Origin of the sequence: Meiothermus granaticius NBRC 107808, from assembly GCF_003574355.1 — a bacterium.
Taxonomy (GTDB): Bacteria; Deinococcota; Deinococci; order Deinococcales; family Thermaceae; genus Meiothermus; species Meiothermus granaticius.
Genome location: NZ_QWLB01000007.1, coordinates 1 through 55,992 on the forward strand (window position 1 = coordinate 1; position 55,992 = coordinate 55,992).

A 55,992-nucleotide genomic window follows, 5' to 3' on the forward strand; every position below is an offset into this window, starting at 1 on the left:
CCCCATCGGTGCCCACGCCGCCCCCACCCCCAGGGACCCTCTCGGTGCTGAGGGTGTCCCAAGAGGAGGTTCGCTTGGGCTGGCCGGCTGTCCCTGGGGCGGAAGAGTACCGCCTCGAGCGCTCGAGCGATGCGGAGGGGTTTCAGCCCTTGGGCAGGGCCCTCGGCACCACCTACAGCGATACCACGGTGTCTGCGGGTAGGGCCTATACCTACCGCCTGCTCGCGGTTAATGCCGGTGGGGTGAGCGGGACGGTGGAGGTAAAGGCCCTCACCCCTCCCGCTGCCCCGGCCCAGTTCACCGCAACGGTGGTCTCGAGCACCCAGGTTCACCTGACCTGGGCTCCGGTAACCGGGGCTACCGCCTACTTCCTTCAGCGCACGGTCGGCGAAGCTGAGAGTGGGTATGTGGATCTGCCCCTCGACCCCATGGCCACACTGTATTCCGATGAAAACCTGGAAGCCGGTACGGTGTACACCTACCGACTCTGGGCCCGCAACGCCGGCGGAGAGAGCCCACGGCTCCTGCGCACGCTGCATACACCCACTGTCCCTCCGGGCTTGCCGTGGGGCTTCAGGGGGACGAGCACGGCTCACCAGATAGACCTGAGCTGGGAGCCAGCAGGGGAGGGGGGGCCCTTCTCGGGGTATCGGCTCGAGCGGGGCCTGGGAGCTACCCCCTCGAGCTTTATCCTCCTCTATGACGGCCTGACGCCCCGCTTTACCGACGGGGATGTGTTGCCCACGACCCTGTATACCTACCGCTTGCGGGCTTGGGGGCCGGGGGGGGAGAGCGAGGCCCTGCACTACTCCCTTGCGACGCCGGCTTCCTTTTCCCCGCCGCTGCGGGTGCTGTTTATTGGTAATAGCCTCACCGAGTACCCCGACCTGCCGGGCAAGGTGATGGAGCTGGCTGAGGCGGCAGGGGAGTCCCGCGGACTGGAGAGCGACCGGGTGATTCGCCTAGGCCAGAGCCTCAGCGATCACTGGAACGCCGGGATTGGCCCGGAGACCGCTCGAGGCAAGATTGCCGAGTGTAGCTGGGATGTGGTGGTGCTGCAAGAGCGCAGCTATACCCCGATAGTGGAAACCGCAGCCTTCCGCCAGGCAGTAGGCGATTTTACCGAATGGATGAATGCTTGCCCCGCGGCCCACCGGCCTAAGGGGCTGCTCTTTTTGAACTGGCCCAACCGCGAGCATCCCCAGATTACCCAGTCCGCCCTCGATGCACAGACCTTCAGCCTGGCCGACCTCCTGGCTTTAGCCGTGGCCCCAGTGGGTACTGCTTGGGCCAGCCTAAACGCTCGCTACCCCGAGCTGGAGTTGTATGCCGATGAAGTGCACCCCAGCTTGATTGGGGGATACCTCGAAGCCAAGGTACTGTACTCGAGCCTCTACGGAAAGCCACCCCCGGCACTCGAGGGGGAACTGGACTGGGCGACGGCGGCAAATCTAGCGGAGGCAGCCTGGGCAGCGGTCAGCGACCTGGCCAGCCGCTATCGCTTACCCCCTCCGTAGCCAGAGCCTCTATACTGCCGGTAATGACCACAACCCGCCCTGCACGCCGTCTTGCGCGCTTCTTTCCTCTTTCGGCCTATTGGTTCGGATTTTCCTTTCACTGGTTTCTGCTGCTGCCGATTCTGATGCCTGCGGATGTGGAGCGGTTTGTAGGGGAGGCCAATAAGGGAGCCTATCTGGGCTGGTTGGCCGGGACCTTGGCCCTGGTCCCGCTGCTGCTGCCCCCGTTTGTAGGGGCTTGGTCGGATCGGGTGGGCCGCCGAATGCCTTTTTTGCTGGGGGGCACAGCGGTCAATATCGTGGGCCTGTTGGTGATGCTCTGGGCTCCAGGATACTGGGTGTATGCCGCAGGATACCTGCTGGTACAACTCGGCAACTCGGTGGCCAGCAGCCCCTATACCGCCCTCATCCCCGACGTGGTGCCCCGGGAGGAGCGAGGCGCGGCCAGCGGAGCCATGGGGTTTTTTCAGCTCACCAGCCAGATCGCCGGTGGGGTTGCGGCGTTTGCGTTGGGGGGCAACCGGGAAGGGCAGTTCCTGGTCATCATCCTGGTGCTGGCCCTGGTGACCTTTATCACGGTGCACTATGTACCCGAGCCGGGCATTCGGCGGGATCCGGGTCAGCCGCTGAACCCTCGAGCGTACTTCCAACCCGCCTACTACAACTTCCGCTGGGTGTTCCTGACGCGGGCGTTTGTGGAATCGGGGCGCTTCGCGGTGCAGCCCTTTTTGTTGTTCTATCTGCGGGATGTGATCGGCACCTTTCAGCTTGGCCCGCTGAAGATTCCCAATGCGGGCCTAGCCCTGGCGGCCATCCTGATGCTGCTCTCGGTGACCGCGGCGGCCACCGCCATCGTTGCCGGCCGCTTTTCCGATCGGGCGGGCAAAAAGCCGGTGATCTACGCGGCTGGAGCCCTTACCGCGGCTGGGGCGCTGGGCTTTGCTCTGACCCACTCCTTTGCCCTGGCGGTACTCATCGCGCTGGTTTTTGGGCTGGGGTATGGGGCCTATATCAGCGTGGACTGGGCCCTGGCGACCTCGGTGCTCCCCGACGAGACCAAGCACGCTCGGGACATGGGGGTTTGGCATATCGCCTTGGTCTTCCCGCAGTTGTTTCAGGGGATATTTGGGCAAATTCTAGACGCAGGTAACCGAGCCCTACCGAACGGCGGATATCCCATTTTGTTTACCGTGGCCATTGTGTTTTTTGTTCTGGGAACGGTGTTTGTCTCGAGGGTGCGCGGGGTTAGGTAGGTTGGGGGGCTGGACGCTCCAGTTCCTTCCGTCCCAGTAGGGTGACGATCAGCGCAGCCCCCATGCAGAGCGCGGTCAGCCCGTAGAACTGCTGTCCGAAGTGCTGATAGGCGGCCCCCCCGATAGGCCCGGCTAGCAAGGGGGTGATGCCAAAAGCCAGCGCGTGGCGGATGGATTGCACCGTGCTGATGCGCTCAGGCGTCACCCGGGCATCTACCAGCCGCACGGTTCCCACAAAGAGCAGCCCATAGCCTACGCCCACAAGCGGGGCGACCCACAGCATCGGCAGCGGGGCCCGCACCAAGGCCAAGAGGGTGTAGCCCAGCACAAACACCGCACAACCCAGCATCAAGGTGGGGGCGTTGCCCAGGCGGCGGGCCAGGGTGCCCTCGAGCTGCATGGTGGGCAGCTCGGGTAGGGCAATGCACAGGTACAGCAGCCCAATCAGGAACGGACTGCCGCCCAACCGCTCCATGCTGACCCCCACGAAGGGATCGGTGAACCCCAGCCCCAACCCAAAAAACAGCGAGACCAAGAGCACCACCCCCAGGCCCCGGTCGCGCAAGAGGTGGCTCAGGCGGAAGCGCTCTCCTGGAGGGGGAGGATGGGTTTCCTCGAGCACCAGCACGCTCGGGGCCAGCAGGATCAGCAGGGTTCCGGTGATCCAAAACATCGGCTCGTACCCTACCCAGCCCCACAGTCCGCCAAATAGGGCCGCACAAACCGCGAAGCTGAGGCTGCCCCAAGAGCGCATCCGGCCATACTCGAGGCCGTGGTGGGCGGCCAGCCGGGCGATCAATCCGTCGCTGAGGGGCAGCACCAGGCTATAGGAGAGGGAAAGCCCCACGAAAGCGGCCACCAACCCCACCCGGTCGTTCACCCAAAACATCACCAGCAGCGAGATCCCCATTCCTAGCAGGGCCCAGAACACCACCCCCACCCGCCGGGCCCGGCGGTCCGCCCAGGCGGCGACCGGGGGGGTTAGCACCAGCATCATCAGGGGGGGTAGGGCGTTGAGCACCCCAACCGCCACCTCCGAGAATCCCGAGCGCACGAAGTACACGTTGAGGAAGCCAATATAGCCCCCCACAATCCCCCAGAATCCGCCGTAGAACCATGCCCCCCAGGCGTAAGGGCCCCGGGCCTCGAGCCAGCGCAGCCAGGGAAACAGGTGCAAAGGGGTGTTTCGAGTCATAAAAATAGGGCTGAAAACCCAGTCTGGGCCATCAGCCTTTAAGACGATAGCCGGTTCCTGGCCTTTGCACAAGCACTCTGGGCCCACCGAACATAGGGGATTGCGCTTCGGCATACCGCCCCAGGGCACCCGTAATAAGATAGGGCTGTGAGCAGCCTCGAGCCTCTCCAATCCCACCTCCCCGAGATTTTGGCTGACCTGGAGGCCATCGTAAGCCTCGATTCGCCCTCTTTCGATCTGGCGGGCCTGGACCAGGTTGCGGCCTGGATCGCCGAGCGCTTTGCCCCCTGGGGAACTCTGGAGCGCCGAGAGACCCGCAATGGCCCGCTTTTGAGCCTGCGGGTTTCGGGGAAGGGCCAGCGGGTGTTGGTGCTGGGGCATTTTGACACCGTACACCCCCGGGGGGCCTTCGCCTTTCGCCTCGAGGGCCCCCGGGCTTATGGCCCCGGCATCTATGACATGAAGGGGGGAATCATCCAGCTTTGGTGGGCTCTGTGGGCCTTGCGAGAGCTGAGGCTGGAATGGCCCAACCTCGAGATCCTCTTCACCCCCGATGAGGAGGTGGGTTCCCTGGCTTCGCGCGAGGCCATCGAGGCTGCGGCCAAGCGCAATGCGGTGGCCTTGGTGCTCGAGCCGCCCATGGGCAACGGTGATCTCAAGGTAGCGCGCAAGGGGGTGGGGGTGCTCAAGCTCTATGCCCACGGCAAACCGGCCCATCAGGGGGTGGAGCCGGAGAAGGGCATTAATGCCATCGTGGAGCTGGCCCACCAAATTCCGAAGGTGGTAGCCCTGCAAGACCCGACCCAGGGCACCACCCTGGGCCCCAACCGGGTGGTCGGCGGTACCGCTACTAACGTGGTGGCGGCTGAGGCCTGCACCGAGATTGATGTTCGGGTCTGGAGCCTGGCCGAGTACGAGCGGGTTGCAGCTGCGATGCAAGCCCTCGAGCCGGTGCTTGCGGGATCCCGTCTCAGCCTCACGGGAGGGCTCAACCGCCCCCCAATGGAGCCCACCGAGGCTTCGCTGCGGTTGTTTGAGGCCGCCTGCAAAATCGGTGAGGGCCTGGGGCTTCGGCTGGGCGCAGGCCGGGTAGGGGGGGGGTCAGACGGGAATTTCACCGCCGCTTTGGGCGTGCCTACCCTGGATGGGCTGGGGCTTTTTGGGGGCGATGCCCACCAGACCAGCGAACATGTGGTGGTGGGAGAAATTCCGGCCCGCACGGCCTTGCTGGCCGGGCTCTTGAATGAGCTCTCGAGGGAAGCATGAGCGCCCAACCCCCCACCCTCAGCCCCAGCGCTCGAAAGGTTCAGGAGGTGCTTTCCCAACGCGGATATCCCCATCTCGAGGTGCGCGAGTACCCCCAGTCCACCCGTACCGCCCAGGAGGCGGCTCAAGCCATTGGCTGCACGGTCGGCCAGATCGTGAAGTCGTTGATCTTTCGGGGAGCCCAGAGCGGAAAGCCCTACTTGTTGCTGGTTTCCGGGCTGAACCGGGTGAACCCACACCGGTTAGAGGAGTCCCTGGGGGAGCCGCTGGAGAAGCCCGATGCGGAGTATGTGCGCCGGGTGAGCGGTTTTGCCATCGGTGGGGTGCCGCCGGTGGGCCATGCCGAGGCCATGGAGGTGCGGATAGATCCGGATTTGCTGACCCATGATCGCATTTTTGCTGCTGCGGGAACCCCCAATGCGATCTTTGGGCTGAGCCCTGAGGAACTGCTGAAGCTCACCGGAGGGCAGATCACGCCGGTGCAGTAGGGGCACCGGGTGGGTTTGTACCGCTTCAGGCTGTAGACTGGGCTTCAAATGTTGGGTTTGTTCGGTAGGCGGGATGAGCATGTGCGGCCAGAGGGCGATCGGGCGTTTCGGGTAAGGGTACGGACCGCGAGAAGCGGGGAGATCGTCGAGCTGCGCCTGACCAAAGGCGGGGAGATCTCGAGCTCCGACGAGGGGGGTTACTACGTGCGCAAGAGCATTGTGGCCCCCAAGAGCCTGGACCGAGCCGTGCTCGAGATCTGGTTTGATCGGGGGTATCGCCCCAAGCGCAAGGTGGTGGAGGGGGGAGAGCTGGTGCCCATCCGTGAGTGGGAATGAGCGGGGATCCCCGCTCAGTTCTGGATTGAGAGCAAGCTCTCGTACAGCAGCCCCTTGAAAAACCCGTGGAAGGCGTAGGGCCAGGTGGCGACCGCATCGGCTCCAGGCGGCCAGTTGTGCCAGGCCGGGCCCAGATAGTAGAGCCAATGACCGCTAAGGGGGCGGGTGTCGTTGGGGGCAAGGCCGAGCTTGTTGTTGAGGTAGCCGCGTAGGCGGCTGGCAGTGAGCAAGAAGTTGAGATAGGGGTTGGTCAGGGCGATCCGGGCTTCGGCCTCGTTTCGCAGGAAGGGTTGCTGGGGATCCCAGGCCCCGAAGGCCCGGATGCGCGATTCCTGTTTGAGCGCATCCTGCCAGGACATCTGAGCCAGCCCGACGGTATGGGAGACCGCTCCCACCCCCCCGGAGGTGCCGGCGGTTTGGGCCAGATCTTGGGCGATCTGATTGGCGACCTCGCGTATCCCCCTCGAGAGCCCCAGGGCCTTATCCCCGCCCATCTGCTCGTTGTCCACGATTGCTGCCAGGATGCCCTTGGGGATCCCCATGGCAGCAGCGGCGTTGGTCAGGTCCAGGCTAAAGGGCAGCACGTGCCGGGGCGCTACAGGCAAGCCAGAGAGGTCGGGATACCCCCCGTGCTTGAGCACGTCCAGCACGTTGAGCCAGCGCTGTGCCTCCTCGAGCGCGGCCTCGGGCTCGGCGTAGGTGGCGGGGCGCCGGAGGGACTGGTTGAGAAACTCTGCCCGCAGCAGCCGGCCGGTTGCCGCCGCTCCGTCATCCCCCATCAACAGGCGGGCCGAGGCTTTTACCGAGAGAAACTGGCGCACCAAGGCCTCTCGGCGGGGGGTGGGCAGGTAACTCCAGATTTGCCGCAGGCTGGGGTTTTGGGGGGGCTCTTGCGCAATGGGAAAGGGAAACGATAGCAACCAGGCCAGGCTCAGAACGACCAGCCCGAAGCGAAGCCAGGCTTTAGGGAACCCCCGGTAAGAATCTCCTGGACGTGGAACGCGCCAAGCAATGTTGCGGGGCAAAGTGGCCATACTCCAAACTTCAGAATAGCGCAGACCCGTCAGGGGGGCGCAAGGGGGGTGGCGAGACTAGAAGCCAACCGGCAAGCGGCCTGGGGCCGGGGCTCCGGCCAGAGCCTGGGCCAGGGCTTCCAGCGCTGGGGGATGAAAGCCATAGCTGAGGAGGGCGGGCTGACCCAGGGCCCGCACATGGTAAGGGTTCCAGACCGCGAGGTGGAGTGCGGGTTTGCCCAGACCAAAGAGCCGTTGCCCGAGCTGGAGTTCCTCCTCGCTCAAGGGGCCTCGAGTAGGGCTGCCGAAGAGCAGGAAGTCGGCTCCAGCCGCCCGGGTTTGCAGCTCCTCCAGGATGCTCAGGGGGCGTTCCTGGGGATAGCTGAGGACGCTGAGCTGGGGGAAGCGGGCTGAAAGGGCGCGGCCCAGGGTTTGGGCATCGGGGCCAGCCTCGTAGACGTTCTCACCGCTGGTGGAGCGCGGAGCCACCAGCAGCACCGCGGCGTCTGTCTGGGGGAGGGTAACCCTGCCATAGGCGGTGATGCTGCGCTGGGCCGCTCGGTGCATCAGGCCCCGATCTTGGCGCTCGAGGTCGGCGGGGTAGGGTTTGGCTTGCCCAGGAAAACGCTGGGCAAGCCGCTCGAGGCGCTCCAGGCTCTGCTCGAGGCGGGCTGGGCTGATCTGGCCCGACTCCACCGCGGCCCGTATCGCTTCGGCCTGCTGGAGCTTGTTGGGCCAGCTTCCAAGGGCCAGCACCACGTCAGCCCCGGCATTTACCGCCCGCACCGCGGCGTGCCCCGCCGGGTAGTGATCGGCGATGGCTTTCATGGCCATGGAATCGGTGACGATCACCCCAGGGTAGCCCCACTCCTGGCGCAGCAGGTCGGTGAGGATGGCCTTGGAGAGGGTAGCCGGGTGCTGGGGATCCAGGGCGGGGTAGAGGATATGCGCGGTCATCAAGGCGGGGATCTGGGCTTCCACCGCCCGGCGAAAGGGGAGCAGCTCGAGCTGCTCCAGCGCTTCCAGGGGCTTGTCCACCCGGGGCAGGGCCAGGTGCGAGTCGAGGTGGGTGTCGCCGTGGCCGGGAAAATGCTTGGCGGTGGGGATCACCCCAGCGCTCTGTAGGCCGTTCGCCCAGGCCAGCCCCAGTGCTGCAACCTGCTCCGCGTCACCGCCGAAGCTGCGCTCCCCGATCACCGGGTTGTCTGGATTGGTGTTCACGTCCAGCGAGGGGGCATAGTTCCAGTTGACCCCCAGGGAGATCAGCCCCCGGCCCACAGCGGCCCCTATGGCCTGGGCGAGCTCGAGATCCCCCACCGCTCCCAGCGCCATCGCGGAAGGGGCTTCAGGTAGGTCCGAGGTGCGCAGTACCGCTCCGCCCTCCTGATCCATGGCGATCCAAGCCTGCGGCCCCAGCACCTCGCGGATCTCCTCCACCAGCCGGGCGACCTGTTCCCGGTTGCGCACGTTTTTGCGGAACAGACAGACCCCGCCGAAGCGGTAGCGCTCGAGGTAGCCCCGGGTGAGGTCGTCGAGGGAGGGGCCGGGAAGGTCTATGCCGATGAGTTTTCCAGCCAGTGCCGCATCCATGCAACTCAGGCTACACCTGGGGCTCGAGGCCCGGCCGGGGGAATCTGAGATTAAGGCTTTTGGGCTTGTTCCTGAGCCCATATTCGGTATCATGCGGACACCCTTAGGAGGCGTATGAACCACCGGTGGCTTTTAGTGTTTGGCCTCAGCATTGGGTTGATCGGGGTTCCCTCGGCCCTGGCCCAGCGCACCCTCGAGTTCGTCACCACCAACCTGCAGACCTTCGCCGATTTTTTTAATCCCCTGATGGAGCGCTTCCAGAAGGCCAATCCCGGCCTGAGCCTGAAGTGGACGGACCTGCCCCAGAATGCCATCCAGCAGAAGATTTTGGCCGGGGTCGCAACGGGAAACCCACCGGATGCCGTCCAGATGAACTCCGATCAGATCCTGGTGCTGGCGCAGCAGGGAGCCCTGCTGCCCCTCAACGAGCTGCTCCCCCCTGAAACCTTCAAGCTCTACCAAAAGCCTTCGCTGGAGGCGTTTACCTTTGAGGGCAAAATCTACGGCTTGCCAGACTATGCCAGCACCCGTATTGTGGCCTTCAACACCGAGATTTTGAGGAAGGCCGGGCTCGACCCCAGCAACCCCCCCAAGACCATTCCGGGGGTTATTGAGTGGGCCAAAACCATTAAGGACAAAACCGGGATCTATGGCTTCGCTCCGCTGATCTCGGGGGTGGATTTCCTCAAAACCTTCCAGGAGGCCGGGCTGCCGATCTTTGACGAAAAGCGGCGAAAGGCGGTGTTCAATAGCCCTGCCCACGTGGCCCTCCTGCAGCAGTATGTGGATCTGCGCAAAAAGGACTACTTCCCCGAGGATGTGATGCGCCGGGGGTTTACTGCAGCCTACGAGCTATACACCGCGGGAAAGCTGGGGATTATCATCATCGGCCCGCAGTTCATGCCTCGGCTCGAGAAGGATAACAACGCCGTTTGGAAGGTGACCACCGTAGCGCCTCATCCGGTGGGGGCGGGGCAGGTGGTGCAGGCCAGCACCTTTGCCTATGCTGTGCCCAAGGGGGTGCGCGACCCCAAAGCCGCGGCTGCGCTCGCGGCCTGGCTCACCGATGACCAAAACCAACTCCTTTTCTCCAAGCGCACCGAGACCACCTTTCCCACCACCGTCAAGGCGGCTCAAGACCCATACTTCAGCTCGGGTGGGGGCGACCTCAACGCCCAGGCCCGTCTGGCGGCGGCCAAGACCATGCGCCTGGGGCGCGATCTCAGCGTCTCGGTGCCCAACTCAGCGGCTTTGAACAAGGTGTTCAAGGACAACCTCGAGGCGGCCATCTTCGGGCAAAAATCCGCCAAACAAGCCCTGGACGACATTGTGAAGTTCTGGAATGCCAACCTGTGAGGTAGAGGTGCCCCGCGCATTGCGAAGCGTTGGTCTGGTGTTTTTGGGGGTATGGGTGGGGCTGGGGGCGTGGGCCCAGTCCCTGCCGATGGCCTCTGCCCCCGACGTGTACCAAGCCGCTCCTCCAGGGGCGATTCTGCCTCCCCCACAGGAGGCCCGCTACGGGCCTGGGGTGCTGGGGCTCGAGGGGTTATCCCTACAGCGCATCGGCAGCGCTCCCGAACTCGGCTGGGCCGTCCGCGACCTCAACTCGGAGATCCAAACCCGGCTGGGCTTCACCCTGTCCTCGGTGCCCCGCGACAAACCCCTGCGCATCGGCACCCTACAAGACCCCGATCTGGCCGCTGAAGCCCATTCCCGCAACCTCCTGCCCGACCGGCCCGAGGGGTACGGGCTGTGGGTAGACGCCCAGGGGGCGGCGGTGGTGGGGTACGACCCACTGGGGGCCTACCGGGGGATCCAAACCCTGCGCCAACTGCTGACCCCCACCGGATTTCGCTTTGCCCAGATCCGCGACTGGCCGCAATTGCCCTTGCGGATGGCGATGATCTACCTTGATAAAGACTCCCCTACGGTCAACAATGCCTTGATTCCCCTTCTGGCCAAGTATAAGTTTAGCCACCTGCTGGTGATGTGCGACTATGTGCAGTGGAACTCCACCCGCAACCTCTGGCATCCCAGCGGGGCCTCCAGGGCTGAGGCCGAGCGGGTGGCCCAGCTCATCCGCGAGTATGGGATGGAGCCGATTCCGCTGATCGAGACCTTAGGGCATGCCGGGTGGATGTTTTATGGCGGGCAGAACCGAGACCTTTGGGCTGACCCTGAGGCCCAAACCCCCTATGCCTACGACCCGCTCAACCCGCGCACCTACCAAGTGCTGCTGCCGGTGCTGAGCGAGGCGGTGGAGGTGTTCCGGCCTAAGTATGTCCATATTGGCCATGACGAGGTGGCCAACGTTAACCGTTTCCCTGCCACCCCCCAGGGCCTCGAGGCGGGGCTGCCCAAGCTCTTTGTAGAGGACACTCTGCGGCTGTACACCCACCTCAAGGGCCTGGGGGTGGGCACCATGATCTGGCATGATGTGGCCTTTGGCGAGGCTTATGGTGGGCAGATTGCTCCGCTGCTGCCCAAAGACATCCTGGTGACCTACTGGAACTACAGCCCTGCCACGGATTACCCGGCCCTCGGCGCGATTCGTGGGCAGGGCTTCGCGGTGGTCGGCAGCTCTTGGTACGAGCCGGGCAATGCCCAGAGCATGGCCCAGGCCGTGCTGAGGGCTGGGGGGGTGGGCTTATTGCAGACACGCTGGTCGGGGTATTTTGGCAACCTGAGCCTGCTGGGAGGTGAGGCGCGGCAGGGCTTGGCCTATCTGGGTGCGGCCAGCAGTGCTTGGAACCCCCTGGCGCCTGTCCCAGAGGATCTTCAGGCCCGTTACCGCGAGGCCTGGCGACCCGCCCCCTACACCCCCATCTCGGGTTGGCTGGTAGACCTGAGCCGGCTCGCCACCCGTAAGCTCAGCGACCCAGACGGGACCGGCTGGTTGGGGCGGGGACCTGATACCGATCTCTCCAACCTCCCCACCGGGGTACAGCGCTTCGGCGGGTATAGCTTTGCCCTCTCCAGGGCCCTCATGCTCAAGGGCTCCCGTGCGGGAACGGAGGATCTGCCGCAGACCCTGACCCTGCCCCTGGGGGTGGGGGCCAAGGCGATCGCCTTTCTACAGACCACCGGGTTTATCAGCAGCGTGCCCAAGGATGTGGTGGGGGCCTACACCTTTACTTATGCCGATGGAACCCGCCTGCGGCGGCCGCTCGAGTATGGCCGCCACCTGGTCTCCTGGACCGACGTAAGCGCCACCTCTTTGGAGTTGATCCCTGCCTGGCGAGGCAAGACCCCCAATGGTCTGGAGGTGGGCTTAAACACCTGGGTCTGGGTGAACCCCTATCCCGATAAGGTGATTCAAAGCATTACCCTCGAGAGCAGCGGCGGCCCGGCCAACCCGGTGCTGCTGGGCTTGAGCCTGTTGGATGGCGTACCGCCGGAGGCTCGGTGAACCTGGGGGGCCAGAGGAATCCGCGATGGGCTCGCACCCTGCTCATCGCCTATGGTTTCATGTTGCCGCTGCTGGGGGTGAAAGCGGTCTATACCTTTTGGCCGATTCTCTTCGGCACCTACCTGGCCTTCACCGAGTACAACCTTATCAGCCCACCCAGGTGGGTGGGGCTGCGGAACTTCGAGGAACTCTTCGGGGTTGGGGCGTTTGGGGGTCGGGGCCCCGACCGCGATTTCTGGTATGGCCTGATCAACTCGCTCAAGTACGTGCTGGTGGTCCCCCTGATTCAGATCCTCTCGATCGGCCTGGCCATGCTGGTGAACCGCCAGATCCCCCTGATTGGCCTCTTTCGTACCGCCTACTATGTGCCGGTGGTGACGAGTTTTGCGGTGGTGGGGTTGATGTGGGGGTGGATGTACAACGCCTTTGGGCCGGTGAACTTCATCCTGACCCGGCTGCACCTGTTGAATCCGGAAAACCCCAGCAGCCTGCTTTCCAACCCCGCAACCGCGCTCCTGGCGGTGATGTTTGTGACCCTCTGGAAGGGCCTTGGGTACTACATGGTGCTCTATCTGGCGGGGTTGCAGAGCATAGACCGTAGCCTCGAGGAGGCCGCCCTCATGGATGGTGCGAGCCGGTGGCAGGTGTTCCGACACGTTACCCTGCCGGGGCTGCGCCCCACAATTTTGGTGTGCAGCCTACTTTCCACCATTAGCGCCATCAAGGTGTTTGACGAGATCTTCGTGATGACCGGCGGTGGGCCCGCTGGAAGCACCTACACGGCGATGTTTTTCGTCTATAGTGCAGCGTTTCAAAACTTTCGCTACGGCTACGCGGCTGCCGCGGGGTTGGTGGTGGCGGGGGTGAGCCTGGGGTTGGGGTTGTTGAACTTTCGGCTGACTCGAGGAGGTCAGGCCTCGTGAAGAACCTCGAGGCCTCCCGCGTCCGCCGCAAGCGCTGGCGGGCCGCCCTGACCAATCTTTTGGTGTATGCCGTGCTGATCGCGGTGGCTGTGGTTTCGCTCTACCCCTTTTTGTGGACCCTGGTGACCTCGCTCGAGACCCAGGGGGGCATCTTCGAGTTCCCCCCCAAACTGCTCCCGCAGGCCCCTTCCTGGCGCAACTACGCCGCGGTGCTCGAGCTGGTCCCCCTGGCCCGGCAGTTCTTAAACAGCCTGATCCTCAGCTTTTTTGGGGTTTTCCTGAGCGTGCTGTTTTGCACCCTGGCGGCCTACCCGCTGGCCAAAATGGAGTTCCCAGGGCGCAATTTCATTTTCTACGCCATCCTGGCCACCTTGGTGCTGCCCAATGAGGCGGGGCTGATCGTCAACTACGTGACCACCGCCAAGCTGGGGCTGTTAAAGCCCGAACTGGGGGCGGTTGGCCAGTTCGCCGCGATTATCCTGCCGGCCCTGCCCAGCACGGTGGGGCTGTTCCTGATGCGCCAGGCCTACCTCTCGGTGCCCTCGGAGCTGCTCGAGGCCGCCCGGATGGATGGGGCTTCTGAACTCCTGATCTGGCGGCGCATTATGCTGCCGCTGGCTATGCCGACCATTGCCGCGTTTGGCATCTTGCAGTTTGTGGCGATCTGGAACAGCTTCCTGTGGCCGGTGATCATTCTGCGTGACCGTGAGCTGTACCCGCTGGCCGCAGGGCTGCTGGATCTGGCGGGGACCTTCGCCACCAACACTCGAGCGATCTCGGCTGGGGCAGTGATTCAGATCATCCCGATCCTGATCCTCTTCTTTGTGTTTCAGCGCTACTTCATGCGGGGCTTGGAGGGGGCGGTCAAGGGATAACCTAAGAGCCATGGAGACCATCAGTCTGCCCATCCACACCGAGCCCAGGCACTGGGAGGTCCTGGTGGTGGGGGGGGGTACTGCTGGGGCTATGGCGGCCATCTCCGCGGCCCGGGCCGGGGCCCGGACCCTGGTGGTGGAAGCCCTGGGCGCTTTGGGGGGCACCGGAACCAACGCCCAGGTCACCCCGCTGATGCGCAACGTGAGCGGTGGGGTCAACCTCAACCAAGGCCTGACCAACCAACTCAAACGGCGGTTGCGCGAACGTGAAGATGGGGCCATCGATCCGGGGGGGAACGACAACTGGTTCAACCCCGAGGGGATGAAGTATGTGCTCGAGCAGATGCTGCTCGAGGCGGGGGGGGAAGTCCTCTACCACACCCATTTCGTGGCGCCGGAGCTGGAGGGCCAGCGGGTTCGGGCCATCGTTGTGCACAACAAAAACGGGCTGGTGCGGTTGCAGGCCCATACCTTTATTGACGCTACCGGGGACGCCGACCTGGCGGTGCGGGCGGGTGCCCCTTTTCAGGCCGGGGATGAGACCGGGCTGCATCAGGCCTTGAGCCTGCGCTTTTTGCTGGGGGGCGTGGATACCGAGCGGCTGAGCGCTTTTTTGCGGCGGTGGGGTCAGCCGCAAGGGAGCCCGCAGTTCATGCATTTTTGGATGGTTTGGGACAAAGGCTCGAGCCTGGAGCCGCTGTTTCGCCAAGGGGTGGCGGAGGGGTTGCTGTGGGAGCGGGATGGGGACTACTTTCAGGGCTTCAGCGTGCCGGGTATGCCGGGGGTGATCAGCTTTAACTGCCCCCGCCTGGCCGCCGAACTCAACGATGGGGCCGAGGCCTGGACGCTCTCGCGGGCTCAGGTAGACGGCAGGGCCGCGATTGAGCGGCTGATTCGCTTCTTGCAAAAGTACTTTGAGGGGTGTGAGCGGTCTTTCCTGGCCAGCTACGCCCCGATGGTGGGTGTGCGCGAGACCCGGCGGATTGTGGGGGAATACCTCTTGAGCCTCGAGGACATCCTCTACTGCCGGACCTTCCCCGACGCCATCTGCCGCAACCACTACCCTGTGGATATCCACACCCCCAGAGGGCAGAAATTGCTTCATGAGCGCTCGGGTAACCTGCCCTATTTTGCGCCGGATGCCTACCATGAGATTCCCTACCGCAGCTTGATTCCCCTTGGCCTGTCCAACGTGCTGGTGCCGGGGCGCTGCGCCAGCGCCACCTTCGAGGCCCAGTCGGCGATTCGGGTGCAGCAAAACTGCCACAGCATGGGCGAGGCGGCGGGCCTGGCGGCGGCCTGGTGCGCACAGGAGGGGCTCGAGGTGCGGGGGGTGGATGGGGTCAAGCTGCGCGGGGCCCTGCGGGCTCTGGGGGCCTACCTTTAGCTCCCGGAGGATCGTCGGTGCTGCGCGATGCCCTCGAGGGCTTGGGGGTTTTCTAAGGCCGAGAGGTCTCCGGGGGCTTGCCCTAAAAAGGCTGCGCGGATCACCCGGCGCATCACCTTGGCATTGCGGGTTTTGGGGAGATCGGCCACAAAAAGCAGCCGCTCCGGCTTAAGGGCCTTGCCCAGCGCATGGGTAATCTCCTCGGTGATGGCCTGCTCCAGGGCAGGGCTGGGGGTATGCTCAGGCTTGAGCACCACAAACACCACCACCGCTTCCCCTTTGACCTCGTGGGGTATCCCGATGGCCGCGGCCTCCTTCACGGCTGGGTGGCCTACGGCTGCGCTCTCGTACTCGGCTGGCCCCACCCGTTTCCCCGCTACCTTGAGGGTGTCGTCGCTGCGGCCCTGGATGAACCAATGCCCATCCTCATCCAGCAGAGCCCAGTCCCCATGAACCCAGGCGTTGGGAAAGCGGCTCCAGTAGGTCTCGAGGTAGCGCTCAGGGGCTCTCCAAAAGCCTTTGGTCTGGCCCGGCCAGGGGGCCAGGATGGCCAGCTCCCCCACCTCACCCCGCACGGGGTTCCCTTCGGCATCGAGCACCTCGGCCCGCATCCCCGGAATTGCGGTGTTGAACCCCATGGGCTTGATGGGCCGCCAGGGGGTGCACCCCAGGATCCCTCCCCCGATCTCGGTGCCCCCGGAGTAGTTGATGATGGGCAGCCGGCCCTTCCCCACGGTGTGGAAAAACCACAGGTAGGGCTCGAGGTTCCAGGGTTCACCGGTTGAACCCAGAACCCGCAGCCTCGAGAGATCATGCTGCTGGACGGGGGATGGACCCTGCGGCAGCAGGGCCCGCACCAGCGTGGGGGAGAGGCCCAGGTGGGTTATGCTGTGCCGCTCGCACAGGGCCCACAACCGGTCGGGGCCCGGGTAGTCCGGCGCCCCCTCGTAGAGCACCACCGTGGCCCCCACCGTAAGCCCCCCCAAGATGGCCCAGGGGCCCATCATCCAGCCCAGATCGGTGAACCAGAAGAGCCGGTCACCGACGCGTAAATCAAAACACTGGGCCAGGTCCTGGGCGGCCTTGAGGGGAAATCCGGCGTGGTAGTGCACGGTTCCCTTGGGTTTGCCGGTGGTGCCCGAGGTATAGAGCAGCATGAAGGGCTCCATGCTGTCGCAGGGGATGGGGACAGGCCCAGGAGAAGAGGAGCCGGGGCCCTCACCCCAGGCCACCTCGCCCGCAGCCAAAGGAACATCGCCGAAGCGGCGGATCACCAGCAGGGTTTTTACGCTGGGAGCCAGCTTGGCAGCGGCTCGAGCCTGTTCGAGCAAGGCCACCCTCGAGCCCCGCCGGTAAAACCCATCGGCGGTGATCAGCAGCCTGGCCTCGGCATCGTTCAGCCGGGTAGCCGCGGCCTCAGCCGCATAACCGGAGAAGATGGGCACCACCATGGCCCCTAAAGCCGCCACTGCCAGCACAGCCACCGCGGTTTCGGGCAGCATTGGGAGGAAGAGCCCTACCCGGTCGCCCGGACGGATCCCCAGCGCGCTCAGATCGCGCTGGGCTGCTTGAATTGCCTCGGCCAGCTCGGCAAAGCTCAGGCTGCGCTGGCGGCCCTCTTCCCCTTCCCAAATGAGGGCCGGGGCTTCCGGGCGTTCGCGCAGGTGGCGAAACACCGCATTGTGGGTGAGATTGAGCTGGCCCCCCACAAACCACTGGGGCCACTGAGGTCCCTCGGGGGTTTCTAAGACGGCGGAATAGGGCCTACTGAACTCTACCCCCAGCAGCTCGAGCGTCGCTTCCCAAAAGGCCGCGGGGTGATCCAGGCTATACGCGTAGAGGGCTTCATAGCTGTTTAGCTTGAGGCGCTGGAGCAGGGCTTCAACATGGCTACCCCGTTGGTAGGCCTCGCTTGGAAACCAGACCGGCTCATGCATAAGGGTGGCCTTAGTCTAACCCAAAGCCCACGCCGAGGAGTTGGGCCGCAGCGAATAAAAAAAGGCGGGCCACTGGGCCCGCCCATAAAGATACCAGGCTAGACCTTGGCCTTTTCGCGGCTTGTGGGCAGGGTGGCGTGCCCGATGGCCTTCTCGCTATCCACATCGAAAGCATGCAGCTTGGAGGTATCCACCAGAAGCTCCACACTGTCGCCGGGCAGCACCATGGCATGGCCATCCACCTTGGCCGTGACCATCCCACCCATCACGTCCACGTGGATCTCGGTATCGGCACCCAGGGGTTCGACCACCTCGACCTTGCCGCGTACCACGTTGTTGTCCTCGGGGATTGGAGTCCAGCCCTTGTGGCCCAGGTGTTCGGGGCGGATCCCCATCCAGACCTCTTTGCCGTTGTAAGCCCGCAGGTTGGTCGCCAGGGTGGGGTTGGCCCGAACCTTGAAGCCCTCGCCGGTGAAATAGACGTGCTCGCCCTCGGTCACGACCCTCGAGCGGATGAAGTTCATGGAGGGCGAACCGATGAACCCAGCCACGAACTTGGTCTCGGGGAAGTCGTAGAGGTTGAGCGGGGAATCTACCTGCAGCACCTCGCCGTCCTTCATCACCACGATGCGGGTTCCGAGGGTCATGGCCTCGACCTGGTCGTGGGTCACGTAGACCGTGGTTACCCCCAGCCGGCGCTGCAGCTTGGAGATCTCGGCCCGCATCTCCACCCGCAGCTTGGCGTCGAGGTTGGAGAGGGGCTCGTCGAAGAGGAACACCTTGGGCTCGCGCACGATGGCCCGGCCCATGGCCACCCGCTGGCGCTGCCCACCCGAGAGCTCGCGCGGCTTGCGCTGGAGCAAGTGGTCAATCTTGATGATCCGAGCAGCCTCCTTGACCCGGCGGTCAATCTCGTCCTTGTGTACCTTGCGCAGCCGCAGGCCGAAGGCCATGTTTTCGTAGACGTTCATGTGGGGGTAGAGGGCGTAGTTCTGGAAGACCATGGCGATGTCCCGATCCTTGGGGGGGACATCGTTGACCAAGCGGTCGCCGATGAAGAGCTGGCCCTCGGTGATGTCCTCGAGGCCCGCGATCATCCGCAGGGTGGTGGTCTTCCCGCAGCCCGAAGGGCCCACGAACACCACGAACTCACCGTCTTCGGTCTCGAGGTTGAAGTCCTTGACCGCTGTGACCTTACCGCCGTAGCGCTTGTACACGTGCTCGAGCTTGATTTTTGCCATTTGGCCCTCCTTGGGCAGTACCCGCTTCCCGCGCTGTGAGTCCTGAGGCAGGCCCATCGGGGAGTGCTAGGGGTACGGAATCAGTCTAAGCAGTGGGGCCATGAGGAATCAATAGCTGACCCAACAAGCGGTGTGTTACTGCATATTCTCGACCAGAGCCTGTCCGAACTGGCTGCACTTGAGCAGGGTGGCGGCCCGTCCCTCGGCCACCATCAGCCGGTGGAAATCGTAGGTGACCCGGCCCTGGGCGATGGTCTTGGAGATGGCGTGAAGGATTAGGTCGGCGGCCTCAGTCCAGCCCAAGTAGCGCAGCATCATCTCGCCGGAGAGGATCACCGAGGAGGGGTTGACCTGATCTTTGCCCGCGTACTTGGGGGCGGTGCCGTGGGTGGCCTCGAAGACCGCATGTCCGGTGTAGTAGTTGACGTTGGAGCCTGGGGCGATGCCAATCCCACCCACCTGCGCCGCCAGGGCGTCGGAGATGTAGTCGCCGTTGAGGTTGGGGGTAGCGATCACGCTGTACTCCGCCGGACGCAGCAGGATTTGCTGGAGGAAGTTGTCGGCGATCATGTCTTTGATCACGATGGGTTTTCCGGTTTTGGGGTTGTTGAAGGTCTGCCAGGGGCCGCCCTCCAGGTCGCTCGAGCCATACTTCTCCTTGGCCAGCTGGTAGCCCCAGTCGCGGAAAGCCCCCTCGGTGAACTTCATGATGTTGCCCTTATGCACCAGCGTTACCGAGGGCAGGTCGTTGGCGATGGCATAGTCAATGGCCGCCTCTACCAGCCGGTAGGTGCCCTCCTGCGAGATCGGCTTGATCCCGATCCCAGCGGTCTCAGGGAAGCGGATCTTGCCGTAGGCTTTGGGGAAGCTGCTCCTGAGGAACTCGAGCAGTTGCTTCACCTCAGGGGTGCCCGCGGCCCACTCGATCCCAGCATAGATGTCCTCGGTGTTTTCTCGGAAGATGACCATGTTTACCAGCTCGGGGTGGCGCACCGGGCTGGGCACCCCCTCAAACCACTGCACCGGGCGCACACAGGCGTAGAGATCGAGCTCCTGGCGCAGGGCCACGTTGATGCTGCGGATCCCCCCGCCTACCGGGGTGGTCAGGGGGCCTTTGATGGCGACTAAGTATTCCCGGATGAACTCCAGGGTTTCCTCAGGCAGCCAGACCACCTCGCCATAGACCGCATTGGCCTTATCCCCGGCGTAGATCTCGGCCCAGGCAATCTTGCGCTTCCCACCATAGGCTTTTTCAACCGCTGCATCCAGTACGGGCTGTGAGGCTCGCCAGATGTCCGGGCCAGTTCCGTCCCCTTCAATAAAACCAATGATGGGGTGCTCGGGGACGTGCAGTTTGCCGTTTTCGACCGAGATCTTCTCGCCCTGCGGAACTTGGATATGCTTGTAAGCCATAGCGGTACGAGCATAACAATGCAAAAGACCAAACGCAAAAGCTCGAGACCTCTGCTGAGTGGACCTCAAGCCCTCGAGCTACCACCGCACCTCATAGAACCCCCGGCCAATCAGGGTGTTGCCCTCCACGGTCGAGTAGGAAAGCCCTGAACCAAAGCGCTGGGCCAGGCGACCCATGAAGTTGCTCAGGCTCTTGGCTAGGTCTCTGGAGAACTTGGCATCGGCCTGATTGCCGATGGTTTGGGGCAGCATCTCGCCAATTTGGGCCGCGCTCATGCTCAGGGCTGCCCCACCATCGTTGAAGCTATAGCCCACCGCGTTGGCCGGGATGCGTACCCGGAACTTCTGATAGTTGGGGTCGGTTTTCCAGGTAGGGCCGTTGGCGGCAGCGAGTGCGCTGGTGCTGGTAGCGATAACCATGCGAGTGGCTTCCACCTTGTAGTAGAGCTTGCCGATGGATCCAAGCTGCACTGCCTTGAACTCTCCTTGCGGGGGCAGCACCTTAAACCCACCCTGACCTTGGGGGGTGGCGAAGGCCGCCAGGTTTTGCAGCAGCCCCAGCAGGTTGGCTTCTGCAGTGGCCGGGTCTTTGACCTCGAGGTACACCAGAAGGTGCCCGAGCACGTCTGAACTGCGCCCATCCGGCGCCGGGGGTGGTCCCTGCACATTGACGGTAGCGTAGCGGCTGCCAAACGCGGAAAGGTCTAGGTTGACTTTAGCCCCCAACTCCTGGGCGATAGCACTGAGGTAACGGGATAGCTTGGCCAGGTCAAGGATTCCGGTGGAGACCGATAGCCCCTGGGGTAGCTCACCCGCGTCGTAGGGCTGCCCTTGCGGTAGAAAAAAGCTGGCAAAGGCGGCATCGGGGGCGGGGTTGACCTCGAGGCGGGTTTCTGAGGTGTATCCCCCTTCGGTCAGCTTGAGGGCAAAGCTGAAACGCCGAATCACCCGGGCGGCCCCATTGGTGCGGGGAGGAAGCTGCAAGGACTGGATCAGGTTTTGGGGGGGAGCGCCCCAGATCAGGAAGTCTCCGGAGATCGGAGCCTGTAGACCGCGCTTATTCTGCAGAAACAACCGAGCAATTCTGGGGGTGGCGATGAACACTAAGTCCCGGCTAAACCCGGTTAGCGCGTCCTTGTCCCCTCCCACCATCCAGCCCGCTTGGGGCTTGAGGCCTTTGGTATTCTTGCGGATGAGATTCATGGCCGCGGCGTTGGGCCGGGCGATCAGAAAGAAGCCATCAGGGTATAGGGCCACCGCGGCTCCGCCCGCAAAGGTTCCTACCAGGTCAGCATCGCTCCCTGCCTCCTTGCGTACCTCTCCCTTTAGCAGGGCTTCCATCCCGCTTTCCTTCCAGTCGGCGGCGATGCCCTTGAGGTAGCGGCTGTTGCTCAAATTGCCCAAGGAAACCCCTGCCACCGCGCCCGGTGGGGCCAGCGAGAGCAGGGATTGGGCCAGGCTCGAGCCAAGGAGCAGGATCAGCAGGGCTAGGAATCGGAGCATAGGCCCATGGTACTGGGTTGTGTCAGGGCAAAGGGGCAAATCTGAACCTGGCCGGGCCACCCCCCGCAGGGCCCAGCTTAGAAGCTGCCGGAACCGCTGGCGTTATATGTAAAGGTTCCGCTGTTGCAGCCGGTGTAGGTGAGCTCGAGGAAATTCCCCAGCCCATCGTCGAAGCGGATCTTGCCAGCGATGGGGCCAGCGGTGCAGCTCGAGTTGAACTTGAGGTCGCTCACGGTTTCGTTGAGGACAAACTCGCCCAAGGCCAATGTGCCCCGCAAGTTGAGGGTTCCTGCATCAAAGCGGTCGAGGTTGCCGTCGTTTTCGGGAATGTACGAGCCGGTGAACCGCAGGGAGCCGTTCCAGGTTTTGTCCGCCACCCCGTTGTTGAAATGGGTCAAGGCCACGCTGAACTGGTAGTCCACGCTGGCGCTTGCCGAGGTGACCCCGACCGTTACCTCCCAGTTATCCACCATGCGAAAAAGCTGAGGGCCTTTGTTCCCTCCGCCTTTATTGGCGTAGAAATCGAAGCGGAGATCGGTGGCCTTGGAGGTAAAGCCGCTCTGGGGGTCGTTGTCGTTGGCATCGTTGATGCTCACGTTACCGTTGGTCACCTGAATGAACAGCAGCTTATCCTCGGTGCAGTCCTGGAAGCTGGCCTTGAAATTGACCGGGATACCGTCCTGGTCCTTATCGCTATTGGCTGGAGCGCTTACACTACAGGTGCCACCCAGATAGCTCTGCTTTAGGGTTTGGCCCACCGCGCCCTTCCCGCCTCCGCGTAACCCGCTCACCAGTGCGCTGCCCAGATACGGGGCCACCGTCTTGAGGTCGTTGGCCTGAGCTTGCGTGAGGGGCTGGCTACCTACCGAGGGCGTGCTGCCGCAGCCCGATAGCACCAACAGGAGCAGGGCTGAACTCCAGCTCCAGACTGCGAGGTTTTGTGACCGCATATACCCACCTCCCCACTTAGGGAGGATAGCCGGTCTTTTCCGGGGGGCACAACCTCGAGCCCCCTTAGGTAAACGTTTCGTGAAGAAGAAAATGAGTATCCACAGGATGCCGAGAAGCCCATAGAATAACCCGGTGCGTCTTCGATTTACGCTTGGCAGCGGGCTGGCCCTTCTGGTCAGTGGAATTATCGGGGCTGCACCGGGAGGCGCGATCCCGCAATGGGGCACAGAGTTTGGGGTTAGCCGTGAAATTGCCGGGTACTTCAACCTGCTCTTTGTGGGGGGGTTGCTGGGAACCTTTCTGGGGAGCCGGATGCGCCACCGCCACCCCTGGTTGTCGCTGGCCTTGATTGCCGAGGGGGCGGGGCTTTTGTTGGTAGCGCTTACACCCCAATTCAAGGGCATTTTGGCGGCTGCCCCCTTCCTGGGATTGGGGCTGATGGTCTGTAATTTTCACAGCAATACCTTGCCCGCTGAGCTATACCCGGAAGGGCGCCTTACCGTGCTCAATCGCATCAACGCCATGTTTGGGGTGGGATCTGTGTTGGCTCCGTTGCTGGTGACGCTGCTGCCCTGGCGGGTTGGGTATGCGTTGTTCGCTCTGCTGGCCCTCATCACCGCTGGGTTGCTGTGGCAGGCCCCCCCGCCGCAGCTCGAGACCCACTCCAACCGGCCTCAGGCGCACCCCACCCTGCTCCCGCTGATCCTCCTGACCTTGGTGGCCTATGTGGCGCTCGAGGTGGTCCTGGCTACTTTCTCCGGAATCTACCTGCGCCACCTGGGGTATGACCCCCGCCTGGTGGGGATTTTGCTTTCGTTGCACTGGATTGCCTTCTCGCTGGGCCGGGTAACCCTTTCTGGGTTTATTGCCCAGCGAACCCTAAGCCGTTTGGGTGTTCTGCTGGCCCTTACGCTTGGGGTTATAGGGGTTTATTTTGTGCCTGGGCTGGCCTTTTTGTTTCCGCTGGCTGGATTCTTGATCAGCCCGACTTTTCCCACCCTCTATGGCTTTACCCACCAGCGGGTGGGGTATTTTGCGCTGGCCTATGTGTTCTATTTCTCTTCGGTGGGGGCCAACCTGATTCCGGCGGCTTTTGCCCTGCTCCCGGTCTCGGCGATTCCCCTGGGTATCCTGGGGATTATGCTGCTCCTGATCCTCTTGATCCAGCTCTTGCGGAGGCAAAGTGAAGCCACTCAGCGCCCTGCTCTTTGATCTTGATGGCACCCTGGTAGATACCGACCGCCTGCATGAGCAGGCCTGGCTCGAGGCCCTGGCCTCTTACGGCATCCGGGCCGATCACGCCTACTACCAAACCCATGTGAGCGGGAGGCTCAATCCCGATATCGTAGCCGACGTCCTGCCCCAGCTTTCTGGGGCCGAAGCGGCCGCTTTTTTGCAAGGCAAGGAGGAGCGCTTTCGCCAACTGGCCCAGGGGTTGCTCCCGACCAAAGGCCTGGCCCGCCTTTGGGATTGGGCACAAGCCAAAGGGCTGCGGCTGGGTTTGGTCACCAACGCCCCCCAAGCCAACGTAGAACACCTCATCGCAATGCTGGGTCTCGAGTTTGCCGTGAGGGTGGTTGCCGAGGAGCTTGGGGCCGGCAAGCCTGACCCACTGCCCTACCGCACAGCGCTACAGGCGCTGGGGGTGGCTCCAGAAGCCGCGCTTGCCTTTGAGGACTCCCCCTCGGGGGTGCGCTCGGCGGTAGGGGCGGGCATTCGCACTGTTGCCCTTCGCACCGGGCACGCCCTCGAGGGGTTAGAAGCGGCTGGGGCGACGCTGGTCGTTGCTGATTTCGAGGATCCCAAACTGTGGGATTGGCTGGAGGATCTGGAGCGGTAGCCAAGCCTGATACCGGATTCAAGCGGACCGAATCCGGTATTACTGGGGGTTGGAGCCCCCCCCGCTGGCCTGCTGGTCTTGAAGCTTCGCCTCGATCAGGGCAACCCGTGCGGGGCGTTGAAGCTGAAGGTAGAACTCATGGAGATACTCCAGCGAGATCACCGGTACGCTGATCCCCAGGTATTCCTGGGTACGCCGCTGGAGCTTGAAATCTGGGGCTCGGTGCCAGCTTCCGTCCACGCTTTGATACTCGAGGTCCCCCATCACCTCAACCACCACCCCTTCAATCCGATACTGGGCCAGATACGAGCGCATTAACCGCACCCCCAGGTGCAGGCCCGGCGGATAGACTTGATAGGCCTGCAGCAGCCGCGAGAGGGCATCGGCTCCGGAGCGATCGGTTTGAAGGTCAATGTCCTTAGGCACCACCGGCAGGCCGTAGAGGGCCAGGGCCAGACTTCCGCTGATCGCCCACTCCACCCCTTGGTCCAGGGTGTGCAGCAGTACCCTAAGGGCCGCGGTGATCTTATCCGGAAGGAGGATCATAGGGCATATCGCTCAAAGGCTTCGGGCTGAAAATGGCATCCCTCGAGGTCCCCCCAATACAGCCAGCCCTCGCGCAGGGCGGGGAAGTTGCAGAAGCCCCCCTCGGCTTTGAGGTGGAAGGCCAGCTCGTTGGGCGCACTGACCCCCCCCTGGAAGGCCAGCAGCGCGGTTTGATAGGCGCCAAAGCTCGAGAGGGCCTGTGATCCCAGCATCACCCCTTTACCCGCCGCCCTGGCCCGCTCGAGCATCTGCAAACTGGCCGTGTAGCCGCTGCGGGCAGGTTTGATGTTGAGGATATCGAAGGTGTTGAGCTCGAGCTCGCGCTGCAGGTCGCGCAGGGTAAAGGCCGAATCGTCAGCGATGATGGGGAGGAGGCCCTTTGCCCGCAGGGCTTGCCGGGCCGAGACCTGCTCGATGGGCAGGGGCTCTTCCACATAGAGCAGCCCCGCTTCCGCCCAGGTTTTTAGGTATTCGGAGGCTTGGTCGGCCTTCAGGGTCTCGTTGGCATCAGCGTACAGCTCGATCTCGGGAAAGCTTTCGCGCAGGGTTTGTAGCCGCTGGAGGTCGCCCTTTAGATCGCGCCCTACCTTGACCTTGAGCACCCGTACCCCGGCCTGATAGACCGCCTGGGCATCGGTCAGCATCTCGGCCTCATCAGCGATGCCCAGGATGTAGCTGACCCGCACCCGATGCTGCTGGGGCCGCAGCACTTGAGGGAGCTCCTGCCCCTCGCTGTGGGCCCAGGCTTCCCACAGGGCGATATCCAGCCCACCTTTGGTGGTGAGGTGGCCTGGAAAGCCGTTCAGCACCTGCTGAACGGCCTCGGTATCCTCGGCTTCCAGACCCAGCAATTGCGGGGTCAGGTAGTCCAGCGCCGCCCGCACGGTACTCACCGTCTCGCCGTAGATGGTGGGGCGGGGGGGGATCTCAGCCCGACCGATCGAGCCATCGGAGAGCTCGACCTCGAGCAGCAGGTGTTCCAAAGCGGCCAGCTCGGAGGACTTGCCCCAGCGCAGCGCGGCTCGCAGCGGAAGGCGAAACGGACGGGGGGTGATGCGCTTAATGACAGCCATAACTTGTGAATGCCGCAAGCCCTATAGGGAAGAGAACCTATGCCGTACAAACCGAGCAGATTACAGAATAAACCCTCACCAGGTCTTGCCAGTCTACACCGCTTCCTGCCGGGCGATCTGCGCGACCAGCCCTCGGATGGCCTCGGCCTCTTGGTCCAGGCTGAGGGCTTCGGTATCGAGAAACAGCGCGCGCGGTGAGCCCTGTAGTGCCCTGCGAGCCCCTGCGGGGTCGTAGTTTTTGCGCTCCTCGGCCACAATCTTGAGCTTAGCGGTGAGCTCCGCAATGGGCACCTTCCAGCCCAAGGCTTCCTGAAGCTCGGCTTGGCTCAACACCCCCTGGGCCAGCTCGCGCAGGGTGGCCAGGTCGCTGTGCTCGAGCCGCACCCGGTCAAAGCGGTCGGCCCGCTCCAGAAGCCGGGCTAGCCGGGTCAGATCGCGGGCCTCGAGCACCACAAAATGGCTCTTGGGTAGGTGCTCCAAGGCGTAGCGCACCTCCTCCTCCCCCCGCAGCCCGTCGAAAAGCAGGGGCCAGTCAGGCTCGGTTCTAGCCTTGGTTAGGGCCTGGGCTACCCCGCCGGGATATTCCTGGCGGAAGCGGCGGGTCAGAGCAAAGCGCTCGGTTCGGTCCAGGCTTGCGTCGGATGGATGGCCAAACAGGGGGAGCACATAGCGATCCACCACCGCACGGCGATCGGGCAGTGCGGGGTAGGAAAGCGCGTTCAGTAGGCTGCTTTTGCCCACGCCGGTAAGGCCCACCAGCACCAGCAGAGGCAGCTCGGGGAGCGGTTGTGCGGTAGCTGGAGCGATCTCGCCGGGCAGGTAGAGCGGGTGGGACATGGGCCTCATCTTATCCAACCGCGACGGATTAGAGCAGCGGCTGAGCCGGAGGGTTTATACGTTATAAACAGATAAATAAGCTGAAGTATGATAAAATGTGAAAATGGGCCCATCGGTAAAACTCCACAAGACCCTTGTGGGACGCGGAGCTGCTTCGAATCCGAGCCCTCGTTTTGAGCGTTTCCAGGCTAGCCTTGACCCGACCGATGACTACTTCGAACCGCAGGACTTGAAAACCGAGACCCACTATTTTCACGACCGTACCCGCAGCCTAATCACCTACAACGATTCCCCGGATATTGGGTTCCGGGCTTCTGCGAACCCCTATCGAGGCTGTGAGCATGGCTGCGCCTATTGCTATGCCCGTCCCACCCACGAGTACCTGGGTTTCTCCGCGGGGCTGGACTTTGAGAGCCGCATTCTGGTCAAGCTCGAGGCCCCCGAGCTCCTGCGCAGGGAGCTTTCGGCCAAGGGCTGGCAGCCTCAGCCGGTAGCCTTCAGTGGGGTGACCGATATCTACCAGCCGGTAGAGCGGCGGCTCGAGCTAACCCGCCGCTGCTTGGAGGTGTTTCTCGAATTTCGCAACCCAGTTGCGCTCATTACCAAGAACTACCTGGTGACCCGCGATCTGGACTTGCTCAGAGAACTCGCCCAGTTCCAGGGCGTCGCCGTAACCCTTTCGCTGACCACCCTCGACGAGGAACTCCGGCGGGTCATGGAGCCCCGCACTTCCTCGCCCAAGCGCCGCCTCCAGGCCGTAGAGCTGCTGGCCAAGGCCGGGGTTCCGGTGGGGGTACTCAATGCGCCGATCATCCCTGGCCTCACCGACCGGGAAATCCCGGCCCTGGTACAGGCGGCAGCAGATGCCGGTGCGAGCTGGGTGGGGTACAACATCCTGCATCTGCCCTATGGGCTCAAAGATCTCTTTGTGGACTGGCTGCAGCGCCACTTCCCTGACCGAGCCAACAAGGTCTTGGGGCGCATCCGAGACGTGCGGGGAGGCCAGCTCAACGATCCCCGATTTGGCTACCGCATGGTGGGGGAGGGCCCCTACGCGGAGCAGATTCGTGCCCTGCACCGGTCGGCCTGCCGCAGAGCCGGGCTGCCCAGGGCCAGACCCCAGCTCAGCACCGAGCATTTCCGGGTGCCTGGGCAAGCCGTTCAGCCAGGGCTTTTTGATCCAGACCCCAGGGTACGATAGGCGGCGTGGATGTCTTGAAGCTCTACCGTGAGACCGGGGCCTACCTCGAGGGCCACTTTCTGCTGCGTTCAGGGCTGCATAGCCCCAAGTTCTTACAGTCCACCACGCTGATGCAGCACCCCATCTACGCTGAAGCCATCGGGGAGGCTTTGGGGGAACTTTTCGATGACCTGGACCTCGATTTCGTGATCGGCCCGGCTATGGGTGGGGTGGTGCTGGCTTTTGTGACCGCTAAGGCCCTAGGGGTGCGGGCCCTGTTCGCCGAGAAAGAGGGGGAGGGCCAGATGGGGATACGAGAAGGGCTCACGCTCCACCCCGGTGAGCGGTTTTTAGCGGTCGAGGATGTGGTGACAACGGGCGGATCGGTGCAAAGGGCTATCCGAGCGGCCGAAGCGAAAGGGGCCAGATGTGTGGCGGTGGGGGCCATCATTGACCGCAGCCAAGGGGTTGATTTCGGGGTGCCCTTTAAGGTCCTCACGCGCCTCGAGTTTCCCACCTATGCCCCTGAGGACTGCCCTTTGTGCTCCCAGGGGGTGCCCTTACAGGAGGTGTGAGCCAAGAGGATGCCCAGAGGTGGGGTTTTCGCGTAGGCTGTTGGGTATGTTGAGCGACTGGCGTTGGGGCCTGGGGTTGGGGGGCGGCCTGCCCCTTTGGTTTCCGGGCTTGCGCTCGGTGATCTGGAAGCTGCTGCTCTGCTTGTGGTTTGGCTCCGCGGTGGCCTTAGCCCAGGCCCCTGCCGAGATTGCCCGCCAGGCGGTGCAGGACTGGCAAGCCGGAAAGTACAGCCTGGACCCTGCTCAGGCCATCGGCAAATCCCCCGAGGAGGCCATCAAGCTGCTCGAGCGCAGCATAGCCTTTGCTCCGCCGCCCTCTGGGCTTTCGGTCAATTTGGGTGAGCCGCAAGTCCAGGCCACCCCAAACGGCACCCTGGTGCGTTTTCCCGCCGCGGTAGGAACCCTGGGGGGCGAGGTGCGGGTCACCTTGCGGGCTGGGGAGGTCACGCGTATTTCCTTTATTCCCCAAGGTGGACAGCTGCCCGGCTGGATTCGCAGCCCGGTGGCCTGGACGCTATTTGTGGGGATTACGTTGGCGTGGTTGTGGTTGCTGCGCGGCCGTACCCCCTTGGGCCGCTGGTGGCGCGAGGGCTGGGCCCTGGTGCGGGAACACCGCCGAACCTACCTGGGGCTCAACCTGCTGCTGTACGGCCTTTACATCCTGGGCTCGGTGCTGGCATACACTGAGCCCCGGTTGGTGCGGTTGCTCCAGGAGATGGTAGGGGGTGCTCTGGAGCAGGTCGGGATAGGGGGTGCGGCGACCGCAGGGCCCCTGGGGTTGGCCTTGGTGATTTTCTACTGGAACCTGACTCGAGGCCTCCTCCTGACCACGGCCCTTCCGGGGATGGCCCTGGGAATTCCGGCCCTGCTGATCAATGCGGTGCGCTATTTCATCTTTGGTTTTGCTTTGAGCCCGGTAGCCCTCCCGACCGGGGCCTTCATCGCTCACATTCCCACCCTGATCATCGAGCTGCAAGCCTATATTTTGGGCACGTTTGGTGGCCTGGTGCTCTTGAACAAGGTGATGAAAGGGGAGGGGTATCGGGCTGGGATCCGGGCCCTGGCCCTGGCCACCTATTTGGGGACCTTCTTCTTGCTGATTGGGGCTTGGTACGAAGCCTTTGAGGTGCTGTATTTGGTGCGCTAAGCCATGTCGCTGACCCTATTGATCCCTGAGGGAGAATCCCAAGCCCAATCCCTCGAGCGGCAGGGGGGGGCCAAGGTTGCGGTGCTTGGGGCGGGGGCCTGGGGCACGGCCCTGGCCCTGCTGGCTTCGTCCAAAGGGGTGCCGGTGAGCTTGTGGGCGCGGCGGCCTCAGCATGCCCAGGCCATGCAGGAGGAACGGCAAAACCGCGAATACTTGCCGGGAGCCCTCTTCCCCGAAAGCCTCCACCCCACCGCCGAGGCCGAAGAGGCCCTGCATGAGGCCCGCTTGGCGGTGGTTGCCCTGCCCTCCAAAGCGATCCGGGAAACGCTGGGCTGGCTGCCCAGGGCTGCAGCGTATGTCTCGGTCACCAAGGGCCTGCAGTTTACCGACCATCACCTCCTCCGCATGAGCCAGGTGATCGAAGAGGTCACGGGGGTAGGCCGGGTCGCGGTGCTCTCGGGGCCCAATCTGGCCGATGAAATCGCCCGGTTCTTGCCTGCCGCAGCTGTGGTGGCCTCCCGCGACCCTGAGCTGGCCTTGCAGGTGCAGCAGGTCTTCTCTGGGGCCAGCTTTCGGGTCTACACATCTTCAGATGTGATCGGGGTGGAATTGGGGGGAGCGCTCAAGAATGTGATCGCTCTGGCAGCGGGTATGGTGGATGGCTTGGGTTTAGGCGACAACGCAAAAGCCGCACTCATCACCCGGGGCTTGCGGGAGATCATTCAGTTTGGGGTGGCCCAAGGGGCCAGTGAGGCCACTTTCATGGGTTTGTCGGGCCTGGGTGACCTGATTGCAACCGCCAGCAGCCCCCTCTCGCGCAACCGCAACGCAGGGGAACGCATCGTTAAGGGGGAGACCCTGGCCCAACTGCAAGCGCAAAAAAATGTGGTCGAGGGCATCTACACGGTCCGGGCGTTGCATGCCTGGGGGTGGGCTACGGGGCTCGAGTTGCCCATTACGGAAGCGGTGTACCGGGTGATCTATGAGGACGCGGATCCCTCGGAGCAGATCGGGGCCTTGATGGGACGGCAGGCCAAGGCCGAATAATCCACGAACAATTACCCCTTGCTGCGCTCGAGGTTGTGCTAAGGGGCCGCCGGGTCGGGCCGGGAGAGAATCCCGACTAAACCACTGTACATTTGGTGGCTACAGCGTATACTCTGTTGCGAATGACTCGCAGTAAGGGTCAGGAGGAATCACGATGGCGAATCAGCTCGAGATCAGAAACCTGCATGCCCGCATCGAAAGCGGCGAGGAAATTCTCAAAGGCGTGAATCTGGTGGTGCCTAAAGGCGAGATCCATGCCGTTATGGGGCCCAATGGCTCAGGGAAATCAACGCTGGCCAAAATTGTGGCGGGCGACCCCAGCTATGAGGTGACCGCAGGGGAGATCTTGGTGGATGGCCAGAGCGTGATGGAGATGGAGGCCGACGAGCGGGCCCGGCACGGGCTGTTTCTGGCTTTCCAATACCCCGTAGAGGTTCCAGGGGTAACCAATGCCAACTTCCTGCGGCTGGCCTTGCAGGCCAAGCTGGGGCAGGATGTGAGCGTGATGGAGTTCTACGGTAAGCTGCAAAAAGCCCTGCAGATCCTCGAGTGGGACGAGAGCATTCTGACCCGCTACCTCAACGATGGTTTTTCCGGGGGCGAGAAGAAGCGCAATGAAATCCTGCAGTTGATGGTTTTGGAGCCCACTTATGCCATCCTCGATGAGACCGACAGCGGCCTGGACATTGACGCCCTGAAGGTGGTCTCTAAAGGGGTTAACGCCATGCGTGGCCCGGGCTTTGGGGCGGTGCTGATCACCCACTACCAGCGCCTGCTTAACTACATCACCCCGGATGTGGTGCATGTGATGGTGGAGGGCAAAATTGTCACCTCGGGTGGGCCGGAGTTGGCCCTGAAGCTCGAGGAACAGGGCTACGAGTGGGTCAAAGGGCTGGCCGTTGCAGCGGGGTAGCGCAACGCTTTAGGGGGATGCATAATGTCCGATTTTGATGTTGCCACCATTGGCAGCGATTACAAATATGGTTTCCGCGACGAGGTAAAACCGGTCTTCAAAGCCGAAAAAGGGCTCAGTCGGCGGGTGGTGGAGGCGATTTCATACCACAAGGGTGAGCCGCAGTGGATGCTGGACTTCAGGCTGAGGGCCTTGGAGATCTATCAGTCCAAACCCGTTCCCACATGGGGAGGGGATCTCAGTGGCCTCAACATGGACGAGATCTACTTCTACGCCAAGCCTACCGAGCAGCGCGATGCCAGGAGCTGGGATGAGGTGCCCGAGGAGATTCGCCGCACCTATGAGAAGCTGGGCATCCCCGAGGCCGAGCGCAAGGTGCTGGCCGGGGTGGGTGCGCAGTACGATTCGGAGATGGTCTACCACCAGGTCAAAGAGGAGCTCCAACGCCTGGGGGTGATCTTCGTCTCCATCGAGGAGGGGCTCAAGCACCACGAAGACCTCTTCCGCGAGTACTTTGCTACCGTGATCCCCCCCGAGGACAACAAGTACGCCGCGCTCAACTCGGCGGTCTGGTCGGGCGGGAGCTTTGTGTACGTGCCCAAGGGGGTCAAGGTAGACCTGCCCTTGCAGGCTTACTTCCGGGTCAATACCGCCGAGCTGGGCCAGTTCGAGCGCACCATCATTGTGGTGGATGAGGGCGCTGATATGCACTACATCGAGGGCTGCACCGCCCCCACCTACACCACCGACTCCTTCCACTCCGGGGTGATCGAGATTGTGGTGAACCAGGGTGCCCGCAGCCGCTACACCACCATCCAGAACTGGTCGCACAACATGTACAACCTGGTCACCCAGCGGGCCTTGGTCAAGAAAGATGCCTACCACATGTGGCTGGATGGTAACCTGGGCTCCAAGCTGACCATGAAGTATCCCAGCAGTTACTTGGTTGAGCCGGGGGCTCGCTCGGATATTCTCTCCATCGCCTTTGCCAGCACGGGCCAGCATCAGGATGCGGGTGGAAAGCTGATCTTTGCGGCCCCCCACACCTCCGGTTCGATCGTCTCCAAGAGCATCTCTAAGGGCTCGGGCCGCAGCAGCTACCGTGGGCAGATCAAGATCTACGAGAATGCCGACCACGCCAAGGTGAATGTGGAATGCGATGCCCTGCTGATTAATGAGGAGTCTCGTACCGACACCTATCCCTACATGGAGATCGAGAACAACACCGCTACGGTAGGGCACGAGGCCACCGTGAGCCGCCTCAACGACGAGCAGATCTTCTACTTGCAGAGCCGGGGCCTGCCCGAGGACGAAGCCGCAGCGCTGATCGTGCGCGGCTTCATCGAGCCGGTGGCCAAGGAGCTGCCGCTGGAGTACGCGGTAGAGCTCAACAAGTTGGTTGAGCTCGAGATGGAAGGGTCGGTGGGCTAAGATGGAACTGACCTCAACCCTCTCCCGCGACCTGGTTTTGCAGGTCTCCAGCACCCTCAATGAACCCGACTGGCTCCGGGCCAAGCGCCTCTTGGCCTGGGAGACCTTCACCAAACTGCCCTACCCCACCCCCCGCACCGAGGAGTGGAAGTACACCGATATCACCGAGGTGCCCTTCGAGGAGCTGGCCCTCGAGCTTCCAGTAGGCCAGTCCTTGACCCGCGAGGCCTTGCCCGCTGAGGTAAAGCTCCGTCTGGAACAGGCCCAGCTTTCAGGGTTCGCGGTGTTTGTGGGGGCCGATCTGGTCTACGCTGAGCTGCCGGAGGAGCTCTCCAAGCAAGGGGTGGTCCTCACCAGCCTGCATGAAGCCCTGCGCACCCATCCAGAGCAGGTTGAGGCCAACCTCTTCAAGGCCGTGAACTGGAACGACCTGGTCGGAGCCCAGGCCAGTCGGCGGGAGAACTCCAAGATCCCCGCGCTCAACGCCGCCCTCTTTACCCACGGGGTGTTCCTCTACATCCCCAAGAACGTGGAGTTCAGCAAACCCATCGGGGTGTTTAAGTACCTCGAGGGCCAGGTTTCCGGCGTAGCCGGTCGCGGAAGCGATGCCCTGGGAAAGCTCTCGAGCTCTCGCACCCTGATTGTGGGCGACGTGAACAGCCAAGGGGTCTACATCGAGGAGTATATTTCTCCCGCTAAAGTGCCGGCCTCGGTCAACACCTCCTCCACCGAGCTGATCCTGGCGCAGGGGGCCAAGCTGCGCCATGCCCACATCCAGACCTTGGGGGAGGGCTTCTACCACTTCCACCGCCAGCGGGCCCACCTAGACCGCGACGCCGCCCTCAACGATCTGGTCGTGGACATGGGCGGCTCGATTGTGCGGGCCGAGGTGCAGTCGGAGATGCTGGGAGCGGGCTCCTACTCGGAGATGCTGGGGCTTTATTTCACCTCGGGAACCCAGCACGTAGACCACTACACCCTTCAGCACCACGTGGCCGATCACGCCTACTCGGATGTGCTGTACAAGGGGGCGGCCAAGGATGGGAGCCGCACGGTGTATGCCGGACTCATCAAGCTCGAGCCCGGGGCTCAGAAGACCGATGCCTACCAGACCAACCGCAACCTGCTGTTGTCTCCAGAGGCCAGGTCGGACAGCGTGCCGCAGCTCGAGATCGCGGCCAATGATGTGAAGTGCTCCCATGGCTCCTCGACCGCTCCGGTAGACCCCATGGAGCTGTTCTACCTGATGAGCCGTGGTCTACCCCAGCACGTTGGGCAGCAGATCCTGGTCAAGGCCCACCTCACCGACGTGTTGACCCGCATTCCCATCGAACCGCTGCGTGAGCACATCGAGCACATCATCGAGGAAAAAGTCCGGCTCTGAGCGCCAGGGGAGCGACCCCCGTATGGATACCTGCGGAGTGTGGTGAAGGCATGCCCTGGATTGCAGTGGCTCGAGTGGAACAGCTCGAGAACGGTCGGGTGGTGGTTAGGGTGGAGGGCGAGAAGACCCCAGTGCTCATCCTCAAGGTAGGGGAGGAGCTGTTTGCCATCTCGGACATCTGCACCCACGACAAAAATCCACTCTCAGATGGACCCATTGAAGGCCATAGCATCAAGTGTACCCGCCATGGGGCCCGGTTTGATCTGCGCACCGGCAAGGCCACCCTGCCTGCCCCCCGCCCGGTGAAGGCCTACCGGGCCAAAGAGGAGGGTGGGCAGATCTGGCTCGAGCTGCCCTGATGAAGAGTTTGTTATCCCTTGAAGACTTTACCGTTTGAGCCTGGTACAGTGTAGAATCCCCCCGATACGGGGTGAAGATGAGTCGGTACTGGTTTCTCGGAGTGAATCTGCTGGTGCTGCTGCTGATGCTGGTAAGCCCTTGGGGCGTGCCGATGCGTGAGTTTGACGGCTCGAGCTATATGCTCAATCCCCTTGGGGCAATTAATCCGGCTGGGCTCAAGCTGCCACCGCTTAACCTGGATTGGCTGACGCCGGCGTTTGGCCTATGGGTACTGATTTTGATTGTGGCCAGCGGGGCCCTGTTCCTGCCGGATGAGCGCAACCGGGCCAGGGTGCTGTACATCCTGGGGGGGGTGGGGCTGGCCCTGTTTGCTCTCGAGGCAATCCTCTTCTATCAGGCCATGGATGCGGCCAACCAGGCTGCGGTAGCGGCTGGAGCCCGCCGTCCCCCCCTGCGCCGCTTTTCCCTTTCGCTGGGGGCCTATGTGGGCCTTTTCTATGCCCTGGGGTTGTTGCTTCTGGCCCGGCTTCAACTGGCGGGTGGGCGGGCTTTTTTGGTCCGTTACCGTGGGCTGATCGTGCCGATGGTGGCCTTGATCCTGGCCATAGTGATCGGAGCCCTGGTGGTAGCGGTGCTGCGCCCAGGGCTAGGCCTGACCGGTGGGCAAGGTGTGGCCCTGCGGGAATTCTTAGCGGCCAAACTGGACCTTGTGACCTATACCTACCAGATCCTCTTCAGCCCAGTGCTCAGCCTGACCGGGATTTTTTCCTCGCTTTCCTTCGCCACCCCGCTGATTTTTGCCGGGGTGGCCGTAGCCTTCGGGTTTAAGGCCGGGTTGTTCAACATCGGTGGGCCAGGGCAGATCACCTTGGGAGCGGTGGCTGCGATGTTGGTGGGGGTTTATGTCCCCGGCCCGGCCTGGGTGGTTCTACCGCTGGCCATCATAGCCACGATGGCGGGGGGGGCTTTGTGGGCGGGGATCGCGGGCTGGCTGAAGGCCCGTTTTGGGGCCAACGAAGTGATCAACACCATCATGCTCAATTACATTGCGGCCTCGGTGTTGCTATTTTTGATCGCCAGCAACACCTATAAGTTCTTTGGCCGCACCGTCACCCTACCCTTCAAAGCCCCAGGGTTTGAGGGGCGCAGCGCCGAGATCCAACCGGGGGCACGCCTCCCTCAGATCATTGATCTTTTGGTTCCTGGGGGGCATTTCTCCTGGGCCCTGCCGTTGGCGGTGCTTGCGGGGATCGGGGTCTATGTGGGGTTGAGGCGGCTCGAGCTGGGGCGACGCTTGCTGGGGGCGACGGGCGCGGTGATTGTCGGTTACCTCTTGGGGGCGCTGATCCCAGGCTTTGCGGTCAAGGTCAGCAGCGATCTGAACTCGATTTTGCTCAACGGTTCTTTTTTGCTGGCGGTGGTGGCCCTGCTCTTCTACAACTTTTTTCTCTTTCGCACCTCGAGCGGCTACGAACTGCGGGCTACCGGGTTAGCCCCCAAGGCGGCTGAGTATGCCGGGGTCAACCTCAACCGCAAGATCATCCTGGCCATGCTGATCTCGGGGGCCTTGGCCGGATTGGTGGCTACCCACTACGTGCTGGGGGGTGGGGTAGATGGGACCTACCGCCTCAAGCAGAGCCTGCCTACCGATGCTGGGTTTTTCGGCATCGCGATCGCCCTGATGGGGCAGAGTACCCCACTGGGAATTTTTCTGGCCTCAGCCCTGTTTGGGGTGCTGCTCTCCGGGGCTACGACCCTCAACGTGCAGCTCGGGATCAGCCGGGATCTGGTCACGGTGTTGCAAGCTTTGATCATCATGTTCATTGCGGTGGGTGGGCTTTTGCCGCGCTACTTCACCGATCCACTGCGGGCGGCCCAGATCGAGACGGAAGACCGGGCCCGCCAGGATGAAGGGGCAGCCAAGGCTGCGAAGGTCGTGGGGGACTAAGCCATGGAAATCGCGATCGCATTGTTTTTCTCTACCTTGCGGCAGGCCACTCCGCTCCTGTTCACGTCCTTGGGGGGGCTGTTTTCTGAGCGAAGCGGGGTGGTGAACATCGGCCTCGAGGGCATGATCCTCTTCGGGGCGGCGGCTTCGGCGATCGGGGTGCAGCGGATCGAGGTGCTCACCGGTGGGGCTCAGGAGTGGTGGATTCCTTGGGTGGGGCTTTTGTTGGGGGCGGCCATGGGGGGGTTGGTTGGGGCCGTTCATGCGGTGGCCTCCATTAAGTACCGCGCGGACCAGATTGTCTCCGGTACCGCGATCAACATTCTGGCCCTGGGGGCGCCCTCCATCTTGCTACAGGTGCTCTATAACAACACCTCCACCTCCCAGGAAGTGGTGAACCGTCTTCCCACGGTCTTTTTGCTGGGGGATCAGCTCTCGATTCTGGTGTTTGTGGCCTTTTTGTTGGTTCCGCTGATCTGGTGGGTGTTGTTCAAGACCCCTTGGGGCTTGCGCCTAAGGGCGGTGGGGGAGCACCCGGAGGCAGCCGAGACCATGGGCGTGAATGTGATTCGGATGCGCTACATAGCGGTCATCCTTTCTGGGGTGCTGGCGGGGGTTGCCGGGGCCTACCTCTCCATCGGTTTCCTTAACCAGTTTGTGCGCAACATGAGCGCTGGGCAGGGCTTTATCGCCCTGGCCGCCCTGATCTTTGGCAAGTGGCATCCCTTGGGGGTGCTGGGGGCAACCCTGCTGTTCGGCTTTTTCCAGGCCCTGGCCATTCAGCTTCAAGGCGGTGAGATTCTGCCCTCGGTGATCATCCAGGCCCTGCCGTATATCCTGACCATGTTGGTTCTGGCCGGGTTCATCGGGCGCAGCAGGCCTCCTGCGGCGGTGGGAAAACCCTACGACAAGTAAGAGCGGTGGGGGCGAGGTTATCGCGTCAACTAAGCCCCCACCTTCCATTTGGGGCCTTCTCGAGTGTCCTCTACCTGTACCCCTAGCTCGATCAGGCGGTCCCGAATGGCATCGGAGAGCTTGAAGTTGCGGTTTTGCCGGGCTTCTTCCCGCACGCTCAGGAGCATTTGCACCAACCCCTCGAGCAGCTCCCCTCCCAGCTGGTGCTCCAACACCCTGGCCGGGAACAGCCCCAGCACCCCCTCGCCCAGCTCGGTGAAAACCCGCTCGGCTCGAGCCAAACTCTCTCGCCCTGGGCGCTCGGCCAGGGCTCGGTTCAGCTCGGTGACAAAGGCGAATAGCGCGGCAATGGCCTGAGGGGTGTTCAGATCGTCGTTTAGGGCGGTCTCGAAGTCGCGCTCGAGGATGTCTAGGGCTGCCTCGAGGCCCGCATGGTGGCCCGAGGGGGCCGCCTGAAGGCGATGGTGCACCTCACGATAGGCGTTGAGCAGCCGCAGATAACCGTTCTTGGCAGCCTCCAAGCCCTCGTCGGTGAAGTCCAGCACGCTGCGGTAGTGGGCCTGCAGCAGGTAGAACCGCACGTACATGGGCTCATGCTTGCCCCGCAACTGGCTGAGCAGCACTAGATTTCCGGTGCTTTTGGCCATCTTCTGCCCGTTTAGGAGTACGTGGTTGTGGTGCATCCAATAGCGGGCAAAGGCGTGCCCGGCTGCCTCGGCCTGGGCAATCTCGGCTTCGTGATGGGGGAATTGCAGGTCTATGCCTCCGGCGTGCAGGTCGAAGCCTTCGCCCAGATACTTGAGGCTCATGGCCGAGCACTCGATGTGCCAACCAGGAAACCCCACCCCCCAGGGGGAAGGCCAGCGCATCAGGTGTTCGGGGTTGGCCCGTTTCCACAGGGCAAAATCGCGCGGGTCGCGCTTTTCCTCCCGCACCTCGACCCGTGCCCCGGCCTCCTCGTCTTCAGGGGTGCGGCCAGAGAGTTTGCCGTACTGTGGCCAGCTGTTCACGCTGAAGTACACCGAGCCATTGGCCTCATAGGCATGGCCTTTGGCGATCAGCTCTTGGGTCAGGGCCTGCTGCTCGAGGATGTGTCCGGTGGCTCGAGGGGCGATGTCCGGACGGAGCACGTTGAGGGCGGCCAGTTCATCGAAGTAGCTCCAGGTATATTTCTCGGCTACCTCCATGGGCTCGAGCTGCTCGAGCTTGGCCCGCCGGGCGATTTTATCCTCGCCTTCATCCGCATCGTCTACCAGGTGCCCCACATCGGTGATGTTGCTGACGAAGCGCACCCGCAACCCCTGCCGCCGCAGCCAGCGCCGCAGCACATCGTAGGTGATGGGGCCTCGAGCATGCCCTAGATGTGGGTCGCCATAAACGGTGGGACCGCAGACATAGATGCCCACATAACCGGGGGTTCCAGGGACAAACTCCTCTTTGCGCCGAGTGAGGGTGTTGTAAATCTGCAAGGGCATAAAACGCTCCAAACGGGGGTACCAAGGGCCACTGGGTAGATGAAAAACGCCGGGATGGAGGCCAAAAGGCACACCATGACCCCGGCGGAAGGGCCAGCCTAACATCGTGGAGCAAAGATCATGCCCTCAAGTGTAGCACATCACGCCGCCTGACAGCGTTCTTTAAGCCCTTGCAGCAGCCCATCGCAGTTTTCCTGCATCAGCTTGAGGATCAGCTTCTGCAAAAGGCCCCCGAAGATGGGGATATTGAGCTCATACTCGAGGTCGAGCACCACCCTGGTGCCCTGGCCCTCGGGCAGAAAACGCCAGGCGCCTTGGTACTTGTCGAAATCCCCCTGTGCACTGGAAAAGGTGTTGCGCAGCTCGCTGTCAAACCATTCCTCGTCCTCAATCCAGCGCACTTTTTTGCCCATTGCTACCGCCACCCATTCTGATCTCGAGCGGCTTCCGTGGGCCTCGAGGACCCGCAGGCTCTCCACGTCCTTGAGGAAGGGCTTGAGCCCTTCTAGATCCTTAGCGGCGGCGTACACCTGGGCTGGAGGCTGGGGAATAAACAGTTCCGATCGCACGGTAGGCATATCCCCAGCAGTTTACCGCGCAGCGATTCATCCAGGGGAGGTAAAGCGTTGCCAGGCCTCGAGCGCCTCTCCCAGGGCATAGCCCCGCCCGACCAAAAAACGAATGGCCTTGGACTTGTTGCCCTTGTAGCGGGCCTGATGGCGCTCGAGCAGCCCCACCGCTTGGCTCACCGGGTCGTTTTCAGGCTCGAGCTGGTCCAGCACCCGGTCCACCACCGCCGGGCTGACCCCTTTCTGCAGCAACCCTCGGCGAACCTTGGCCCTGCCCCAGCGCCCGGCGTACATTCGGGCGTACCCCTCGGCATACTGAGCATCTTCGAGGTAGCCCAGGGCCTTGAGCTGGCCGATCACCGGCTCGACCACCTCAGGCTGGGCCCGCCGGGTCAGCTTGCGCCGCAGCACCGCCTCGGAGTAAGCCCGTGCGGCCAGGATCCGAATGGCATACTGGAAGAGCGCATCAGGGCCCTCGTCCTTCATCCTTCTACCTTACCGCTCGAGCCAGGTTCTGACCATTACATAACCGCCCTTGACTCTGGCCGCCTGGCCCACCACACTAAAACCCGCTCTCGGGCTCCGCCGAGCCCAGGCCCGAACCCTGCTTATGCGTGTATTTGCCATTGCCGATCTTCACCTCTCGAGGGGTTTCCCCAAGCCCATGAACGTGTTTGGACCCCTATGGGAAGGCCATCCTCAGGCGGTATTCAGCCGGTGGCGCGAGGTGGTGCAAGAGGACGACCTGGTGATTGTGGCCGGGGACATCTCCTGGGCCATGAGGCTAAAGGAAGCCATGCTGGACCTCGAGGACCTTCAGCAGCTTCCCGGTACCAAGGTTTTGCTGCGGGGGAACCACGACTACTGGTGGCCCTCCATCACCCGGCTGCGCCAGATTTTGCCCGCCAAGATGCACGCCCTGCAAAACGATTCCCTGCTGATCGGGGATCTGGCGATTGCGGGAAGCCGAGGCTGGGACACCCCTGGGAGCTATGGTTTTGGGGAGGAAGACCAGAAGATCTACCGGCGTGAGCTCGAGCGCCTCGAGCTCTCCCTAGCCAGCACCCGCTCTCTGGCCTATCAACACCTGGTGGTGGCCCTGCATTACCCACCCTACTCTGCCAGCGGCGGTCCTACCGGCTTCACCGAGCTGATCGATGCCTACCGACCCTCCTGTGTGGTTTACGGCCACTTGCATGGGGCGGACCCGGCCCGCTTACCGCAGGATTGGAACGGGATTCCCCTGCACTTTGTTTCTGCCGATGTGCTGCGCTTCAGGCCAAAATTGATTCTGGAGGGGGCCTCATGAACGGACAGGAGGCGTTGCGGCATATCCTGGCAACCCTGGCCTATCGGATGCGGCGGACCCTTCGGGGCATACCCGAAAGCTTCTGGGGATTCGAAGGACGGGATGGGGCTCCTACCCCTCAGGGTATCCTGCAACAGACCAACAGTGGGTTGATCTATGCTCTGCTGGTGCTTCAGACCGGCGATTATGGTTACCATACCGACCTCAGGGCTTTAGACCCTCCGGGGGAGACGGCACGCTTTTACACCACCCTCGAGGCCCTCGATCACGAGCTTTCCAATCGGGCCGACCTTTCGGATGACTTGTTGCTGCGGGTGCTGCAAGGCCCTTTGGCTGAGGCCATGGCCCGAATTGGGCAACTCCTTCAGCTTCGTGATCTGGCCGGCATACCGGCGGAGGAGGAAGACTTCATCGAGGCCCGGATTCGCTGGGGTCAGGTTGGTCCTGAGCTACCGGAGCTCGAATAAGCCCGGAAGCAGAAGTATCATGGCCACATGATTACCGCCTTTGTGCTGATCCAGACTGCACGGGATGCCACCGCCGAGACCGCCGAAGCGGTAGCCGAGATTCCTGGGGTGGCCGAGGTTTATTCGGTGACCGGGGAGTGGGATCTGGTGGCGGTGTTGCGCTTTGCGGATTTTGAACAGCTGGACGACATTGTGACGCTGGGGCTGCGCAAGCTCAAGGGAATTGCCCGAACCCAGACCCTGTTGGCGTTTCGGGCATACCCCAACAAGCTGCTCGAGCAGGGCTTCAATATCGGCTCAGAGGGGGCTTAGCCCCTAAGCTGGGGGGCGCACAAGGCCAATGTTTCGGATTTTCTCGCTGCTTCAGCTGGGGCTATTTCTGCTGGGCTCAACCTGGATGGCCCTGGCGGGATACCCGGTGCTGGGGAGGCCCGACCCGCTGCGGGATCTGGTGGCCTTTCTCCTGCTGTTCTACGGCCTAATGGGTCTCGAGCGGCTTTTCTCCCGGTTGTTTCCCAACAGCTTTAAGGCTTCCGAGGCCCTACACGCCCAGATCGGTGCGGTGCTGCGTTCCCAGGGCATGACCCACCCCCAGGCCCTGATTCTGGCCCTGGCTTCTGGGCTGGGCGAGGAAACCTTGTTCCGGGGAGCGCTTCAGAACGCGCTGTTCGGGGGCTGGGTGGGGGTGGGGCTTCAGGCGGGGGTGTTTGCCCTGCTGCACCCCGTGACCGATCGGCGAGCCTGGAGCTACCCCGTGTTTATCTTCCTGGGTGGGCTGTTGTTTGGGGCCACCTATCACCTTACCGGTAGCTTGATTCCGGGGATTCTGGCCCACTATCTGCACAACGCTCGAGGGTTCTACCAGCTGCTCGAGGAGCAGCCGTCGGCCCAGGAGGGGCCCTAGGGACCCTCAGCAAAACCGTCCGCCTCAGCGGGCGGACGGAGCGGCGAATTGGGTTTGCGGAAGCTCCGCGCCTACCGGCTCATTCCTCCCGGCGGCCCTGCACAATCGAGACGTAGTAGAGGATCTGGGCCAAGGAGTTGGCCAGCGCAGCCACGTAGGTCATGGCCGCAGCGGTGAGCACGGCCCGGGCCCCTCCCATCTCACCGGGGCTCAGGAAGTTCATCTTCCTGAGGTTGACCAGGGCTCGGCTCGAGGCATCGAACTCAACCGGTAGGGTGATGAGCTGAAACAAAGCGGCGGCCGCGAACAACCAGATGCCGATGCTCATCAGCCCGGTAGCATTCATGAACAAGCCGATGATGAAGATCCAGGGTCCCAGGGTGCTGCCGAGGTTGGCCACCGGCAAAATGGCGTGACGGATGCGCAACGGGGCATAGCCCTTAGCATCTTGAATGGCGTGCCCGACCTCGTGGGCCGCTACCGCCAAAGCCGCAGCCGAGGGTGAGGCGTAGTTGGGTTCAGAGAGGCGTACGGTTTTGGTGGTGGGGTCGTAGTGATCGGTGAGGGCCCCTGGGGTGGGCTCAACCCGAACATTTTGTAGACCGTAAGCATCCAAGATGGCTTTGGCGACCTCAGCTCCGGTTAGGTCCCTCGAGTTGGCTATCCGGCTGTATCGAGCATAGGTGGCTTGTAGCCAAAACTGGATGATCAGTGTGGCGATAAAAACCAAGATGACCAGCAGGTATGCAGGTGTAAAGATTATTGTCTATCACCTCCCAAGCTATACGGTAGCAAATGTGGGGTCAGCTCGCTGAGACCCAGCTTACTAGGCTGGATTGGGTACAAATGCCCCCGCCTCAGGGGGCTAGCGGCTGGCTGCGAATGGTGAAGCGCAGCGCGGTACGCTCCTCGCTCTCGAGCTCGAGCTTGACAAAAGCGGGCTTGACCACCAAATCCAGGTTATCGGGGGCAATGTAACCTCGAGCGATGGCGATGGCCTTGACAGCCTGGTTCACAGCGTCAGGGCCGATGGCCTGGACCTCGACCTCGCTTTGTGAGCGTAGCAGCGCGGCAATGGCACCGGCGACGGAATTGGGACGGGACTTGCCAGATACGCGCAGCGTTTCCACGATACCTCCTCGGCGCAACGCTTCCTTATCCTAAATAAGTGCATTGTAGGGGCTGAGCTGAACCACTGTCAACAAAATGCGATCAGGTTCGGGTTTTTGAGTGTGCCCCTGGATGGCCCCGGGTTTTGCAGAACGGGCTTTGGGCGGGTTTTTATCGGCTTGCGATTGACGAGATAAAAACCCCTCCGTATACTGCTTCAAACCCGCGCAAACTTATGCGCGGCCATCCCCCTTCAACTTGAAGCGCGCCCGGAGGCAAGAGTGACCGAGTTCAGTAAAGCATATCCTGGTATACCAAATGGCCGAGACGCCTGCGGGATCATTGCGGTCGTGGAGAAAAGTGCCAAGCCCAGCCATTCCAACGTGCAACGGGCCCTCGACAGCCTCTACAAAATGGCCCACCGAGCGGGGCTAATTCGAGGGGAGGGGGATGGGACCGGCATCCAAACCGACCTTCCCCGGGAGCTTTGGGCGAGCTATCTTTATGAGGCCGGGCTGGATAGCAATCTAGCCCAGAACCCACGCTTTTTCGTGGGGCACTTCTTTGTGCCCCGGAGCGAAGGGGCCCGGGTGCAGGAGCTCTTTGACCTGTTTCGGGTAGAGGGCAGCAAGCGTGGGATCAAACTCCTCACCGAGCGCAAAGGAGAGACCAACGCCCGGGTGCTGGGCCCGGTGGGCAGGCGCACGGAGCCCCTGTTTTATCAGGTTGCGGGGCTCTCCAGCGATGGGGATGGGCCACTGTGGGAGCTGGGGGTTTTGCTCGAGCAGCGTTTCCCCGTCCATGTGGTCTCGCTCTCAACGGCCAGCGTGGTGTACAAGGTGCGGGGCTCGGCTGAAATCCTGAAGCGCTATTTTCCTGAGCTTTCTCGAGCCGAGTTCAAATCGGCCATCACCCTAGGCCACAATCGCTACTCCACCAACACCATGAGCACATTTGAGGCGGTGCAGCCATTTGGTTTGCTCGGCCATAACGGTGAGATCAACACCATCGAGCGCCTGCGCCGGGAGGGGACTTTCCTGGGGATCCCGCTCACCGGAGGTTCAGACTCGCAGGATTTGAACCGGATGCTGGAGGGGTTGCTCTATCGTTTTGGGCTTTCCCTGCCTGAGGCCATAGACCTCACCTTCCCGCCGATTCTAGGGGAGATCAAGAACTACAGCCCGGCCCTGCAAGACCTCTACATGAATCTGCGCCAGCGCTTGGGGGCCTTGGCCCAAGGCCCGGCGGCATTGGTGACCCGTCACCGTGAGGAGGCGGTTTTCGCCACCGATGCGATGGGGTTGCGCCCGCTATGGTTTGTGGAAACCGAGGAGGAGTACGTTTTCAGCAGCGAGCGTGGGGTATTCACCGTTGAGGAGTTTGTGGGGGAGCCACGCCCTTTCGCCCCCGGGGAGAAGGCCTATCTGCGCTTGACCCCTGATGGTGCCCGGTTGTTCCCTTATGATCGCCACCAGCGGTTGGTGCTGGAGCGCATACTTTCCAAGGCTCATAGCCTCGAGGGCTACGCCGCCCACCTTGGAGGCCCCCGCTATGAATCCATACCCCCGCTTGCTGGCGGCAGCGAGGCCGCAGTTGAGGAAAAGCCGGCCCCGCCGAGCCTCAACCTCGAGCGGGCCTATGGCTGGGATCGGTGGGATGCAGGGTACCTCGAGGCCTTGAGCGAGAGCGGCAACGAGCCGATTGGCTCGCTGGGGTACGATGGACCCATTGCTGCTCTAAACCCTGAGAAGCCCAACCTCTCGGAGTTCCTCAAAGAGACGGTGGCGGTCGTCACCAACCCGGCAATTGACCGCGAGCGCGAGATTGAACACTTCTCGACCCGCACCCTCCTGGGGCGCCGCCCGCTTCCCGATGGGCGTGGGGCCGGGCATGTGGAAGAGCTGGTGGTGCCGGTATTGCTCGAGGAAACGGCCCCGAGTGTGGCCGCCATCGTCCAAGGTCAGGGCACGCTTACCCATGAAGAGGCCCTTCGGCGCTTCCAGCATGTGATCATTCCGCTGCAGTTCTCGATTGAGGAGGGGGTTGCGGCTGGGCTCAAGCGCCTCCAAGAGACCGCCATAGAGGCTGCTCGGGGTGGGGCGGAGCTGATCGTTTTGTCGGACCGCCAGGCCTTCGAGGGTGGGGTTTGGTTGGATGCCTACTTGGCGCTTTCAGCGGTAGGGAGGGCCCTCGAGGAGGCTCGAGACCCTGAGGGAATCAGCCTGCGCCGCCGCACCTCGATCCTGGTTCACTCCGGTGGGGTTCGCAACCTGCACGATGTGGCGGTTTGCTTGGGTTTGGGCGCGGATGCGGTGACCCCCTGGTTGATGGCGCATAAAGCCCAGGCCCTCAGGGGAACCCTAGGACTCCAAAACCTTCTCGAGGGCCTCAAGAAGGGCTTGGAAAAGGTCATCTCGACCATGGGCATCCACGAGGTGCGCGGGTATGGGCGCATCTTCAGCGCCATTGGGCTCAAGCCGGATCTGGCCGAAATCTTGGGGGTTCGCAACTTCCTGGGTTCGGAGCAGGCCGGGTACGGGTTGCATGAGCTCGAGCGCACCGCCCTCGAGCGCCTGAACTGGCTGCATGCCGAGAAGGTGTTGCCGGCCAAGGACTTCCGCTTTAACTCGCGCATCTTCAAGGCCGCGATGGAGGTCTCTGCGGGGGAGTCGCCCTATGAGCACTTTCAGGAAAAGGTGCGGGGACTCGAGCACGAGTCCCCGGTGGCGGCCCGCCAGCTTTTGGGAGTGCGGTTCCTCGATAAATCCGAGGTGGGCCCCGAAGAGGTGGACCTAAGTGTGGGGGGGCATTCGCTGCCCTTTGTCATCACCGCAATGAGCTTTGGCTCCCAGGGGGAGGCCAGCTTCCGGGCCTATGTCGAGGCGGTACAACAGCTCAACATGGTCTGCATCAACGGCGAGGGGGGAGAGATCCCCGATATGCTGGGCAAATACACCCACTGGCGCGGTCAGCAGGTGGCCTCTGGGCGCTTCGGGGCGCATGCGTACATGCTGAACTCCGCTGGGTTTATTGAGATCAAGATTGGGCAGGGAGCCAAGCCCGGCGAGGGGGGGCATCTGCCGGGTAAGAAGGTCACCGCTAAGGTGGCTGCGGCGCGCAATGCCGTACCCGGTGTGGATTTGATCTCGCCTTCGAACAACCATGACCTATACTCCATCGAGGACCTGGCCCAGCTGATCGAGGAACTAAAGACGATCAACCCCAAGGCCAAGGTCTCGGTCAAGGTTCCGGTGATCCCAGGAATTGGCACCATCGCGGTGGGGATCGCCAAAGCGGGAGCGGACGTCATTGCGCTTTCAGGATTCGAGGGCGGTACGGGGGCGGCAAGGTGGCATGCGCTCAAGTATGCCGGTATGCCGGTTGAACTGGGGGTGCGCCGGGCCCACCGAGCCCTGGTGCGCGCGGGGATGCGGGACCGGGTGGAGCTTTGGGCCGATGGAGGCCTCAAAACTGCCTATGATGTTTTGCGCATGGCCCTGCTGGGGGCCGATCGGGTGGGGATGGCGACCATGGCGATGGTGGCCATCGGTTGTACCATTTGCCGGCAGTGCCAGATGGATACCTGCCATGTGGGGATTGCTACCCAGATTGAAACCCTCGAGCAGGCCCAGTCCCACGGCCTCAAGCGCTTCGTGCCCCAAGACCGCGAACGGGCGGTGGAGCAGTTGGTCGCCTTTTTCTCGGCCAAAGCTGCCGAATTGCGCAAGCTGGTGGCCGCTCTGGGCGCGACCTCGCTCAAGGAGTTGGTTGGGCGCAGCGATCTGCTGTTCCAGGAAGCCCACACCGAAGCGCTGGACCTCTCCTACTTCTTTGCCCCGGTTTCCGCTCCGGAGTGGCTCGAGGAGCGCTCGGCGCATGTCCTGCGCAAGCCGCTCAACCAGCTCACCCGCAGCATCACCGAGGTGGTGACGGAGGCTTATGCCGAAGGGGGGCGCGAGCTCCTGTTCCAAGAGGGGCCTGTAGGCAGCACCGATCGGGCCCTGGGAACCCACCTGGCCGGTGAGATTGCCCGCCGCCGGTTGTATGGCAAAGGCTGGGAAGCCAAGGTGGAGCTCCGCTTTGATGCGGGTTCGGTGGCCGGTAACGGTATGGCGGCCTTCAACGTGGAGGGGCTCGAGGTCATCGTCGAAGGCGGGGCTCAGGACGGCATCGCCAAGAACGCGTATGGCGGCAGAGTGGCCATCCTCAAAGGACGCAACCCCTTTGGGCAGTACGTAGACGGCAGTGTGGGCAAATCCTTTGCCTATGGAGCTATCGGAGGGATGTTGATTGTAGAGGGGCAGGCCGATAGCCGCTTCTGCATTCGTCTTTCAGGGGCCGATGTGGTGCTGGCGGGGGAGCCCGAGCGTCCCGTACAGGATGAGCTGGGGAACATCGCCGCGAGGGCCCAGGCCAAGGGCTTTGCCTTCGAGTACATGACCCGGGGCCGGGCAGTGGTGCTGGGTGACCCCGGCCCCTGGATTTGCTCAGGAATGACCGGTGGGCGCGTCTATCTGCGCTACTGGAAGGAGATGGGCCTCACCGAGGAAGCGATGCGCCGCCGGTTGGCGAAGGGAGCCAAGGTGGTGGTGCAGCCCCTCGACGAACGAGGAATAGCCGACGTACGCGAGCTGATGAGCGCTTACTTGGATGCCCTGCGGGAGGCCGAGCGCGACGAAAAAGCCGAGCGCTTGCTGCGCTTGCTGGCCGACCCGGCCCTGCACTTCCGCATGGTCGTACCCGCCAATCAGCAGGTAGTTCAGGAGGTCAGCACCGAATAGCGCCGACCTCGAGGATGTACCGAAACCGTTGGGGTTACCTGGGCATTCCCAAATCGGCTGGCTTTGGACTCAGCTTTTGGCAGGGGTCATCTTGATCCCCAGCTGCTTGTTGATGAGCCATTGCTGTCCCACGCTGATGATGGTTGAAAGTACCCAGTAAAGGGTGACCCCGGCTGGAAAGCTAAAGAGCAGGAAGGCAAACACCAAGTTCATCAGGATGCCCTGGCGCAGGGTGTCGCGGTTGCCGGCTGAGGAAAGCCATGTCGAGGCCAGCAAGACCAAGATGTAAAGCACAGGCAGGATATAGAGTGGATCGGGCAGGGCCAGATCTGGCACCCATAAAAAGCCCTGGCCGAACTCGTAGCCCACGATAATTCGGTACATCAAGAAAAGGATTGGCATTTGCAGCAAGAGCGGCAAGCATCCGGCTAAGGGATTGATCTTGTGCTCCTGATAGAGCTTCATGGTTTCTTCTTGCTGCTTCTCCTTGTTGTCTTTGTACTTCTCCTGAATTTTCTTCATCAGCGGCTGGATCTTTTGCATCTCCGCCATGCTTTTGTACTGCTGGTGCATCAAGGGCCACATCAGCAGGCGTAGCAACACGGTCACGATCACGATGGCCAACACCCAGCTGCCCCCCGCGATCTTGTGCGACTCTTCCAAAACCCACAGCAGTCCCAGTGAAATCTGGCCCCAGATGTTGGGCTGGAAGAGCCCAGGCAGGCTGTAGAAATGCTCGACGTGCAGCCGTACTAACTCATTGGCTCCACCATAGACCTTGAGGTTGAGGCCTCCCGCAGGGATTTGGATCTCGGCAATTCCAGCCCCGTTCACCACGCTCATCTTGATGTTGGTGGGGCTGGAAGGCCGGACCACCATGGCAAACCCGGACTTGGCTTGGGTTTGCCAGGAGACGTAGGTGGCCAGCCCGCTACCCGAAGCGGTGGGCTGCTGGCTGCCCTGAGCCAACCACTTCGTAACGGGGGTGGTGGTGTGGTCAATTCCGGTCCAGGTCAGGGTACGCGCGGTAGGGGTCTTGACATCCACGTCTATGGTCAGATAGCGCGGATGGATGGAGTAAGTCAGTACCGTGGGGCCTTGGATGAAACGGGCGATAAAGTCTGCATTGGGATCGTTGGGATCGCTGCGGAGAAACTCGCTTTTCTCTGGCTTGAAGTCGGAGAGGGTTCCGGGCAGGGTGATGCCCTCCTTGACCAGATTGGCAGCGCGACCATAGTTCCCCTTGAAATCCTGAGCTCGGGTGGTCTTGACAAACCATCCCACGATCTGGCCTTGCTCATTAAAGGCAATGTCGGCTAGGTTGGTGACAGCCACCTGCTCCACCTTGCCATCGGCGTTGATATCCTGTTGTCGCCACTCCGGCTTGAGGGCGAAGGCGGGAGCGAAAAAGACAGCCAAACTAACCAACCACAACCAACGTTTCATTCATTCCTCCATTTTTTGCACGCCGTCTAAAGGATTCCAGCGAATCCTGGGGCGCTGGCTGGGTACATAATCTAGGCCACCGGGGTGAAAAGGGTGACACTTCAGAATTCTGCGTACTGCCAGATAAGTGCCCCACAGGGCACCGTGGCGCTCTACGGCCTCGAGGGCATAACAGCTACAGCTCGGATAAAAACGACAAGTAGGCGGCTTCAGCGGCGAGATAAAGCGCCGGTAGAAGCGGATACCGCCCATCAGCAGTTGTTTCACAAACCAGGCTCCAAGGTCAGGTATTAAGGTAGAGCAAGCCGACCCGCGCTATTGTACCAGCCCACTCTTTTTTAAAGCATGGCTTAGGTCGCGGAGCAACTCCCAATATGTGGCGCTTGCGGCTTCGGGCTGAGCGGTGATCACTGCCTCGCAAGGGGGTAGATACATCTGGCGTAGCATCTCCCGCAGGCGGCGCCGTATTTTGTTCCGCACCACCGCTTTTCCAACCTTTTTTGAGACCACGATTCCGATGCGTACAGGATTTCTTACCGTAGGTCGCAGGGGAAACCAGCGCACCGAGACCAGCCTGCCTCGTCCAGCCCGCCCGGCCCGGATGCGCTGAAAGGCTTTCTCGCCTTTGAGAGAGGAAAAAGGCATATGGGCGCACCCTTAGAAAAATCCTCCCCGATTCGGGGAGGAAGCTCAGCTCGAGCCGCTTAGCGTTTGAGCTGGGGCTCGCTCGAGACGGTCAACTTGACGCGGCCCCGGGCGCGGCGCCTTGCCAAAACCTTACGGCCATTAGCGGTCTTCATGCGCGCACGGAAGCCGTGGGTTTTGGCTCGCTTGCGCTTATTGGGTTGCCAGGTGCGTTTCATGACTCCTCCGAAAACAATCTGCCCCGACTCGGGTCAGGCAACCCTAAAAGTGTAGCACATGCTGGGGCAGAGGCAAACCCCAAGGGGTTGACGGGTTTTGCTGTCCTAGATTGCTAAGCCCTGTTGGGGGCGCTATACTGCTTCGGCATGGCCCTGTAGCTCAGTGGATAGAGCACCCGCCTTCTAAGCGGAAAGTCGCAGGTTCGAATCCTGCCGGGGCCGCCAAGGAATGGCTCGTGGGCGGATGAAAATTGAAACCGGAGGCTTCCCTTTAGGAAAAGCCAAGAGGCCTTGACGGGCAGCTTTGTGACGATGAATCCTGGTCAGGTCTACCGCTTTGCCAACGAGACGGACCCGCCCTAGCCCCGGTGCAACTCCTCGGCCACCCAGCCCACCGGTAGCGAGCCAAAGGAGAGCAGTCGGTCGTGGAAGGCGCGGGGCTCCCCACCGACCGCTTGTCTGAGTTGGCGGATGGCCTGGGTGCCGAGCCAGTACATGAGCCGGGTAGCTGGGTAGATGGAGTTGCGGGTGGTTTCAGCCCAGACCCGCCCCTCCGCCATCCCCACCGCCTCGAGGTAGAAGCGACGCACCTGCTCGAGCCCCCAGGTGCCGCGATGTAGCCGGATATCGGCCAGGCCCATGGCTGCGTTGCGCAGCTCGGCATGCTTGAGCATCAGCTGCTCCTGGGGGGTGTAAAAGCCTTCGGCCTCCTTCATGAGGTCTTGAACGTAACAAGCCCAGCCCTCAATCATCGTCCCGCCGGACAGAAAGGCGATCCCCGAGGCGCAGTCGGTTCCAGCCAGCTGACCCAAGCGCACACCAGAAGCCCTGGCACGGGCGTTTTGGGTGTGGTGGCCGATGGACCCATGATGAACCACGTGGGTGATCTTGATGCTGGCGAGATTTTGTCCGCGCAGGTAGGCCTCGAGGGGATCTGCTGGAGGAAAAACCCAGTAAGGGCTTCCCGAGCCGGCACGTCCGGCGGGAGGGGAGCGGTAAAAGAGAAAATAAAGATCTCCGGCCAGACTTCGAGCCCATTCGGGCAGGGTTTGGAAGGTCAGGCCGTATTCCCGAGCCGGGGTCACCAGTCCAGCGGCCTCGGCGGCCTCGAGGGCCTGCTGGTTCCAGAATTCGTAGGTTGGGATGACCCCCTCCAGGGGGGGATGTTGGTTTTCCAGAGCCGCCAGTTGTTCGCGCCAGCCGCGAGAAGCGTCTAGCCTGGCGGCCATGGCCTCGAGCTCGCTTTGGTATTGCTCGAAGCCTTCCAGCGCCAGCCGTTCTGCTTCTTGGGGGCCAAAGGGCAGCCCATGGGCCTCGCGCATTAGAAACTCAAGGTACTCCTCACCGCTGGCGGGGTTTGCCTCTGGGTGATGCTCGAGATTGGCCGTAAACTGGCGAACCGATGCCAAGGCAGACCGTATGGGGGGCTCGAGGGCCTCCGACCAAAGGGGATGCAGCCGCAATCCCTGTTCCAAGAGCCGAACGATTGCGCCGCACTCGAGCCTAGCCCGCCTCACCCAGTCGCGGGGGATGGCCCGCTGGCCCAGCCAGGACTGGGCCGAGGCGAGAAACCCTGGAATGGCCTCGAGCCGCTGCCGCAAGGAGTCAGGATGGCGGGGCGGATCGCTGGGCAAGAGCAGCGAGATGATCCCGAAGGCGGTTTCCCCGGTATACCAGGTGGGGTTGTGGAAGCGCGGACGATGCTGAAGCTCCCGAATGGCCACGTGAACTTGAGCCCGCAGCATTTTGAGCTCCAACCGTTCCGCACTCGAGGATCCCGCGGGCAGACGCCCCGCTTCCTGCGCCAGCCGGCTCAGCATGGAGTGTTCGCGCTCGAGGGCCTCGGTATCCGCCGGAGGCAGGCGACCGTCGTGTCCATCCAAGCCCATGAAGGTTGCATCTACCGGATGAAACTCGGCATGCAGCCTCAGGAATTGCTCGACCAGGACAGCTAGGCTCAAGAGGGGTTCTCCTGGGGCAAATCTACCCAGCGCCGCTCGAGATGGGCCTGTACGATGGCGTCTACAGCTTCTTGGCTCTTGGCCCCGTCGTAAAAGGTACATTCTGCGGGGGTGTCATCCAGGATCTCGTCTACGAAGTGCCGCACCAAGTTGCGGTAATAGAGCTCAGGCCAGGGGGTGTGTAGGTCGGTTCCAGGGGGATAGGCCGAGGCCGGCAGTTCTACAGGCTTGAACTCCACCTCATCCGGGGTGGCAAAGTGCAGGGTCTCGGCCACCCCAAACTCGGTGACCAGCCGGGCGACCGCCGCCCCCTTGGAGCCATAGACCCGCAGCTCTACCCCAGGGTAGTTGCCCACAGCGACGTATGAGGTTTGGAGCATCCCATGAGCCCCGGAGACAAACTCAGCGATGGCCACAGCGCCATCCTCGACCTCGATGCGCTGGAGGTTGTCCCCATAGCCCCGAACCACCCGTTCAGGGACGAAGTTGCGCATGGTTGAGGCCACGCTCTTATACTCCCCCACACACCAGCGCACCAAGTCGAGAAGATGCGACCCATAGCCGACGATGCTGCTGGGGATAAGCCTGTTCCAGTCAGCCCCCTCAGGAACCTGGCGCAGAGGGAAATAGGGATCGAGGAACTGTGAGTTCTGCTCGAGCCCATGCACGTGGAAAATCTGTCCCAGGGTGCCGTCTGCGATCCACTTTTGTATCTGCCGGATGGCAGGAGAATAGCGAAAGGTAAAGCCCAGCTTGGTTCGCACGCCCCGCTCTTGGGCCGCCCTGGCTACAGCGAAGGCATCTTTGGCTTCTCGAGCCAAGGGCTTCTCGCACAGCACATGCTTCCCAGCCTCAATCACGGCATAGCTGAGGGGAAGATGGGTGTCGGTGGGGGTGCAAATGTCCACCATTTCCACCTCGGGATCCGCCAGCAACTCGTGGGGATCGGTGTACACTCGCTCGATGCCAAACCGCTGAGCCATGGCCTGTGCCCGCTCGGGTATAAGGTCGCAAATGGCCACCAGACGAGCCCGCTCATAAGCTGCATATCCCGGCAGGTGGGCTTTTTCAGCCCAGGCATGGGCCCCCAATACCCCCACACCCAGCCGCTTTGTGCTCATGGCAGCTCCTTTCCCAGGCTGCGGACATAGGCCTCGAGCTCATCGTAGTTGTGGAACCCCAGCTGCCGCCGGCCCTGCTCAATTTCAAAAATCATGTTGGCCAGTTTCTCTACCAACCGCGTATCTGCTCCGGCTCGCTGGCCATACTCGATCAGCTTGCCGTTCATGGCGCCTACCTCAGAAGGCCGTTTGCGGTAGACAATATCCCACCAGATTCCCGAGCCCTTTTTCTTGAATTCATGCCGGGTGGGGTTCTGGTCCTTTTTGAGCAGCCAGATGGCGTGTTGAATGTTGGCAATGAGCTTCTGGGTATCGGCGGGGGTTTGGGGCTTGTAGTTGGCCGGATCGAAGAAATCAAAAGCTTCCACCGCGATCCCGTTTTTTTCAGCGATCTCGAGCGCTTCGCGCACCACCGCCCCTGCAATGCGGGCGTAGCGTTCGACCCCCAGGGTTTCATGAATTCGGGCGTCGGCCAGAGCGCTAAACACCACCTGCTGGGAGTAGACCTCCTTGGCCCAGATCTGCCCCCAGATATTGGAGGAGAGCTGGACCTGAGTCAGCGACTCGAGCATCTGGGATAGCTGGAGGAGTCTGGAGGTGAACTCCGGTGTGCTCATTTCGCCCAACTGAATCGGCCCTTCGTGGACGAACTCCAGATAGCCGGGGTCCACCAAAGCCCCACCGTAGTTGGGAATCGAGCCCACCACCCGCTCCATCCCGCCCAACCCGGCTTGGCTTAGGATTTGAGCGATCAGGGGTTCGTTGAAGCCATTTTGGAAGCTGACGATGAAGGTTTCGGGGGAGATCAGCGGCAGAATCTGCCGCAGTGCCCCCTCGGTATGCTGAGACTTGGTGGCAATTAAGACCGCCTCGAGCGGGCCGTTCCTCTCCACGTGAGCCGGCAGTTGATCCGGGGTCAGGGCTCTGACCGGGAGGGTCATCTCCCCGCGGATGCCGTCAATGTAGAGCCCACGGGTATTCATGGCTTCCACATGCTCTTTCCACTGATCCACCAACACCACGTCGTAGCCCGCACGGGTCATATAAGCCCCCGCCAAGCCACCGATCGCACCAGAACCAATAATTGTGATCTTCAAAACCTGCCTCCCTTGTTTGGAGTGGAGTTACAGCCTGGGGTCGAGGGCGTCTCGCAGTCCATCTCCTAAAAAATTCACCGAAAGCACCGTGATCAGGATAAAAAGCCCTGGAAAGGCGGCCAGCCAGGGAGCCGTCTCGAGCCAGTCTGAGGAACCGTTGAGCAGGTTGCCCCAGGTGGGGGTGGGCGGCTGGACACCCAAGCCAAAAAACGATAGGGCCGATTCCAGCAGGATGGCCCCGCCTACAGCCAAGGTAGTGCTGACTACGATGGGCCCTAGAGCGTTGGGCAAGATGTGGCGAAACATGATGCGAGCATTGCTCCCCCCTAGAGCCCGCGAAGCCTCGACGTACTCCCTCGAGCGCAGGCTCAAGAACTGGCTGCGTACCAGTCGAGCAGTGCTCATCCAGCCCAGGCCTCCGATGATCAACACCAACAGCCCTAGACTGGGCCGCAGAAACCCCGAGAGGGCAATCACCAGCGGTAACACCGGGATAGAGAGCACCATGTCGGTGAAGCGCATCAATGCGGTATCGATCCAGCCGCCATAGAACCCCGAAAGAGCTCCAATCAAGGTGCCCAACAAGGTGGCCACCAAGGCACTGGAAAGACCGACCAAAAGAGATACTCGAGCCCCATACAAAATGCGGGTGGCGTTGTCGCGCCCGAGCTGATCGGTACCCATGGGGTGCTTGAGGCTAGGGGGGGTGGGCTGGCCTAACAAGGCGGGGTCTTGCCCGTCAAAGGTGTAGGGGGTTAGGGCTGGAGCGAAGATCGCCATCAAGGCCAGCAGGATCAACACCACCAGCCCAGCCTGGGCCAGTTTGTGGCGCCGGAAGCGGCGCAGGGCTTGGCCCAGAAACGACTCGTTGGGGCGCAGCTTAGGGGGGGAGGTGGGCACGGCTTGGCTCATGGGGTTTACTCGTAGCGAATCCGGGGGTCAACCAGGGAGTACACCAAATCGGTAAGGACATTGGTGGCGATCAAGGCTAGACTCCCGATCATCAACAGGGCCATCAGCACCGGGTAATCGCGTCCGTTCATGGCCTCGATGAAGAGCCGACCCATGCCTGGCCAGGCAAAGATGGTCTCGGTGACCACGGCACCGGAGAGGATTCCGGCAAAGTCCAGGGCGATGATGGTGATTACAGGAACCAGCGCATTTCTCAAAGCATGGCGGTAGACCACCACCCGCTCCGAAAGGCCCTTAGCCCGTGCGGTGCGGATGTAGTCCAATCCCAGCACATCCAGCATTGAGCTGCGCACAAACCGGCCCCAACTGGCGATGTTGGCAACGGCCAAGATACAGGCCGGGAGGATCAGGTGGCGCAACCGATCCAGGAAGCTGCCATCCCCGATGGTCTCGAGCCCTGCCGAAGGCAACAGGTGTAACCGAA

52 protein-coding genes and 1 tRNA gene (1 of these 53 only partly in view) are annotated in these 55,992 nt (G+C 62.4%); 28 read left to right on the forward strand and 25 right to left on the reverse strand.

Annotated elements, in window-relative coordinates; translation table 11 throughout:
• Window positions 1-1,517, forward strand: a 1,517-nt coding sequence (locus tag Mgrana_RS03560; protein ID WP_206075039.1) for a fibronectin type III domain-containing protein, incomplete at its 5' end; no start/stop codon positions are given.
• A 23-nt stretch (window positions 1,518-1,540) separates the two neighbouring features.
• Window positions 1,541-2,770, forward strand: coding sequence for an MFS transporter (locus Mgrana_RS03565; RefSeq protein WP_119356237.1), 1,230 nt, complete (start codon window positions 1,541-1,543; stop codon window positions 2,768-2,770).
• Here the strand turns inward: Mgrana_RS03565 and Mgrana_RS03570 are convergent.
• Entirely contained in the window at window positions 2,763-3,965 is a 1,203-nt protein-coding gene (locus tag Mgrana_RS03570; protein ID WP_170146389.1) for an MFS transporter, read from the reverse strand. The two genes, Mgrana_RS03565 and Mgrana_RS03570, sit on opposite strands and share 8 nt — an antisense overlap.
• A 147-nt stretch (window positions 3,966-4,112) precedes the next feature.
• On the opposite strand from Mgrana_RS03570, the gene Mgrana_RS03575 reads away from it, so the two are divergent.
• Genes Mgrana_RS03575 through Mgrana_RS03585 form a run of 3 tightly spaced genes read left to right on the forward strand, consistent with a single transcriptional unit; the run spans window position 4,113 to window position 6,055 of the window.
• On the forward strand, window positions 4,113-5,231 hold the full coding sequence (locus Mgrana_RS03575; RefSeq protein WP_119356239.1) for a M20 family metallopeptidase: 1,119 nt from the start codon (window positions 4,113-4,115) through the stop codon (window positions 5,229-5,231).
• Entirely contained in the window at window positions 5,228-5,719 is a 492-nt protein-coding gene (locus Mgrana_RS03580) for a YbaK/EbsC family protein (protein WP_119356240.1), read from the forward strand. The genes Mgrana_RS03575 and Mgrana_RS03580 overlap by 4 nt, the downstream gene beginning before the upstream one ends.
• A gap of 48 nt (window positions 5,720-5,767) precedes the next feature.
• Entirely contained in the window at window positions 5,768-6,055 is a 288-nt protein-coding gene (locus Mgrana_RS03585; RefSeq protein WP_170146390.1) for a hypothetical protein, read from the forward strand.
• Between the two features lie 14 nt (window positions 6,056-6,069).
• On the opposite strand, the gene Mgrana_RS03590 is transcribed toward Mgrana_RS03585, so the two are convergent.
• Window positions 6,070-7,089 (reverse strand): hypothetical protein, encoded by a 1,020-nt coding sequence (locus Mgrana_RS03590; protein WP_240631235.1) that lies wholly within the window; start codon window positions 7,087-7,089, stop codon window positions 6,070-6,072.
• A gap of 57 nt (window positions 7,090-7,146) precedes the next feature.
• Entirely contained in the window at window positions 7,147-8,658 is a 1,512-nt protein-coding gene (nagZ, locus tag Mgrana_RS03595) for a beta-N-acetylhexosaminidase (protein ID WP_119356241.1), read from the reverse strand.
• A gap of 114 nt (window positions 8,659-8,772) precedes the next feature.
• Between nagZ and Mgrana_RS03600 the strand changes: the two genes are divergently transcribed.
• From Mgrana_RS03600 to Mgrana_RS03620, 5 genes are read left to right on the forward strand one after another with little or no spacing between them, the layout of a single operon-like run.
• Window positions 8,773-10,014 (forward strand): ABC transporter substrate-binding protein, encoded by a 1,242-nt coding sequence (locus tag Mgrana_RS03600; RefSeq protein ID WP_119356242.1) that lies wholly within the window; start codon window positions 8,773-8,775, stop codon window positions 10,012-10,014.
• Window positions 10,015-10,021: 7 nt separating this feature from the next.
• Window positions 10,022-12,067 (forward strand): glycoside hydrolase family 20 zincin-like fold domain-containing protein, encoded by a 2,046-nt coding sequence (locus Mgrana_RS03605; protein ID WP_206075040.1) that lies wholly within the window; start codon window positions 10,022-10,024, stop codon window positions 12,065-12,067.
• A complete protein-coding gene (locus Mgrana_RS03610; RefSeq protein ID WP_240631236.1) occupies window positions 12,064-12,990 on the forward strand; it encodes a carbohydrate ABC transporter permease in 927 nt (308 codons plus the stop codon). The genes Mgrana_RS03605 and Mgrana_RS03610 overlap by 4 nt, the downstream gene beginning before the upstream one ends.
• Window positions 12,987-13,865, forward strand: coding sequence for a carbohydrate ABC transporter permease (locus Mgrana_RS03615; RefSeq protein ID WP_119356243.1), 879 nt, complete (start codon window positions 12,987-12,989; stop codon window positions 13,863-13,865). The genes Mgrana_RS03610 and Mgrana_RS03615 overlap by 4 nt, the downstream gene beginning before the upstream one ends.
• A gap of 10 nt (window positions 13,866-13,875) precedes the next feature.
• A complete protein-coding gene (locus Mgrana_RS03620; protein WP_119356244.1) occupies window positions 13,876-15,252 on the forward strand; it encodes an FAD-dependent oxidoreductase in 1,377 nt (458 codons plus the stop codon).
• On the opposite strand, the gene Mgrana_RS03625 is transcribed toward Mgrana_RS03620, so the two are convergent.
• The 5 genes from Mgrana_RS03625 to Mgrana_RS03645 form a co-directional block, all read right to left on the reverse strand.
• On the reverse strand, window positions 15,249-17,189 hold the full coding sequence (locus Mgrana_RS03625) for an AMP-binding protein (protein ID WP_119356245.1): 1,941 nt from the start codon (window positions 17,187-17,189) through the stop codon (window positions 15,249-15,251). The two genes, Mgrana_RS03620 and Mgrana_RS03625, sit on opposite strands and share 4 nt — an antisense overlap.
• A 98-nt stretch (window positions 17,190-17,287) precedes the next feature.
• Window positions 17,288-18,430 (reverse strand): ABC transporter ATP-binding protein, encoded by a 1,143-nt coding sequence (locus tag Mgrana_RS03630; RefSeq protein WP_119356310.1) that lies wholly within the window; start codon window positions 18,428-18,430, stop codon window positions 17,288-17,290.
• Between the two features lie 135 nt (window positions 18,431-18,565).
• Window positions 18,566-19,843, reverse strand: coding sequence for an NADP-dependent isocitrate dehydrogenase (icd, locus tag Mgrana_RS03635; RefSeq protein ID WP_119356246.1), 1,278 nt, complete (start codon window positions 19,841-19,843; stop codon window positions 18,566-18,568).
• Between the two features lie 78 nt (window positions 19,844-19,921).
• Complete coding sequence (locus Mgrana_RS03640) at window positions 19,922-21,346, reverse strand: hypothetical protein (protein WP_119356247.1); 1,425 nt, start codon at window positions 21,344-21,346, stop codon at window positions 19,922-19,924.
• A 77-nt stretch (window positions 21,347-21,423) separates the two neighbouring features.
• Window positions 21,424-22,296, reverse strand: coding sequence for a hypothetical protein (locus tag Mgrana_RS03645; RefSeq protein WP_119356248.1), 873 nt, complete (start codon window positions 22,294-22,296; stop codon window positions 21,424-21,426).
• A gap of 133 nt (window positions 22,297-22,429) precedes the next feature.
• On the opposite strand from Mgrana_RS03645, the gene Mgrana_RS03650 reads away from it, so the two are divergent.
• Entirely contained in the window at window positions 22,430-23,509 is a 1,080-nt protein-coding gene (locus Mgrana_RS03650; protein ID WP_240631237.1) for an MFS transporter, read from the forward strand.
• The gene (locus Mgrana_RS03655; protein WP_119356249.1) at window positions 23,481-24,137 is read left to right on the forward strand and encodes an HAD family hydrolase; all 657 of its coding nucleotides are present in this window, start codon (window positions 23,481-23,483) and stop codon (window positions 24,135-24,137) included. Before Mgrana_RS03650 ends, Mgrana_RS03655 begins: the two co-directional genes overlap by 29 nt.
• A gap of 39 nt (window positions 24,138-24,176) precedes the next feature.
• On the opposite strand, the gene Mgrana_RS03660 is transcribed toward Mgrana_RS03655, so the two are convergent.
• The 3 genes from Mgrana_RS03660 to Mgrana_RS03670 all read right to left on the reverse strand — a co-directional run bounded on the left by Mgrana_RS03660 (window position 24,177) and on the right by Mgrana_RS03670 (window position 26,593).
• On the reverse strand, window positions 24,177-24,683 hold the full coding sequence (locus Mgrana_RS03660; protein WP_186813095.1) for a nucleotidyltransferase domain-containing protein: 507 nt from the start codon (window positions 24,681-24,683) through the stop codon (window positions 24,177-24,179).
• Window positions 24,680-25,756, reverse strand: a complete 1,077-nt coding sequence (locus Mgrana_RS03665) for an enolase C-terminal domain-like protein (protein ID WP_119356250.1) — start codon at window positions 25,754-25,756, stop codon at window positions 24,680-24,682. Before Mgrana_RS03665 ends, Mgrana_RS03660 begins: the two co-directional genes overlap by 4 nt.
• A 93-nt stretch (window positions 25,757-25,849) precedes the next feature.
• On the reverse strand, window positions 25,850-26,593 hold the full coding sequence (locus Mgrana_RS03670) for a DEAD/DEAH box helicase family protein (RefSeq protein WP_119356251.1): 744 nt from the start codon (window positions 26,591-26,593) through the stop codon (window positions 25,850-25,852).
• 103 nt (window positions 26,594-26,696) lie between these two features.
• Between Mgrana_RS03670 and Mgrana_RS03675 the strand changes: the two genes are divergently transcribed.
• The 10 genes from Mgrana_RS03675 to Mgrana_RS03720 all read left to right on the forward strand — a co-directional run bounded on the left by Mgrana_RS03675 (window position 26,697) and on the right by Mgrana_RS03720 (window position 37,493).
• The gene (locus Mgrana_RS03675; protein ID WP_119356252.1) at window positions 26,697-27,794 is read left to right on the forward strand and encodes a PA0069 family radical SAM protein; all 1,098 of its coding nucleotides are present in this window, start codon (window positions 26,697-26,699) and stop codon (window positions 27,792-27,794) included.
• Window positions 27,795-27,799: 5 nt separating this feature from the next.
• Window positions 27,800-28,348 (forward strand): orotate phosphoribosyltransferase, encoded by a 549-nt coding sequence (pyrE, locus tag Mgrana_RS03680; RefSeq protein ID WP_119356253.1) that lies wholly within the window; start codon window positions 27,800-27,802, stop codon window positions 28,346-28,348.
• Between the two features lie 46 nt (window positions 28,349-28,394).
• Window positions 28,395-29,495 carry a stage II sporulation protein M gene (locus Mgrana_RS03685; protein WP_240631238.1) on the forward strand — a complete coding sequence of 367 codons (1,101 nt, stop codon included), beginning with the start codon at window positions 28,395-28,397 and terminating at the stop codon, window positions 29,493-29,495.
• Window positions 29,496-29,498: 3 nt separating this feature from the next.
• Entirely contained in the window at window positions 29,499-30,542 is a 1,044-nt protein-coding gene (locus tag Mgrana_RS03690; protein WP_119356254.1) for an NAD(P)H-dependent glycerol-3-phosphate dehydrogenase, read from the forward strand.
• 154 nt (window positions 30,543-30,696) lie between these two features.
• Window positions 30,697-31,455, forward strand: coding sequence for a Fe-S cluster assembly ATPase SufC (gene sufC / locus Mgrana_RS03695; RefSeq protein ID WP_119356255.1), 759 nt, complete (start codon window positions 30,697-30,699; stop codon window positions 31,453-31,455).
• A gap of 24 nt (window positions 31,456-31,479) precedes the next feature.
• The gene (sufB, locus tag Mgrana_RS03700) at window positions 31,480-32,886 is read left to right on the forward strand and encodes a Fe-S cluster assembly protein SufB (RefSeq protein WP_119356256.1); all 1,407 of its coding nucleotides are present in this window, start codon (window positions 31,480-31,482) and stop codon (window positions 32,884-32,886) included.
• 1 nt (window position 32,887) lies between these two features.
• Complete coding sequence (sufD, locus tag Mgrana_RS03705; protein ID WP_119356257.1) at window positions 32,888-34,270, forward strand: Fe-S cluster assembly protein SufD; 1,383 nt, start codon at window positions 32,888-32,890, stop codon at window positions 34,268-34,270.
• A 50-nt stretch (window positions 34,271-34,320) separates the two neighbouring features.
• Window positions 34,321-34,629 carry a Rieske (2Fe-2S) protein gene (locus Mgrana_RS03710; RefSeq protein WP_119356258.1) on the forward strand — a complete coding sequence of 103 codons (309 nt, stop codon included), beginning with the start codon at window positions 34,321-34,323 and terminating at the stop codon, window positions 34,627-34,629.
• A gap of 77 nt (window positions 34,630-34,706) precedes the next feature.
• Window positions 34,707-36,578, forward strand: a complete 1,872-nt coding sequence (locus Mgrana_RS03715) for an ABC transporter permease (protein ID WP_119356312.1) — start codon at window positions 34,707-34,709, stop codon at window positions 36,576-36,578.
• Window positions 36,579-36,581: 3 nt separating this feature from the next.
• Complete coding sequence (locus Mgrana_RS03720) at window positions 36,582-37,493, forward strand: ABC transporter permease (protein WP_119356259.1); 912 nt, start codon at window positions 36,582-36,584, stop codon at window positions 37,491-37,493.
• 29 nt (window positions 37,494-37,522) lie between these two features.
• On the opposite strand, the gene cysS is transcribed toward Mgrana_RS03720, so the two are convergent.
• The 3 genes from cysS to Mgrana_RS03735 all read right to left on the reverse strand — a co-directional run bounded on the left by cysS (window position 37,523) and on the right by Mgrana_RS03735 (window position 40,023).
• The gene (cysS, locus tag Mgrana_RS03725) at window positions 37,523-38,968 is read right to left on the reverse strand and encodes a cysteine--tRNA ligase (protein ID WP_119356260.1); all 1,446 of its coding nucleotides are present in this window, start codon (window positions 38,966-38,968) and stop codon (window positions 37,523-37,525) included.
• A 140-nt stretch (window positions 38,969-39,108) separates the two neighbouring features.
• The gene (locus Mgrana_RS03730; RefSeq protein ID WP_119356261.1) at window positions 39,109-39,546 is read right to left on the reverse strand and encodes a type II toxin-antitoxin system RatA family toxin; all 438 of its coding nucleotides are present in this window, start codon (window positions 39,544-39,546) and stop codon (window positions 39,109-39,111) included.
• A gap of 27 nt (window positions 39,547-39,573) precedes the next feature.
• Window positions 39,574-40,023, reverse strand: a complete 450-nt coding sequence (locus Mgrana_RS03735) for a regulatory protein RecX (protein ID WP_119356262.1) — start codon at window positions 40,021-40,023, stop codon at window positions 39,574-39,576.
• Between the two features lie 124 nt (window positions 40,024-40,147).
• On the opposite strand from Mgrana_RS03735, the gene Mgrana_RS03740 reads away from it, so the two are divergent.
• The 4 genes from Mgrana_RS03740 to Mgrana_RS03755 are packed head-to-tail and all read left to right on the forward strand — an operon-like array spanning window position 40,148 to window position 42,217.
• Window positions 40,148-40,846, forward strand: coding sequence for a metallophosphoesterase (locus Mgrana_RS03740; RefSeq protein WP_119356263.1), 699 nt, complete (start codon window positions 40,148-40,150; stop codon window positions 40,844-40,846).
• Window positions 40,843-41,313 (forward strand): hypothetical protein, encoded by a 471-nt coding sequence (locus Mgrana_RS03745; protein ID WP_119356264.1) that lies wholly within the window; start codon window positions 40,843-40,845, stop codon window positions 41,311-41,313. The genes Mgrana_RS03740 and Mgrana_RS03745 overlap by 4 nt, the downstream gene beginning before the upstream one ends.
• A gap of 27 nt (window positions 41,314-41,340) precedes the next feature.
• Window positions 41,341-41,625, forward strand: coding sequence for an Lrp/AsnC ligand binding domain-containing protein (locus Mgrana_RS03750; RefSeq protein WP_119356265.1), 285 nt, complete (start codon window positions 41,341-41,343; stop codon window positions 41,623-41,625).
• 28 nt (window positions 41,626-41,653) lie between these two features.
• Window positions 41,654-42,217, forward strand: a complete 564-nt coding sequence (locus Mgrana_RS03755; protein WP_119356266.1) for a CPBP family intramembrane glutamic endopeptidase — start codon at window positions 41,654-41,656, stop codon at window positions 42,215-42,217.
• A 79-nt stretch (window positions 42,218-42,296) separates the two neighbouring features.
• Here Mgrana_RS03755 and Mgrana_RS03760 read toward each other — a convergent pair whose 3' ends face one another.
• The gene (locus tag Mgrana_RS03760) at window positions 42,297-42,977 is read right to left on the reverse strand and encodes a zinc metallopeptidase (RefSeq protein WP_119356267.1); all 681 of its coding nucleotides are present in this window, start codon (window positions 42,975-42,977) and stop codon (window positions 42,297-42,299) included.
• A gap of 97 nt (window positions 42,978-43,074) precedes the next feature.
• Window positions 43,075-43,347: a stage V sporulation protein S gene (locus tag Mgrana_RS03765; RefSeq protein ID WP_119356268.1), complete on the reverse strand. Its 273-nt coding sequence runs from the start codon at window positions 43,345-43,347 to the stop codon at window positions 43,075-43,077.
• A 261-nt stretch (window positions 43,348-43,608) separates the two neighbouring features.
• Here Mgrana_RS03765 and Mgrana_RS03770 point away from each other — a divergent pair, with 261 nt between their 5' ends.
• Window positions 43,609-48,108 (forward strand): glutamate synthase-related protein, encoded by a 4,500-nt coding sequence (locus Mgrana_RS03770; RefSeq protein WP_119356269.1) that lies wholly within the window; start codon window positions 43,609-43,611, stop codon window positions 48,106-48,108.
• 69 nt (window positions 48,109-48,177) lie between these two features.
• Here the strand turns inward: Mgrana_RS03770 and Mgrana_RS03775 are convergent, their stop codons facing one another.
• The 4 genes from Mgrana_RS03775 to rpmH all read right to left on the reverse strand — a co-directional run bounded on the left by Mgrana_RS03775 (window position 48,178) and on the right by rpmH (window position 50,417).
• Window positions 48,178-49,554: a YidC/Oxa1 family membrane protein insertase gene (locus Mgrana_RS03775; RefSeq protein ID WP_119356270.1), complete on the reverse strand. Its 1,377-nt coding sequence runs from the start codon at window positions 49,552-49,554 to the stop codon at window positions 48,178-48,180.
• Window positions 49,555-49,806: a membrane protein insertion efficiency factor YidD gene (yidD, locus tag Mgrana_RS03780; protein WP_119356313.1), complete on the reverse strand. Its 252-nt coding sequence runs from the start codon at window positions 49,804-49,806 to the stop codon at window positions 49,555-49,557. It abuts the gene before it with no gap.
• 63 nt (window positions 49,807-49,869) lie between these two features.
• The gene (gene rnpA / locus Mgrana_RS03785; protein ID WP_119356271.1) at window positions 49,870-50,199 is read right to left on the reverse strand and encodes a ribonuclease P protein component; all 330 of its coding nucleotides are present in this window, start codon (window positions 50,197-50,199) and stop codon (window positions 49,870-49,872) included.
• A 59-nt stretch (window positions 50,200-50,258) separates the two neighbouring features.
• On the reverse strand, window positions 50,259-50,417 hold the full coding sequence (rpmH, locus tag Mgrana_RS03790; RefSeq protein WP_119356272.1) for a 50S ribosomal protein L34: 159 nt from the start codon (window positions 50,415-50,417) through the stop codon (window positions 50,259-50,261).
• A gap of 149 nt (window positions 50,418-50,566) precedes the next feature.
• On the opposite strand from rpmH, the gene Mgrana_RS03795 reads away from it, so the two are divergent.
• Window positions 50,567-50,642: transfer RNA gene (locus Mgrana_RS03795), tRNA-Arg, on the forward strand.
• 134 nt (window positions 50,643-50,776) lie between these two features.
• On the opposite strand, the gene Mgrana_RS03800 is transcribed toward Mgrana_RS03795, so the two are convergent.
• The 5 genes in view from Mgrana_RS03800 to Mgrana_RS03820 are tightly spaced (at most 27 nt apart) and all read right to left on the reverse strand, a layout consistent with a single transcriptional unit that may run on beyond the window.
• A complete protein-coding gene (locus Mgrana_RS03800) occupies window positions 50,777-52,378 on the reverse strand; it encodes a DUF885 family protein (protein WP_206075041.1) in 1,602 nt (533 codons plus the stop codon).
• Window positions 52,375-53,499 (reverse strand): Gfo/Idh/MocA family protein, encoded by a 1,125-nt coding sequence (locus tag Mgrana_RS03805; RefSeq protein ID WP_119356274.1) that lies wholly within the window; start codon window positions 53,497-53,499, stop codon window positions 52,375-52,377. The genes Mgrana_RS03800 and Mgrana_RS03805 overlap by 4 nt, the downstream gene beginning before the upstream one ends.
• Window positions 53,496-54,596: a ketopantoate reductase family protein gene (locus Mgrana_RS03810; RefSeq protein ID WP_119356275.1), complete on the reverse strand. Its 1,101-nt coding sequence runs from the start codon at window positions 54,594-54,596 to the stop codon at window positions 53,496-53,498. The genes Mgrana_RS03805 and Mgrana_RS03810 overlap by 4 nt, the downstream gene beginning before the upstream one ends.
• A gap of 27 nt (window positions 54,597-54,623) precedes the next feature.
• Complete coding sequence (locus Mgrana_RS03815) at window positions 54,624-55,508, reverse strand: ABC transporter permease (RefSeq protein ID WP_119356276.1); 885 nt, start codon at window positions 55,506-55,508, stop codon at window positions 54,624-54,626.
• A 5-nt stretch (window positions 55,509-55,513) separates the two neighbouring features.
• On the reverse strand, window positions 55,514-55,992 hold the 3' portion of the coding sequence (locus Mgrana_RS03820) for an ABC transporter permease (RefSeq protein ID WP_119356277.1). It continues 478 nt past the right edge of the window; 479 of the gene's 957 nt are visible here — the last part of the coding sequence; the start codon falls outside the window, past its right edge — the gene reads right to left on this strand; it ends in the stop codon at window positions 55,514-55,516.

What these genes read in the sequence shown, in the direction of transcription:
- Mgrana_RS03670 (WP_119356251.1), bottom strand. Translation starts at nt 26,593, where the DNA reads ATGTCCCACCCGCTCTACCTGCCCGGCGAGATCGCTCCAGCTACCGCA.
- Mgrana_RS03745 (WP_119356264.1), top strand. Translation starts at nt 40,843, where the DNA reads ATGAACGGACAGGAGGCGTTGCGGCATATCCTGGCAACCCTGGCCTAT.
- Mgrana_RS03640 (WP_119356247.1), bottom strand. Translation starts at nt 21,346, where the DNA reads ATGCTCCGATTCCTAGCCCTGCTGATCCTGCTCCTTGGCTCGAGCCTG.
- Mgrana_RS03565 (WP_119356237.1), top strand. Translation starts at nt 1,541, where the DNA reads ATGACCACAACCCGCCCTGCACGCCGTCTTGCGCGCTTCTTTCCTCTT.
- Mgrana_RS03625 (WP_119356245.1), bottom strand. Translation starts at nt 17,189, where the DNA reads ATGCATGAGCCGGTCTGGTTTCCAAGCGAGGCCTACCAACGGGGTAGC.
- Mgrana_RS03620 (WP_119356244.1), top strand. Translation starts at nt 13,876, where the DNA reads ATGGAGACCATCAGTCTGCCCATCCACACCGAGCCCAGGCACTGGGAG.
- Mgrana_RS03585 (WP_170146390.1), top strand. Translation starts at nt 5,768, where the DNA reads ATGTTGGGTTTGTTCGGTAGGCGGGATGAGCATGTGCGGCCAGAGGGC.
- Mgrana_RS03720 (WP_119356259.1), top strand. Translation starts at nt 36,582, where the DNA reads ATGGAAATCGCGATCGCATTGTTTTTCTCTACCTTGCGGCAGGCCACT.
- cysS (WP_119356260.1), bottom strand. Translation starts at nt 38,968, where the DNA reads ATGCCCTTGCAGATTTACAACACCCTCACTCGGCGCAAAGAGGAGTTT.
- Mgrana_RS03690 (WP_119356254.1), top strand. Translation starts at nt 29,499, where the DNA reads ATGTCGCTGACCCTATTGATCCCTGAGGGAGAATCCCAAGCCCAATCC.
- Mgrana_RS03735 (WP_119356262.1), bottom strand. Translation starts at nt 40,023, where the DNA reads ATGAAGGACGAGGGCCCTGATGCGCTCTTCCAGTATGCCATTCGGATC.
- Mgrana_RS03805 (WP_119356274.1), bottom strand. Translation starts at nt 53,499, where the DNA reads ATGAGCACAAAGCGGCTGGGTGTGGGGGTATTGGGGGCCCATGCCTGG.
- rpmH (WP_119356272.1), bottom strand. Translation starts at nt 50,417, where the DNA reads ATGAAACGCACCTGGCAACCCAATAAGCGCAAGCGAGCCAAAACCCAC.
- icd (WP_119356246.1), bottom strand. Translation starts at nt 19,843, where the DNA reads ATGGCTTACAAGCATATCCAAGTTCCGCAGGGCGAGAAGATCTCGGTC.
- Mgrana_RS03685 (WP_240631238.1), top strand. Translation starts at nt 28,395, where the DNA reads ATGTTGAGCGACTGGCGTTGGGGCCTGGGGTTGGGGGGCGGCCTGCCC.
- sufC (WP_119356255.1), top strand. Translation starts at nt 30,697, where the DNA reads ATGGCGAATCAGCTCGAGATCAGAAACCTGCATGCCCGCATCGAAAGC.
- nagZ (WP_119356241.1), bottom strand. Translation starts at nt 8,658, where the DNA reads ATGGATGCGGCACTGGCTGGAAAACTCATCGGCATAGACCTTCCCGGC.
- Mgrana_RS03580 (WP_119356240.1), top strand. Translation starts at nt 5,228, where the DNA reads ATGAGCGCCCAACCCCCCACCCTCAGCCCCAGCGCTCGAAAGGTTCAG.
- Mgrana_RS03630 (WP_119356310.1), bottom strand. Translation starts at nt 18,430, where the DNA reads ATGGCAAAAATCAAGCTCGAGCACGTGTACAAGCGCTACGGCGGTAAG.
- Mgrana_RS03815 (WP_119356276.1), bottom strand. Translation starts at nt 55,508, where the DNA reads ATGAGCCAAGCCGTGCCCACCTCCCCCCCTAAGCTGCGCCCCAACGAG.
- Mgrana_RS03775 (WP_119356270.1), bottom strand. Translation starts at nt 49,554, where the DNA reads ATGAAACGTTGGTTGTGGTTGGTTAGTTTGGCTGTCTTTTTCGCTCCC.
- sufB (WP_119356256.1), top strand. Translation starts at nt 31,480, where the DNA reads ATGTCCGATTTTGATGTTGCCACCATTGGCAGCGATTACAAATATGGT.
- Mgrana_RS03710 (WP_119356258.1), top strand. Translation starts at nt 34,321, where the DNA reads ATGCCCTGGATTGCAGTGGCTCGAGTGGAACAGCTCGAGAACGGTCGG.
- Mgrana_RS03740 (WP_119356263.1), top strand. Translation starts at nt 40,148, where the DNA reads ATGCGTGTATTTGCCATTGCCGATCTTCACCTCTCGAGGGGTTTCCCC.
- Mgrana_RS03675 (WP_119356252.1), top strand. Translation starts at nt 26,697, where the DNA reads ATGGGCCCATCGGTAAAACTCCACAAGACCCTTGTGGGACGCGGAGCT.
- Mgrana_RS03590 (WP_240631235.1), bottom strand. Translation starts at nt 7,089, where the DNA reads ATGGCCACTTTGCCCCGCAACATTGCTTGGCGCGTTCCACGTCCAGGA.
- Mgrana_RS03570 (WP_170146389.1), bottom strand. Translation starts at nt 3,965, where the DNA reads ATGACTCGAAACACCCCTTTGCACCTGTTTCCCTGGCTGCGCTGGCTC.
- Mgrana_RS03645 (WP_119356248.1), bottom strand. Translation starts at nt 22,296, where the DNA reads ATGCGGTCACAAAACCTCGCAGTCTGGAGCTGGAGTTCAGCCCTGCTC.
- yidD (WP_119356313.1), bottom strand. Translation starts at nt 49,806, where the DNA reads ATGGGCGGTATCCGCTTCTACCGGCGCTTTATCTCGCCGCTGAAGCCG.
- sufD (WP_119356257.1), top strand. Translation starts at nt 32,888, where the DNA reads ATGGAACTGACCTCAACCCTCTCCCGCGACCTGGTTTTGCAGGTCTCC.
- Mgrana_RS03755 (WP_119356266.1), top strand. Translation starts at nt 41,654, where the DNA reads ATGTTTCGGATTTTCTCGCTGCTTCAGCTGGGGCTATTTCTGCTGGGC.
- Mgrana_RS03750 (WP_119356265.1), top strand. Translation starts at nt 41,341, where the DNA reads ATGATTACCGCCTTTGTGCTGATCCAGACTGCACGGGATGCCACCGCC.
- Mgrana_RS03730 (WP_119356261.1), bottom strand. Translation starts at nt 39,546, where the DNA reads ATGCCTACCGTGCGATCGGAACTGTTTATTCCCCAGCCTCCAGCCCAG.
- Mgrana_RS03715 (WP_119356312.1), top strand. Translation starts at nt 34,707, where the DNA reads ATGAGTCGGTACTGGTTTCTCGGAGTGAATCTGCTGGTGCTGCTGCTG.
- Mgrana_RS03600 (WP_119356242.1), top strand. Translation starts at nt 8,773, where the DNA reads ATGAACCACCGGTGGCTTTTAGTGTTTGGCCTCAGCATTGGGTTGATC.
- rnpA (WP_119356271.1), bottom strand. Translation starts at nt 50,199, where the DNA reads ATGCCTTTTTCCTCTCTCAAAGGCGAGAAAGCCTTTCAGCGCATCCGG.
- Mgrana_RS03660 (WP_186813095.1), bottom strand. Translation starts at nt 24,683, where the DNA reads ATGATCCTCCTTCCGGATAAGATCACCGCGGCCCTTAGGGTACTGCTG.
- Mgrana_RS03665 (WP_119356250.1), bottom strand. Translation starts at nt 25,756, where the DNA reads ATGGCTGTCATTAAGCGCATCACCCCCCGTCCGTTTCGCCTTCCGCTG.